The sequence below is a fragment of the Neorhizobium sp. NPDC001467 genome (assembly GCF_050275975.1).
GTDB lineage: Bacteria > Pseudomonadota > Alphaproteobacteria > Rhizobiales > Rhizobiaceae > Neorhizobium.
In genome coordinates this window covers 56,650-114,320 of record NZ_JBNNPS010000002.1, presented here as the reverse complement: position 1 = coordinate 114,320, position 57,671 = coordinate 56,650, and the positions used below count along the sequence as shown (strand labels likewise).

48 protein-coding genes and 1 pseudogene (2 of these 49 only partly in view) are annotated in these 57,671 nt (G+C 60.8%); 23 read left to right on the top strand and 26 right to left on the bottom strand.

What is annotated here, in order from left to right; translation table 11 throughout:
- From betB to scpA, 5 genes are all read right to left on the bottom strand, one after another.
- A protein-coding gene (gene betB / locus ACQKKX_RS05465; protein WP_427569452.1) for a betaine-aldehyde dehydrogenase crosses the window boundary here: on the bottom strand, positions 1-758 show its 5' portion. It extends 706 nt beyond the left edge of the window; 758 of the gene's 1,464 nt are visible here — the first part of the coding sequence; its start codon is at positions 756-758; its stop codon lies beyond the left edge, outside the window.
- Positions 759-762: 4 nt separating this feature from the next.
- The gene (gene betC / locus ACQKKX_RS05460; RefSeq protein WP_427569451.1) at positions 763-2,286 is read right to left on the bottom strand and encodes a choline-sulfatase; all 1,524 of its coding nucleotides are present in this window, start codon (positions 2,284-2,286) and stop codon (positions 763-765) included.
- 911 nt (positions 2,287-3,197) lie between these two features.
- Positions 3,198-3,929, bottom strand: a complete 732-nt coding sequence (locus ACQKKX_RS05455; RefSeq protein ID WP_427569450.1) for a cell wall hydrolase — start codon at positions 3,927-3,929, stop codon at positions 3,198-3,200.
- A gap of 301 nt (positions 3,930-4,230) precedes the next feature.
- Positions 4,231-5,199 carry a cell division protein FtsZ gene (gene ftsZ / locus ACQKKX_RS05450; RefSeq protein WP_427569449.1) on the bottom strand — a complete coding sequence of 323 codons (969 nt, stop codon included), beginning with the start codon at positions 5,197-5,199 and terminating at the stop codon, positions 4,231-4,233.
- 303 nt (positions 5,200-5,502) lie between these two features.
- The gene (scpA, locus tag ACQKKX_RS05445) at positions 5,503-7,644 is read right to left on the bottom strand and encodes a methylmalonyl-CoA mutase (protein WP_427570092.1); all 2,142 of its coding nucleotides are present in this window, start codon (positions 7,642-7,644) and stop codon (positions 5,503-5,505) included.
- A 341-nt stretch (positions 7,645-7,985) separates the two neighbouring features.
- Here scpA and ACQKKX_RS05440 point away from each other — a divergent pair, with 341 nt between their 5' ends.
- A complete protein-coding gene (locus tag ACQKKX_RS05440) occupies positions 7,986-8,138 on the top strand; it encodes a hypothetical protein (protein ID WP_427569448.1) in 153 nt (50 codons plus the stop codon).
- A 390-nt stretch (positions 8,139-8,528) separates the two neighbouring features.
- On the opposite strand, the gene ACQKKX_RS05435 is transcribed toward ACQKKX_RS05440, so the two are convergent.
- Positions 8,529-8,987 carry a MarR family winged helix-turn-helix transcriptional regulator gene (locus ACQKKX_RS05435; RefSeq protein ID WP_427570091.1) on the bottom strand — a complete coding sequence of 153 codons (459 nt, stop codon included), beginning with the start codon at positions 8,985-8,987 and terminating at the stop codon, positions 8,529-8,531.
- Positions 8,988-9,041: 54 nt separating this feature from the next.
- Here ACQKKX_RS05435 and ACQKKX_RS05430 point away from each other — a divergent pair, with 54 nt between their 5' ends.
- The 3 genes from ACQKKX_RS05430 (at position 9,042) to ACQKKX_RS05420 (ending at position 11,208) form a co-directional block, all read left to right on the top strand.
- Positions 9,042-9,806 (top strand): DUF899 domain-containing protein, encoded by a 765-nt coding sequence (locus ACQKKX_RS05430; protein ID WP_427569447.1) that lies wholly within the window; start codon positions 9,042-9,044, stop codon positions 9,804-9,806.
- A gap of 39 nt (positions 9,807-9,845) precedes the next feature.
- Complete coding sequence (locus tag ACQKKX_RS05425; RefSeq protein WP_427570090.1) at positions 9,846-10,310, top strand: DUF1579 domain-containing protein; 465 nt, start codon at positions 9,846-9,848, stop codon at positions 10,308-10,310.
- Positions 10,311-10,416: 106 nt separating this feature from the next.
- Entirely contained in the window at positions 10,417-11,208 is a 792-nt protein-coding gene (locus ACQKKX_RS05420; RefSeq protein ID WP_427569446.1) for a VOC family protein, read from the top strand.
- A 223-nt stretch (positions 11,209-11,431) separates the two neighbouring features.
- On the opposite strand, the gene ACQKKX_RS05415 is transcribed toward ACQKKX_RS05420, so the two are convergent.
- The 6 genes from ACQKKX_RS05415 to ACQKKX_RS05390 form a co-directional block, all read right to left on the bottom strand.
- A complete protein-coding gene (locus ACQKKX_RS05415) occupies positions 11,432-11,815 on the bottom strand; it encodes a DUF779 domain-containing protein (RefSeq protein WP_427569445.1) in 384 nt (127 codons plus the stop codon).
- 288 nt (positions 11,816-12,103) lie between these two features.
- A complete protein-coding gene (gene adh, locus ACQKKX_RS05410) occupies positions 12,104-13,612 on the bottom strand; it encodes an aldehyde dehydrogenase (protein WP_427569444.1) in 1,509 nt (502 codons plus the stop codon).
- Between the two features lie 180 nt (positions 13,613-13,792).
- On the bottom strand, positions 13,793-14,782 hold the full coding sequence (locus ACQKKX_RS05405) for a helix-turn-helix domain-containing protein (protein WP_427569443.1): 990 nt from the start codon (positions 14,780-14,782) through the stop codon (positions 13,793-13,795).
- 238 nt (positions 14,783-15,020) lie between these two features.
- Positions 15,021-15,230 (bottom strand): hypothetical protein, encoded by a 210-nt coding sequence (locus ACQKKX_RS05400; protein ID WP_427569442.1) that lies wholly within the window; start codon positions 15,228-15,230, stop codon positions 15,021-15,023.
- Positions 15,231-15,403: 173 nt separating this feature from the next.
- Positions 15,404-16,870 carry an EAL domain-containing protein gene (locus ACQKKX_RS05395; RefSeq protein WP_427569441.1) on the bottom strand — a complete coding sequence of 489 codons (1,467 nt, stop codon included), beginning with the start codon at positions 16,868-16,870 and terminating at the stop codon, positions 15,404-15,406.
- A gap of 289 nt (positions 16,871-17,159) precedes the next feature.
- On the bottom strand, positions 17,160-18,734 hold the full coding sequence (locus ACQKKX_RS05390; protein WP_427569440.1) for a helicase HerA-like C-terminal domain-containing protein: 1,575 nt from the start codon (positions 18,732-18,734) through the stop codon (positions 17,160-17,162).
- Positions 18,735-18,848: 114 nt separating this feature from the next.
- Here ACQKKX_RS05390 and ACQKKX_RS05385 point away from each other — a divergent pair, with 114 nt between their 5' ends.
- Both ACQKKX_RS05385 and ACQKKX_RS05380 read left to right on the top strand, forming a co-directional pair.
- Complete coding sequence (locus tag ACQKKX_RS05385; protein ID WP_427569439.1) at positions 18,849-19,865, top strand: YihY/virulence factor BrkB family protein; 1,017 nt, start codon at positions 18,849-18,851, stop codon at positions 19,863-19,865.
- A gap of 325 nt (positions 19,866-20,190) precedes the next feature.
- A complete protein-coding gene (locus ACQKKX_RS05380) occupies positions 20,191-20,583 on the top strand; it encodes a hypothetical protein (protein WP_427569438.1) in 393 nt (130 codons plus the stop codon).
- 85 nt (positions 20,584-20,668) lie between these two features.
- Here the strand turns inward: ACQKKX_RS05380 and ACQKKX_RS05375 are convergent, their stop codons facing one another.
- Positions 20,669-22,087, bottom strand: coding sequence for a PLP-dependent aminotransferase family protein (locus tag ACQKKX_RS05375; protein WP_427569437.1), 1,419 nt, complete (start codon positions 22,085-22,087; stop codon positions 20,669-20,671).
- Positions 22,088-22,324: 237 nt separating this feature from the next.
- Between ACQKKX_RS05375 and ACQKKX_RS05370 the strand changes: the two genes are divergently transcribed.
- From ACQKKX_RS05370 to ACQKKX_RS05360, 3 genes and pseudogenes are all read left to right on the top strand, one after another.
- Positions 22,325-23,155, top strand: a complete 831-nt coding sequence (locus ACQKKX_RS05370; RefSeq protein ID WP_427570089.1) for a DMT family transporter — start codon at positions 22,325-22,327, stop codon at positions 23,153-23,155.
- Between the two features lie 409 nt (positions 23,156-23,564).
- Positions 23,565-24,634 (top strand): annotated as a pseudogene (locus tag ACQKKX_RS05365) (nucleotidyltransferase family protein).
- Positions 24,635-24,983: 349 nt separating this feature from the next.
- Positions 24,984-25,190, top strand: coding sequence for a hypothetical protein (locus tag ACQKKX_RS05360; RefSeq protein ID WP_427569436.1), 207 nt, complete (start codon positions 24,984-24,986; stop codon positions 25,188-25,190).
- A gap of 80 nt (positions 25,191-25,270) precedes the next feature.
- Here ACQKKX_RS05360 and ACQKKX_RS05355 read toward each other — a convergent pair whose 3' ends face one another.
- The 3 genes from ACQKKX_RS05355 to ACQKKX_RS05345 form a co-directional block, all read right to left on the bottom strand.
- On the bottom strand, positions 25,271-25,987 hold the full coding sequence (locus ACQKKX_RS05355) for a L,D-transpeptidase (protein WP_427569435.1): 717 nt from the start codon (positions 25,985-25,987) through the stop codon (positions 25,271-25,273).
- Positions 25,988-26,204: 217 nt separating this feature from the next.
- Positions 26,205-27,023 (bottom strand): L,D-transpeptidase, encoded by an 819-nt coding sequence (locus tag ACQKKX_RS05350; RefSeq protein WP_427569434.1) that lies wholly within the window; start codon positions 27,021-27,023, stop codon positions 26,205-26,207.
- 90 nt (positions 27,024-27,113) lie between these two features.
- Entirely contained in the window at positions 27,114-27,569 is a 456-nt protein-coding gene (locus ACQKKX_RS05345) for an Rrf2 family transcriptional regulator (protein ID WP_427569433.1), read from the bottom strand.
- 148 nt (positions 27,570-27,717) lie between these two features.
- Here ACQKKX_RS05345 and ACQKKX_RS05340 point away from each other — a divergent pair, with 148 nt between their 5' ends.
- The gene (locus ACQKKX_RS05340; RefSeq protein ID WP_427569432.1) at positions 27,718-28,614 is read left to right on the top strand and encodes an NAD(P)/FAD-dependent oxidoreductase; all 897 of its coding nucleotides are present in this window, start codon (positions 27,718-27,720) and stop codon (positions 28,612-28,614) included.
- A 100-nt stretch (positions 28,615-28,714) separates the two neighbouring features.
- On the opposite strand, the gene ACQKKX_RS05335 is transcribed toward ACQKKX_RS05340, so the two are convergent.
- Positions 28,715-30,721: a biotin carboxylase N-terminal domain-containing protein gene (locus tag ACQKKX_RS05335; protein ID WP_427569431.1), complete on the bottom strand. Its 2,007-nt coding sequence runs from the start codon at positions 30,719-30,721 to the stop codon at positions 28,715-28,717.
- Positions 30,722-30,760: 39 nt separating this feature from the next.
- Complete coding sequence (locus ACQKKX_RS05330; RefSeq protein WP_427569430.1) at positions 30,761-32,293, bottom strand: acyl-CoA carboxylase subunit beta; 1,533 nt, start codon at positions 32,291-32,293, stop codon at positions 30,761-30,763.
- A gap of 98 nt (positions 32,294-32,391) precedes the next feature.
- On the opposite strand from ACQKKX_RS05330, the gene ACQKKX_RS05325 reads away from it, so the two are divergent.
- The 5 genes from ACQKKX_RS05325 to ACQKKX_RS05305 all read left to right on the top strand — a co-directional run bounded on the left by ACQKKX_RS05325 (position 32,392) and on the right by ACQKKX_RS05305 (position 39,699).
- On the top strand, positions 32,392-33,144 hold the full coding sequence (locus ACQKKX_RS05325; protein ID WP_427569429.1) for a TetR/AcrR family transcriptional regulator: 753 nt from the start codon (positions 32,392-32,394) through the stop codon (positions 33,142-33,144).
- The gene (locus tag ACQKKX_RS05320) at positions 33,141-34,241 is read left to right on the top strand and encodes an efflux RND transporter periplasmic adaptor subunit (RefSeq protein ID WP_427569427.1); all 1,101 of its coding nucleotides are present in this window, start codon (positions 33,141-33,143) and stop codon (positions 34,239-34,241) included. Before ACQKKX_RS05325 ends, ACQKKX_RS05320 begins: the two co-directional genes overlap by 4 nt.
- 1 nt (position 34,242) lies before the next feature.
- Complete coding sequence (locus tag ACQKKX_RS05315; RefSeq protein WP_427569426.1) at positions 34,243-37,389, top strand: efflux RND transporter permease subunit; 3,147 nt, start codon at positions 34,243-34,245, stop codon at positions 37,387-37,389.
- 50 nt (positions 37,390-37,439) lie between these two features.
- Positions 37,440-37,835 (top strand): pore-forming ESAT-6 family protein, encoded by a 396-nt coding sequence (locus tag ACQKKX_RS05310; protein WP_427569425.1) that lies wholly within the window; start codon positions 37,440-37,442, stop codon positions 37,833-37,835.
- A 190-nt stretch (positions 37,836-38,025) separates the two neighbouring features.
- Positions 38,026-39,699 carry a glycoside hydrolase family 13 protein gene (locus tag ACQKKX_RS05305; protein ID WP_427569424.1) on the top strand — a complete coding sequence of 558 codons (1,674 nt, stop codon included), beginning with the start codon at positions 38,026-38,028 and terminating at the stop codon, positions 39,697-39,699.
- 45 nt (positions 39,700-39,744) lie between these two features.
- On the opposite strand, the gene ACQKKX_RS05300 is transcribed toward ACQKKX_RS05305, so the two are convergent.
- Complete coding sequence (locus ACQKKX_RS05300; RefSeq protein ID WP_427569423.1) at positions 39,745-41,406, bottom strand: alpha-amylase family protein; 1,662 nt, start codon at positions 41,404-41,406, stop codon at positions 39,745-39,747.
- Between the two features lie 303 nt (positions 41,407-41,709).
- On the opposite strand from ACQKKX_RS05300, the gene ACQKKX_RS05295 reads away from it, so the two are divergent.
- The 4 genes from ACQKKX_RS05295 to ACQKKX_RS05280 all read left to right on the top strand — a co-directional run bounded on the left by ACQKKX_RS05295 (position 41,710) and on the right by ACQKKX_RS05280 (position 44,026).
- A complete protein-coding gene (locus ACQKKX_RS05295; protein WP_427569422.1) occupies positions 41,710-42,366 on the top strand; it encodes a trimeric intracellular cation channel family protein in 657 nt (218 codons plus the stop codon).
- 83 nt (positions 42,367-42,449) lie between these two features.
- Positions 42,450-42,608: a YqaE/Pmp3 family membrane protein gene (locus ACQKKX_RS05290; RefSeq protein ID WP_112733530.1), complete on the top strand. Its 159-nt coding sequence runs from the start codon at positions 42,450-42,452 to the stop codon at positions 42,606-42,608.
- Positions 42,609-42,983: 375 nt separating this feature from the next.
- Entirely contained in the window at positions 42,984-43,124 is a 141-nt protein-coding gene (locus ACQKKX_RS05285) for a hypothetical protein (RefSeq protein ID WP_427569421.1), read from the top strand.
- Between the two features lie 125 nt (positions 43,125-43,249).
- Complete coding sequence (locus tag ACQKKX_RS05280) at positions 43,250-44,026, top strand: DUF1194 domain-containing protein (protein WP_427569420.1); 777 nt, start codon at positions 43,250-43,252, stop codon at positions 44,024-44,026.
- Between the two features lie 50 nt (positions 44,027-44,076).
- On the opposite strand, the gene ACQKKX_RS05275 is transcribed toward ACQKKX_RS05280, so the two are convergent.
- Positions 44,077-44,859 carry an SDR family oxidoreductase gene (locus ACQKKX_RS05275; protein ID WP_427569419.1) on the bottom strand — a complete coding sequence of 261 codons (783 nt, stop codon included), beginning with the start codon at positions 44,857-44,859 and terminating at the stop codon, positions 44,077-44,079.
- 304 nt (positions 44,860-45,163) lie between these two features.
- A complete protein-coding gene (locus tag ACQKKX_RS05270; protein WP_427569418.1) occupies positions 45,164-46,285 on the bottom strand; it encodes an RHE_PE00001 family protein in 1,122 nt (373 codons plus the stop codon).
- Between the two features lie 933 nt (positions 46,286-47,218).
- Between ACQKKX_RS05270 and repA the strand changes: the two genes are divergently transcribed.
- The 3 genes from repA to repC all read left to right on the top strand — a co-directional run bounded on the left by repA (position 47,219) and on the right by repC (position 50,982).
- The gene (repA, locus tag ACQKKX_RS05265; RefSeq protein ID WP_427569417.1) at positions 47,219-48,385 is read left to right on the top strand and encodes a plasmid partitioning protein RepA; all 1,167 of its coding nucleotides are present in this window, start codon (positions 47,219-47,221) and stop codon (positions 48,383-48,385) included.
- Entirely contained in the window at positions 48,382-49,404 is a 1,023-nt protein-coding gene (gene repB / locus ACQKKX_RS05260) for a plasmid partitioning protein RepB (RefSeq protein WP_427569416.1), read from the top strand. The genes repA and repB overlap by 4 nt, the downstream gene beginning before the upstream one ends.
- A 186-nt stretch (positions 49,405-49,590) precedes the next feature.
- Entirely contained in the window at positions 49,591-50,982 is a 1,392-nt protein-coding gene (gene repC, locus ACQKKX_RS05255) for a plasmid replication protein RepC (protein ID WP_427569415.1), read from the top strand.
- A 385-nt stretch (positions 50,983-51,367) separates the two neighbouring features.
- Here repC and ACQKKX_RS05250 read toward each other — a convergent pair whose 3' ends face one another.
- From ACQKKX_RS05250 to ACQKKX_RS05235, 4 genes are all read right to left on the bottom strand, one after another.
- Positions 51,368-51,730, bottom strand: a complete 363-nt coding sequence (locus tag ACQKKX_RS05250; RefSeq protein ID WP_427569414.1) for a hypothetical protein — start codon at positions 51,728-51,730, stop codon at positions 51,368-51,370.
- Between the two features lie 169 nt (positions 51,731-51,899).
- Positions 51,900-53,264 carry an HlyD family type I secretion periplasmic adaptor subunit gene (locus tag ACQKKX_RS05245; RefSeq protein ID WP_427569413.1) on the bottom strand — a complete coding sequence of 455 codons (1,365 nt, stop codon included), beginning with the start codon at positions 53,262-53,264 and terminating at the stop codon, positions 51,900-51,902.
- Positions 53,261-55,147, bottom strand: a complete 1,887-nt coding sequence (locus tag ACQKKX_RS05240; protein WP_427570088.1) for a type I secretion system permease/ATPase — start codon at positions 55,145-55,147, stop codon at positions 53,261-53,263. The genes ACQKKX_RS05245 and ACQKKX_RS05240 overlap by 4 nt, the downstream gene beginning before the upstream one ends.
- Before the next feature lie 481 nt (positions 55,148-55,628).
- Positions 55,629-55,832, bottom strand: coding sequence for a KTSC domain-containing protein (locus tag ACQKKX_RS05235; protein WP_427569412.1), 204 nt, complete (start codon positions 55,830-55,832; stop codon positions 55,629-55,631).
- Positions 55,833-56,103: 271 nt separating this feature from the next.
- Between ACQKKX_RS05235 and ACQKKX_RS05230 the strand changes: the two genes are divergently transcribed.
- Positions 56,104-57,153 carry a LacI family DNA-binding transcriptional regulator gene (locus tag ACQKKX_RS05230; protein ID WP_427569411.1) on the top strand — a complete coding sequence of 350 codons (1,050 nt, stop codon included), beginning with the start codon at positions 56,104-56,106 and terminating at the stop codon, positions 57,151-57,153.
- 130 nt (positions 57,154-57,283) lie between these two features.
- On the opposite strand, the gene cysN is transcribed toward ACQKKX_RS05230, so the two are convergent.
- Positions 57,284-57,671, bottom strand: the final stretch of a protein-coding gene (gene cysN / locus ACQKKX_RS05225; RefSeq protein WP_427569410.1) for a sulfate adenylyltransferase subunit CysN. Its footprint extends 1,103 nt past the window's final position; 388 of the gene's 1,491 nt are visible here — the last part of the coding sequence; the start codon falls outside the window, past its right edge; it ends in the stop codon at positions 57,284-57,286.

The following is a 57,671-nucleotide window of genomic DNA, read 5'->3' as shown; positions in this document are numbered from 1 at the left end:
CCGCCAAGCTCCATTGTCACATGCTTGAGGTTGCCCGCCGCCGCTGCCGCTACCTTGCGTCCGGTCGGCACAGATCCGGTCAATGAAACCTTGGCCACATCGGGATGCTGCACCAGCAGCGGGCCCGTTGTGCGGTCGCCCTGAATGACGTTGAACAGACCCTTCGGCAGCCCCGCTTCGATCAGAATTTCGGCAATCTTTAACGCTCCGAGCGGCGTGTTTTCGGACGGCTTGAACACCATGGCATTGCCGGCGGCGAGCGCCGGTGCTGCCTTCCAGCAAGCGATCTGCTGCGGATAGTTCCAGGCGCCGATGCCGACGCAGACGCCTAAAGGCACGCGCTTGGTATAGGCGAAATCGCCGCCCAGCGGAATGTAGTCGCCATTCAGTCCGGCCGCGATGACGCCGCCGAAAAATTCAAAACTGTCGGCGCCGGATGTTGGGTCGGCGACGATGGTTTCCTGGATCGGCTTGCCGGTATCGAGCGTTTCGAGTTCAGACAATTCCCGATTGCGTTCGCGCATAATGTCGGCGGCACGACGCAGGATGCGGCCGCGTGCGGTCGGGCTAAAGGCCGCCCATTCCGGCTGGGCGCGCTTGGCGGCAGCGATCGCCTTTTCGACAATCGCGGGCGTTGCCGCATGCAGGCGGGCAATCACCTCGCCGGTCGCGGGGTAAAGGCTGTCGAAGGATGTGCCTTCGGTGTCTTCCACATATTCGCCGTCAATGAAGTGGCTGGCAGTAGGTTGTGCGCGCATAAAACTATTCTCCCCGCGGGTAACGCTTGGATTCCTCGAGATTGTCGAGGTTCATGTGGTTGCGCATGTAGCGCTCGGATGCCTTTTGCAGCGGCTGATGATCCCAGGGGTAATAGGCCCCGTTGCGCAGAGCCTCGTAGACCACCCAGCGGCGCGCCTGGCTTTCGCGCACGGCGGCATCGAAGGCGCCCATGTCCCAGCGATCCTCGCGCTTCTTGCGGAACATCGTCACCACCTCGGCAAAGTCCGGGTCGTCGGCGAGGTTGGTCAGCTCTTGCGGGTCGTTGTCGAGATCGAAAAGCTGGTCCGGGTCCAGCGTGCAGTGAATGTATTTCCACCGGCCTTCGCGGATGCAGACCAGTGGTGCGTAAGAGGCTTCGGCGGCATATTCCATCAGCACCGGGTTCTTGCGCTCTCCCCCATCGATTACCGGTTTAAGGCTCTCGCCGTCCGTCCAAGGCTCGATCTCGTCCATGGAAATGCCGGCGAGATCACACAGCGTCGGCATCACGTCGAGATTGGAGACCGGCACGGTGTGCAGGCCGGGAGTGACGCCGGGGCCGGCAATCATCAGAGGCACGCGCGCGGAACCTTCGAAAAAGTTCATCTTGAACCATAGGCCGCGCTCGCCCAGCATGTCGCCGTGGTCGGAGCAGAAAAGGATCAGCGTATCGTCCAGCTGGCGGGTGCGGGTCAGCGTGTCGATCAGTTCGCCCACCTTTTCATCGAGATAGGAAATGTTGGCGAAATAGGCCCGGCGCGAGCGACGGACGTTTTCCTCGCTGATATGGAAGCTGGCATAATCACAGGATTTCAGGATGCGCTTCGAATGCGGATCCTGCTCGGCCAGCATGCCGACCTCCGGCATCAGGTGTTCGCAATCCTCATACAGATCCCAGAACTTTTTCCGGGCCACGTAAGGGTCATGCGGATGCGTGAAGGAAACCGTCAGCGCCCAGGGACGGCGTTCCGCATCGTCACGCTCACGCGATAGGTGATATATTTTCTGGTTGGCGAGGAAGGCGACCTCGTCGTCATATTCCATCTGGTTGGTGATTTCGGCCACGCCCGCGCCGGTCACCGAACCCATATTATGATACCACCAGTCGATGCGCTCCCCCGGTTTGCGGTAATCCGGCGTCCAGCCGAAATCAGCGGGATAGATATCCGTCGTCAGCCGTTCCTCGAACCCGTGCAACTGATCCGGCCCGACGAAATGCATCTTTCCCGAAAGCGCGGTGTAATAACCGGCGCGGCGCAGATGATGCGCATAGGTCGGGATGGACGATACATATTCGGCGGCGTTGTCGTAGACGCGCGTGCGGCTCGGCAGCTGCCCTGCCATGAAGGAGGCACGGGCCGGCGCACAGAGCGGCGACGACGTGTAATTGTTGGCAAACCGCGCCGAACGCGCTGCCAGCGCCTTCATGTGCGGCGCATGCAGGAAATCGGCCGGGCCGTCCGGGAAGAATGTCCCATTCAACTGATCGACCATGATGATGAGAATGTTCGGGCGGGTCTGGTTCACGGTCTGTCGGTATCCTTCACAAGGGCTGTAGCTGCAATTCGAGATGATCCTCGGTCGGCCTGAACGGCGCTTCGCTGGACGACGGGGCGTTCGGGCCTGGTCGGATATACAGGCCATCGATCATCGCCGCCACGCCATCGGCGATTTCGCTTCGGTATCCCGCAAAGGGACCGGTCGAGCGTACAAACCGGTTCGGCCTGCAGTGACAAGACCCGCATGGAGCCCAGCATTTCGCCAAAAAACGGCGGCCGTGCCGCCAGCGTATCGAGGCCGGACGCATGGCATTGGAGACAAGCGGATCGCGCCCGGGAGGTACTTGAGCGGATACCCTCGGCGGTGCGGACAGCGATGCCATCGGCCAGCAAATGTGGATAAGCCCGAAAATCGCTGATCTGACGACCGGCGATAGCCGCTGACAAAGGCGGCGCAGCGGCGCCATCTGCGTGCCGGCTTCGCAACCGATGTATGGCGGCATCCCCTCCCGCAAGCCATGGGCAGCGACCGTGTTGAACGCGACACCCACAACCGCCCTGCCGCGCAAGGGCTCCATCCCGATCCGTGGCATGTGGCTTTCCTGTTTCGCGCCGAGCCTATTTTTGAATGCGGGATCAATCAACGTTCACGCGCGACATGGCCGCAGCGTTTTGCGGCAGCGTCCCTGGCAACTCTCACCCGACTGGACGCGCGGCACCGGAGGCAAAGCCGCGGCGCGCCCTGCCATCGCACAGCAAGAAAGGCGGGGGGCACGACCAGATCCGCATCGAAGACGAATCGTTTCTGTGCGCAGAGGGCCGTTCACCATGTTTGGTGTGGTCGCTTCTCCTCGCTTGCAACCGCTTTCGATACGTTACGGGGATCGAGGCCGGCAGCGCCCCTGCCGGAGCTGTGAACGCGCCTACGGAAACCGCCGACTATCGGTAGATGAACCGGCTGGCCAGCGCCGCCTGTTCGCTGCTCTGGCCGGGCTTTGGCAACGGAAGTGGGATGACCATCGGCAGCGGCTCGTATGCCATCGCCAGCGGCTGTCCGACTGCAAGGGTTTGCGCCGGCCCGGGTGGCGCGATGAGAGTGTCGAGCGCCGTCTCCTGCACGGATGTGCGCTGTTGCGTCAGGGCCAGTATGTAGCTGCCGGCAGGCAGCGGCTGCGGCGTCTGCAAAGCACCATCCCGATCGCGCTTCTCGTAGAACGCGTTGCCGCCGGCCACCGCCACATAGCTCATGTTGCTGTAGGGAAAGGTCAGCCCACTCGTGTGAAAGAACATCGCATCCTTGACGTCGGGGTGCCGCTCTCCGTTCAGGATCGCCTGGCTTGCAGCTTCCAGTTCCGGCGCGGTCGTCTCATCCATGAGACGCGTCATGACGCCGGGTGCGAACTGGTTCTTCTGCGCGACGACCTCGCAGATGGAATCGGGATAGGCATCCGATGTCAGCCTGTTCATGACCACGGTTCCGACCGCCATGAAGCCATCCCGGCTGCTGCGCTTCGATTCGAAATACATGGCCCGCTTGAGGCAGTCGCGATCCTGCGGCGTGTAATGATAGACCTGCTTGGAAGGCACCGGAGTGGCCTTTTTGGTCTCCGCGGAAGGCGTTTCGAGCTTGGCGGTGGTGCAGCCCGACATCAGCGCGACGGACAGGAGCATCGCAGGTGCCCACAAAGAACTGCGGGATTTTTTCATCGGCATGCCATTGTCAAAAATTTCAAAAAAGTGATTTGCGGGGAAACGGATACCCGCAATTTCATTTCGCCTCAAGAGATTTGAGGATTTTTGGCAAAACGTGAGAATTTCATGCCTAGATTAGGGCGTGGTTACAAAGGGTTCTCACCTGTTCGCGCGCGCCTATCGGAAGCACTTCCAGGCGATGCCCCAGGTGCAAAACGGCGGCATGAAAGATCATGCCGCCACGATATTTTACCCAATCAATCCGTCAGTCAGCAGGCTTTCAGACCATGCCACCTTCCAGGCCGGTGGCGACGACGGATACGCGGAACCGGCCGTCCAGATTGCGATCAAAAATCGCACCGACGACGATATCGGCTTCGGCCTGAACCTCGTCGCGAATGCGGCTTGCCGCCTCGTCCACCTCGAACAAGGTCATATCGGATCCGCCGGAAATGGAGATCAGCACGCCGCGCGCGCCCTTCATGGAAATGTCGTCGAGCAGCGGGTTGGCAATTGCCGCTTCGGCTGCCGCCAGCGCGCGCCCGTCGCCCGCCGCCTCGCCGGTACCCATCATCGCCCTTCCCATGCCCTTCATGACCGATTTGACATCAGCGAAATCGAGGTTGATCAGACCTTCCTTGACGATCAGATCGGTGATGCAGCCGACTCCCGAAAACAACACCCGGTCAGCGGTCATGAAGGCATCGGCGAAGCTGGTAGTGGCATTGGCGATGCGAAACAGGTTCTGGTTGGGAATGACGATGACCGTATCGGCGGCCTGACGCAGCGCCTCGATACCGGCCTCCGCCGTCTTCATGCGGCGGTTGCCTTCGAAGGTGAACGGCTTGGTAACGACGCCGACGGTCAAAATGCCTGCCGAGCGGGCTGCATGGGCGATCACCGGGGCCGCGCCGGTGCCGGTGCCGCCGCCCATTCCGGCTGTGACAAAACACATATGCGAACCGGCGAGGTGATCCATGATCTCGTCGATCGATTCTTCGGCCGCCGCCCGGCCGACATCCGGAAGCGAGCCGGCGCCAAGACCTTCGGTGATCTGCGCGCCGAGCTGGATGCGGCGCGAGGCTTTCGACGTGGCAAGCACCTGCGCGTCGGTATTGGCCGCAATGAATTCGACGCCGTTCAGATTTTCGGCAATCATGTTATTGATGGCGTTACCGCCGCCGCCACCCACGCCGACCACCGAAATATGCGGTCGCAGGCCTGTAATGCCGCTCTTTGCGTCCGTCATCGTTCTTCTCCTTCGGCGCGCTGGGTTGTGCTGCGTGTGTGGCAGCGAATCGGAGCGCAAATTAGACGTCCCGCAAGGGTTAAGCCAGACAAAACCACATCCCTGGCCGGGGAGATACGCGCCATTCGCGCAGACGCTACTGAACCTCGCTTACACGACTGCGTGGAACTTGGGGACGCAACGTTGCATGAGGGACGCCGAAGCCTGCGTGCAGACGTCGGCGAACCGGCATACCGGGCCATCCTCGAAACCCGCGCCCTGTGGCGACACTCGTGAACCGATCGCCTGCCCCGCTGCCGAAACCTAGCGGTTGCGCAGCCGGCCTTCCATCAGGTCGATAATGGCGCGCGCTGCATCGAGCACATTGGTACCGGGACCAAAAACAGCAGCAACGCCGTTTTCCAGCAGATGGTCGTAATCCTGCCGGGGGATCACTCCACCCACGACGACAATGATGTTTTCCGCCCCTTTCTCCCTTAGCGCCGCGACAAGCTGCGGTGCAAGCGTGCGATGGCCTGCAGCCAACGACGAGATGCCGACGACCTGCACATCCTTTTCGATCGCCATCTCCGCCGCCTCTTCCGGTGTCTGGAACAGCGGACCCGCCAGCACTTCGAAGCCGATATCGCCAAAGGCGGACGCGATCACCTTGGCGCCGCGGTCATGGCCGTCCTGACCGAGTTTCGCCACCATGATTTTCGGCTTGCCGGCCTTTGAGCCATAATCGGCAAGCCGCGAGACGATCGTCTCGTATTCTGGATCGTCGGCATAGGCGGCGCCATAGATATCACCGACCACTTCCGGCATGGCGGCATGATCGCCGAACGACTGGCGCATGGCATCGGAGATTTCGCCAACGGTTGCCCGCGCCCGCGCCGCTTCGACGGCAGCTTCGAGCAGATTTCCAGTCCCCGATCGGGCAACGTCAGACAGTGACGCAAGCGTTTCCTCGACCCTTTTCGGATCGCGCTGTCGGCGCACCTCTTCCAGCCGCCCGATCTGCGCATTGCGCACCGCCGTGTTGTCGATTGCGAGAATGTCGATCTCGTCCTCGTTTTCGAGCCGGTATTTATTGACCCCGACGATCACGTCCTCGCCGCGATCCACCTTGGCCTGGCGCAGCGTCGCGGCCTCCTCGATCAACCGTTTCGGCAGACCATCCGCCACCGCCTTGGTCATCCCGCCGAGGCTTTCAACCTCCTCGATCAGCGCCCATGCCTTCTGCGCCAGTTCATCCGTGAGGCTTTCGACGTAATAGGAACCGGCCAGCGGATCGACGACCTTGGTGACACCGGTTTCGTGCTGCAGGATCAACTGGGTATTGCGGGCGATACGGGCGGAAAAATCGGTCGGCAGCGCCATCGCCTCGTCCAGCGCATTGGTATGCAGCGATTGCGTGCCGCCGAGCACGGCCGACAATGCTTCGTAGGCGGTGCGGATGACATTGTTATAAGGGTCTTGCTCGGCCAGCGACACGCCGGATGTCTGGCAATGGGTACGCAGCATCAGCGAACCCGGCTTCTTCGGCTCGAACTCCTCCATGATGCGCGACCACAACAGGCGGGCGGCACGCAGCTTTGCCGCCTCCATGAAGAAGTTCATGCCAATGGCGAAGAAGAAGGACAGGCGGCCGGCAAATGCATCGACATCAAGCCCCTTGGCGAGCGCGGCGCGCACATATTCGCGCCCGTCAGCCAGCGTGAAGGCCAGTTCCTGCACCAGCGTCGCTCCGGCCTCCTGCATGTGGTAGCCCGAGATCGAGATGGAATTGAAACGCGGCATTTCCTTCGCCGTGTATTCGATGATGTCGGCAACGATCCGCATCGAGGGTTCGGGCGGATAGATATAGGTGTTGCGGACCATGAACTCCTTGAGAATGTCGTTCTGGATGGTGCCGGAGAGTTCGGCGCGCGAACAGCCCTGCTCCTCGCCGGCGACGATGAAGGCGGCAAGGATTGGGATGACCGCGCCGTTCATCGTCATCGACACGGACATGTCCTTGAGCGGAATGCCGTCGAACAGGATCTTCATGTCCTCGACGCTGTCGATCGCCACCCCGGCCTTGCCGACATCACCTTCTACGCGCGGATGATCCGAGTCGTAGCCGCGATGGGTAGCAAGATCGAAGGCGACCGAAAGACCTTTCTGGCCGGCTGCAAGATTGCGGCGGTAAAAGGCATTGCTTTCCTGCGCCGTTGAAAATCCCGCATATTGGCGGATCGTCCACGGCCGCCCCGCATACATCGTCGCCCGCGGACCGCGCACGAAGGGCTTGAAGCCCGGCAGCGTGTCCAGATGGTCGATGCCATCCAAATCCTCGGACGTGTAGAGCGGTTTGATATCGATGCCTTCAGCCGTGTGCCAGACCAGCGTGTCGGGCGAGGATTTCAGCTCCTTTTCGGCGAGGGCCTGCCAATCCTCAGGTGTCGTAAACGTTGCATGCACGGATGTGTCCGCCTTCGCCTTGTTATCCGACACCGATATCCTCCTGTTTTGATTGCTCTGCAGCGCCCACGTTCCTTAGGTGTCCGAACCGTGGGAGCAGGTTCGGGCCCTTTATAGCTAGGGCACGGTTTCTGCGATGAAAGCCGCCAAGGCCACGAATTGTTGGTGAACCGCCGGGCTGAAAAGCGAGCGGCCGGAGACGCCCGCTCACGGGTCCAGCGGCTCCCCTTATCGAAATCTGTCGCAATAATCGGACGCTAGCGTACAAAATCGCGATTGCGGCTTGGCTCGCCTCACATCCGCCCTAGTTAGAACACGGGCGGTAAACATGAGGTGCAGCAATGGCATTGGCAGACAGGATCGCCAAGTTCGAACAAACCAACCAGGTCGCATTCGAAATCATTGAAGCGGAGGCGCATGCCCGCGAACAGAAGACGGAGCGACTGCGCCAGGCGCGCCTGCTTCAGGCGCGCAAGAGCGAAGAACAGGATTAATAGCGCGGTCTGTGGACACGCTCACCAGCTGTGACTGCCGCGTCCCCTGACACTGGCGCCCGCGACGCGGGCCCGGCGACTTGCGCCGTGGTCTGGTCGGCAATGCAGTATCGGATCGGGTCCTTCAAAGGCGCCCGATCCCGAACGCCAAAAGGTTTCCTCGTACAATGCAGATGACGGGGTTATTGAGCGGATGCCGTGCGTTTCTCCCACTGTGGTTCCGAGCCTCAAGTGCAAAGTTCGCTTTTCTGGCTTTGGCGACGGTGTCCGCCATGCCTTCGCAGGCGTCGCCACAGCGCCCTTCTACATACCGATCTGCGACAAACGCGCGGCAACTTCCCGGCCCGGTCGTCGTTACGGCTTTAGCTGACCCGCACCTCTGGATCAGGATCAGCGGATCGGCGTGAGGACGCGGCGCACGGTCTCGGATCCGTTCCCGCCCAGTTCATGATCCAGCTCGCGGTCGATTTTAGCATGCAACCGGGTCCATATCGGCAGGGCCGCGGCAAGCAGCATCATGCCAGCTTCGGTCAGTGACAGCAGCTTGCCGCGTCGATCCGCGGGATCGACCGCCGCCTCGACCAAGCCGCGTCGTGTCAGGATCTTGAGGGCTGCCGTCAAGGTCGTGCGGTCCATGGAAAGCACATTGCAGACGGATTTCATGGTTGCCGGTTGCGGGCGATTGAGCGCCATCATCAACGAAAACTGGCCGTTGTTCAGGCCGATCGGCTGCATGGCAAGATCGAAGCGGCGCGCCAGCGCCCGCGCCGCTCTTTGGACGTGGAGACACAGACAGGTATCACGCACATGCAGCGTGGTTGAGAACGGAACTGAATCGATATTTGACAGCATGCAGCATTTATGTTGATATCAACCCAATCTGTCAAGGAGGAGGAGGCCGAGATGGACGCAAGCGGAACTGCAAAGGCCGTCGTCGACAATCCCGTCGTGGACCGGGAGGCGTGGCGCGAGGCCCGTCTGAGACTGTTGGAGCTGGAAAAGCAGGAAACCAGGCTGCGCGACACGGTCCGTGCCGCTCGCCAAGCCTTGCCCTGGATCAAGGTAGAGGCGGAATACCGCTTCGACACCCGTAGCGGACGCCAAGACCTGCGTGGCCTTTTCGATGGCCGCAGCCAGCTCCTGGTCTACCACTTCATGTTCGGTCCCGATTGGGACGAGGGCTGTATCGGTTGCTCGTTTTTCTGCGATCATATCGAAGGCGCGCTGCCCCATCTCAACAATCACGATGTTACCTGGGTGGCGGTGTCGCGCGCGCCGCTGTCGAAAATCGAGACCTATCGGCAGCGCATGGGCTGGAGTTTTCCATGGGTATCGTCCTTCGGCAGCGCTTTCAATTACGATTACGGCGTGTCGTTTTCGGATCAAGAACGAGCATCCGGAAGCGTTCACTACAATTACCGGCAAGTGGAGACCGATCAGATCGCCAACGAGGAGCATGGTATGTCCTCCTTCTATCTCAATCCGACCGGCGAAATCTTTCACACCTATTCTACCTATGGGCGCGGTGGCGAGGAGGTCTGCGGCACGCTGATGCTGCTCGACCGTGCGCCGCTTGGGCGCAACGAAACCTCGACGATGAGTTTTCTCAAGCGTCACGACGAATATGAAGGCAAGGCGGACACGGCGGCACCATCCTGCTGCCGTTGAGGTGACTGAAAAACCAGAAGAGGGAGAAGAGACATGACAATGGTCATGGCCAAACCGACGCGCGAACACGCGTTTCTTGAAAAGCTGGTCGGTATCTGGGATGTCACCTCGGACATGGACGCCGAAACACCCTGGGTCGAAACCGTCCGTTCGCTTTCCGGCATCTGGGTGATTGCCGAGGGCAAGGGCGACATGCCGGGCGGTGAAGGTCCTGCCACCACTTTGCTTACTCTGGGCTTTGATGCAGCGAAAGGCAGATATGTCGGCACATGGCTCGGGTCGATGATGGACAATCTGTGGGTTTACGACGGCGAGGTCGAGCCCGACGGCAAGACCCTCAGCCTCTATACGACCGGACCCTCGATGAGTGGTGAAGGTGACGCCGATTACCGCGAGCAGATCACCTTGCTGAGCGACAGTCACCGGATTTTCACCTCCAGCGCCAGGCAGCCGGACAGCAGCTGGAAACAGTTCATGCGGGCCGAGTACCGGCGCAGGGAATGACGCTCCACACGCCCGGTGTGCTGAAATTTCAACGGATGGATGGAGGAAGGCCGTGCAGACTGCTTCGACGACAGGACCCGAGACGCAATCCGAGGACCGTTCCGGAATGAGGTCGCAAAACCATGGGCGCTTTATCTGGACCGAACTGATGACCGCAGACCTGGAAGCGGCCGGCGCCTTCTATTCCGCCGTCATCGGATGGAACGTGAAATCTGTGGCAATGCCCGATCTCCCTGCCTATTTCCTTTTCGAGATCGGCGAGGGTGACGATTGCGCCGGTATCGGCGGCATGATGAACTTTCCGCCGGAACTCGACGGCAAGCTGCCGCCGAACTGGAGCGGCTATGTTGCCGTCGATGACGTCGATCAGACCTGCCGCGATTATGTGGACCATGGTGGCCGCGTGCAGCGGCAGCCGGAGGACATCCCCGGCATCGGGCGCTTCGCGGTGGTTGCCGATCCGCATGGCGCGGTTCTATGCATCATGACGCCCTTGCCGCCGAAGGATCCGCAGCGTGAAGCACGGCCGGACGAAGCGGGCAACGTCGGATGGCACGAACTCTACGCCGGTGACGACGAAGAGGCCTTCGATTTCTACAGCAGGGTTTTCGGCTGGACCCTGGCCGAGACTGTCGACATGGGCCCGATGGGGAAATACCGGGTTTTCGCCCATGGCGGTCAGAGAGCCGGTGGCATGATGACGCGGCCGCAAAACGTGCCGATGTCCTGCTGGCGCTACTATTTCATCGTTGACGGCATCGACGTTGCATCCGCGCGCATCACGACGGCAGGCGGCCGGATCGTCAACGGGCCAATGGAAGTGCCCGGCGGCAACTGGATCGTCCAGGCGCTCGATCCGCAAGGCGCCTTTTTCTGCCTGACGGCCGCCCGGCGCTGAACGCACGGCCCAGCTCGTAGCTGGAAGCAGGCTCGGAGCCGGCAGTTGTGCACCCACGCCCTTTCGCATGCCCGGTATCGACGCCAAAGAGCAGACGGAAAGCCGCGGTCGGCGGGGTGGTCGCCCCTCGTCATGCCAGCGGCCAGCGTTGAAGTGTATCTGGCGTTGTGATCTATCCATGCGGCCACCGAGCCTTCGGACGCACCATACAGATACGTCGCCGTCAGCTACCGGCACTGGGTATCGCGCACGCCTCTCCGCCGCCGAACAGGCGCGAGCGGGTGAGAAAACGTTTTTCGCGACCATTGTCGAGCGAGAACATGCCGCCCCTGCCCGGCACTACATCTATGATCAGTTGTGTATGTTTCCATGCCTCGAACTGGCTGGCGCTGATGAAGACCGCCGCGCCGCCGATCTCGCCCAGTTTGACGTCCTGATCGCCGACGATGAAATCGTCGGTCGGGTAACACATGGGCGACGACCCGTCGCAGCAACCGCCCGACTGATGGAACAGGATTTGCGGATGGTCAGCCTGTATCTCAGCAATAAGGGCGAGCGCCGCCGCCGTGGCGATAACGCGCGGCTCGCCGTTGACCGTCGTTTCCATGACTATCCTCTCCAGACAAAACCGAAGGCCACTCGCGTCAGGTGCCTCGCTTGCCCGCGTACTCTCCCTTACAGCAAGGTTTTCCTACCCGCACTGACGAAAAGAAACCGCCTGCCTGGTGTGGCCCGCCCCTTCGCTGCCAAAACGGCGAGGGGGGAACCGCTACTACTGCTGCCCAATCAAAGGCGGAGCGCGAAAGCCGGCGATGGAATGTCATCATCCTGCCGGGGCACACTGAAGACGCTTAAAACCCAGGTGCACCCTGGCGAGACGACTTGAACTCGGCCGTCAGAAGAAGCCGAGCTTTTTCGGGCTGTAGCTCACCAGCATGTTTTTGGTCTGCTGGTAATGGTCGAGCATCATCTTGTGGGTTTCGCGACCGATGCCCGATTGCTTGTAGCCGCCGAAGGCCGCATGCGCCGGATAGGCGTGGTAGCAATTGGTCCACACACGCCCCGCCTGAATTTCCCGCCCGAACCGATAGGCGCGGGTGCCGTCACGGGTCCAGACGCCGGCACCGAGCCCGTAAAGCGTGTCATTGGCAATGGCGAGCGCTTCCTCTTCATCCTTGAAGGTCGTGACGGAAACGACAGGCCCGAAAATTTCCTCCTGGAACACCCGCATCTTGTTATGGCCACGGAACACGGTCGGCTTGATATAGTAGCCATTCGCAAGCTCCCCGCCCAGATCGTTGCGATCGCCGCCGGTCAGAACCTCGGCCCCTTCCTGCCTTCCGATATCGAGATAGGCCAGGATCTTTTCCATCTGCTCGCTGGAGGCCTGCGCGCCGATCATCGTTGCCGAATCCAGCGGATTGCCCTGGACGATGGCCTCGACACGCTTGACGGCGCGTTCCATGAAGCGGTCATAGATCGATTCATGGACCAGTGCCCGGCTTGGGCATGTGCAGACCTCGCCCTGGTTGAGCGCGAACATTGCAAAACCTTCCAGCGCCTTGTCGAAGAAATCATCGTCTTCACTGGCGACGTCGGCAAAGAAGATGTTGGGCGACTTGCCGCCCAATTCAAGCGTTACCGGAATAAGGTTCTGGCTGGCATATTGCATGATCAGCCGGCCTGTCGTGGTTTCGCCGGTGAAAGCGATCTTGGCGATACGCGGGCTTGATGCCAGCGGCTTGCCCGCCTCAAGACCGAAGCCGTTGACGATATTGAGGACCCCGGGTGGCAGCAGGTCGCCGATCATTTCGGCCCAGACCAGCAGCGAAGCGGGCGTCTGTTCGGCCGGCTTGATGACGACGCAGTTTCCGGCGGCAAGCGCTGGCGCCAGCTTCCAGGCTGCCATCAGGATCGGAAAATTCCACGGGATGATCTGGCCGACGACGCCGAGCGGCTCGTGAAAATGATAGGCGATGGTATCGTTGTCGATCTCGCCGATCGAACCTTCTTGGGCACGAATGCAGGAGGCGAAATAGCGGAAATGATCGATGGCCAGCGGAATGTCGGCCGCCATGGTTTCGCGGATCGGCTTGCCGTTATCCCATGTCTCGGCCTGCGCCAGCACTTCCAGCTTGTCCTCCATCCGCTGGGCGATCTTCATAAGGATGTTGGAGCGCTCGGCCGGCGCAGTGCGACCCCATTTGTCCTTTGCCGCGTGGGCGGCGTCGAGCGCGGCATTGATATCCTTCTCGTCGGAGCGTGGAATTTCACACAGTTTGCCCCCGGTAACCGGCGTGATGTTGTCGAAATATCTGCCGGCGATCGGCTCGCGCCATTCGCCGCCGATATAGTTGCCGTATTTCAGCTTGAACGGCGATTCGACGATTTTCTGATGCAGCATGGATCTATCCTCCCTGATATCCACCTGACGATCGCGATCGGCCCCTGAGGGCCGCGCTCGCGGACCATCCTGCGTCCTGAGAAGCATCGGAAAAAGCAGGTCACGATGATATCGCAGTGCACAGTGTCGCAACGCTGCGACACTCTTGGATCGTGCAGCGACACGTCAGCGAAGCCGTGCTCAGCGAAGCCCGAAACGCTTCATCTTGCGGTGCAGCGTCGCACGACTGATGCCCAGTGTGCGGGCCGCCTGCGAGACATTGCCGCTTGTGCGCGACAGCACCCGCATGAGCGCGGCGCGTTCCGCGGCGGCCAGATCGCGGTCGGCGTCTTCCCTACCCTCGTTCAGCGCATCGGCTGCCGGCAGCCCGGCACGGAGAGCGGCGTCGTCCAGCGACAGGGCCAGGCGGGCCGCTTTCGTGGCGCCGATCACCATATCGTTGCGATCGACGGCGATCAGGGCTGCCGCACCGTGGCCCGCGCCCGGCACGACCACGAAACGCGAACCCGGGAACGCGGCACGAAACAGATTGAGTTCGATGCGCATGGCAGCATCACGCACCGTCTGGGCCAGGATCGACAACACCGCCTCGCCGACATCCTCGCGGCAAGTGGAGATATCGAGCGCTGCAGCCAGCTCGCCGAGATGATCGCGGATCGGTGCGGTGGTGCAGCTCAGCCGGGTATTGGCGGACAGGAAGTGCTGGTCACGGAAAATCGAGACCGCGCGTCGATCCGCCAAGGCCGTGCCGATGCCATTGGTGCCGACGCTCTCCTCCGTCCAGATGGTGGAGGTCCACAGGCCGAGGTCATGAAAGGCGTTGTCGTCGCCGGCCGACCCCCGACGCTCCAGCGCCACCCCATGCCGGTCAGTCAGAAGCAGACAGCAACCGGAACGACCGACCAGCGAAAACAGGCGATCGAGTTCATCGGTCGCCTCTGCAATCAGGTGTCCGGAAGCCTGGCGCGCATGATGAAACTGAATGTCCGTCAGGCGTTCCGGCAGGCGCGTCTCCTCCGGCGCCAGATGGTGCAGGACCATGCAGCGCCGCCACGATGCGACCACGGGCGAACTTGCGGCGGCGTTTCCGACCAGGCTTGCATAGACATGATCGGCATGCGCCGTCTTCTGTCCAGCCTGCGCCGGGCGTCCATCCTCGAAACCGTGCATCGGGCTCCTCCTCCACGAGACACGAAGGAAGATTAACGCCGGACCGGGTTGCCAGCAAGGGCTGATCAGACGGATCCGGCCCTCGGAAAAAGAAGAGGCCCGCCAGAAGCGGGCCAAATGAATTGTGCTGAAGTGAAAACCCCGTAAGTTCGGTCGAGGAGCCGGAGCCTTCGTTGACTGATGTTGTTTGTCGACCGAAGTGCTTATGCTATCAACGTCGGCAGCTGCAATTGGTTCCCTATCCTGTGGCTATAGCGGGGGCGGCCCGCCGCATCGTTTCGCCTTGGCCGACCAGGTGCGCAAGATCGGTGGCAAGATCGGCCTCGGTCGGGTCACCGGCCTGCCATAAGCGCAGCAATTCCTGAGCCGCGACAATCGCCAGCGGATCGCCAAGCGATAGCTGGTTCTGTTCGCAGAACTGATCGAGCACTCGGCGTAGAACGAGCATCTGTCTCTCCATGGCACGTAGCGATTTCGCGTTTCTACATGTGGAGACGAAACGGACGGGAATAAGGTTTCCGCCACCGCTTACTTTCAACATTGGATCACAAGGACGCCAGTACGGCGTGACATCGCCAGCGCCATCCGCCTCCCGGCCATCGGGGCCGCGTGACACCGTCGTCAGGCCATCGCACGGTTGAGCATGACGACGCCGCTGTCCTGCAGTCTCAGGCTGGCCTGAACATAGGTGATAAACTCCTCGGCGGGCATCGGCTTTGCATAATACCAGCCCTGGCAAAAGGTAACGCCGTGCTCGATGAGGTAGTCCGCCTGCTCGCGTGTCTCAACCCCTTCGGCAATGATCGCGAGGTTGAGGGCTTTTGCCATTTCTATAATATGCGCGATCACCGCGCTGGTGGCAGTCTGACGATTGATCGCATCCACGAAAGACTTGTCGATCTTCAAGGCGTCGAGCGGAAGGCTCTGCAGATATTGCAGACTGGAATAGCCGGTGCCGAAATCGTCGATGGCAACGGAATAGCCTCGCCGGCGGGCCTCGCCGATGGTTTTGCGGGCCTCTTCGATATCCATCAGGCCGCGCTCCGTTGCCTCCAGCCAGATCTGCTCATTCGCGATGCCGCATGCGCCCAGCCGTTCGCCAACGGTTTCCAGCACGCGCCCCGTCTTGAAATCCTCCGCGCAGAAATTGATGGCGACGTGCAGCGACGGGTGCTGGTTGAGAAGTGGTCCGAGCTCTCGTCCGACGCTCTCGATGACCTGATCGGTGATCGGCCGGATGAGACCGCTTTGTTCGGCGAGCGGAATGAAAAGGTCCGGCCGCACAAGCACGCCATCCGGTCGCTGCCATCGCACCAGCGCCTCGGCACCGACGCAAAGGCCCGAGCGCAGTTCGACGATCGGCTGGTAATGGACCACGAATTCGCGCTCGCGGACGGCAATCGCCAGTTCGCCGAGCGGCGACAGGCGCTTACGCGACATGCGGACGACCAAGCCGATAATGACCAGTGTCGCAAACCCGCCGAAGGCTACGAAAAGCCAGTGCTCGTGCGTGAAGAGACCGAACAGGCCGTTGGTGGAACTGATCGCGATCGCGGTCCAGCCGGCCTTTTCGTAGACCGCATAGATGTTGCCGTCGAGCACGCCCCTGGATGTCTGTCCTGCAAGCCTGTGGGCAAGGTCGGTGTCGGGCGTGTTCAACGTTGCCGTGACCGCGCCGTTCGGCGCCTTGATGACCACGGCAGCACCCTGGTCTGCCAGCAATTCGACCAGCCGCCCTGGGTCGACGAGGGCGTTGTAGGGCCCGACCCGCACGAGGCTGGTCGGATTGCCGCCGGTGACGAGCGGCACGACATCCACCCAGGCCTTGACGTCGTTGCCGATGAGAAAATCCGCCGGCATCTCCGTGATGGTTCTGTGCTCGACGCCCCAAGACGTGCATTTGAGCGCGCCGTCCTCGATATAGCCGATCTCCTCCACCGTCCGGGCATTAAGCACAAGCCGGCGCATTTCGCCTATATGTGCATCCGTGCACGAAATGTAACGGCGTCCGCCCAGCGTTTTGAGTGTTGCCGCAGCGTCCGCAAAAGACTGTTCGGCGCGCGTGGCGGCCTGAGAAGCAATCGCCATCAGGCGCGTTTCCTCGCCTTTCAACGAGAATGACCAGGCAGCATAGATTGTCAGACACAACGGGAGGAGAGCGCCGAGAAAGGCGAGGATCGTGGCTTCGAGTATAACACGCGATCGGTTCAAGCCGCTTGCTCCCCTGCGGTTGTACAACAATCGCTAGAGGCAAGGTGTTAAAACAACGTCTCCAAAGGGAATAGAACGTGTATTTAAGTGTATTAGCATACACTTAGTGTAGTGAGCCTTCCCTGTCGAAGAGCCATCCTTCCGGTCGCTAAGCTCCGGAAAGGTCCTATCGCTTCAAGCTCCCCAGAATACCACGAACCAGCGCCCGGCCGATCTGGTTGGCAACGCTGGATGCAACCGAACGCGCAGCACTCTTCATCGCTGCCTCGATCACCGTTTCGCGCTGATAACCGGAACGGCGACGCGCCGCCGGCTTTGCCGTCGCCTCGTCATCGTCCTTGTCGCCAAAGCCGGGCAGGCTCCAGCGACCGGCCGCGCTCTCCTCTTCAGCCGGTGCCGCTTCGGCGGCACGCTTGGCCGCTTCGGCATCGGTGGCCTTGCTGGCTCGCGCCGCCAGAATCTCGAAGGCGGACTCGCGGTCGAGATCCCGATCATAGACCCCGGCAACGGGGCTCATGTTCATGATCTGGCTGCGTTCCGGCTCGCTGAGCGGCCCGATCCGGGCCGATGGTGGCCGGATGAGCGTGCGCTCGACCATCGAAGGCGCGCCCTTGCCTTGCAGGGTAGATACAAGCGCCTCGCCGGTGCCGAGCTGGGTGATGACCTCCTCGGTGTTAAATTCCGGGTTGGCACGGAAGGTGTCGGCCGCGGTTTTCACCGCCTTCTGCTCGCGCGGCGTATAGGCCCTCAGCGCGTGCTGGACGCGGTTGCCAAGCTGCGCGAGCACCGTTTCTGGCACATCGAGCGGATTCTGGGTGACGAAATAGATGCCGACCCCCTTGGAACGGATCAGCCGCACGACCTGTTCGACGCGTTCCAGCAGCACTTTCGGCGCTTCCGAAAAAAGCAGATGCGCTTCGTCGAAGAAGAAGACGAGCCGCGGCTTTTCCGGATCGCCCACTTCCGGCAGTTCTTCAAACAATTCCGAAAGCATCCAGAGCAGAAAGGTCGCGTAAAGCCGCGGGTTCATCATCAGCCGGTCGGCGGCAAGTACCGAGATCATCCCGCGGCCATCGGGCGCGACACGCATGATGTCGGTGATCTGCAGCGCCGGCTCGCCGAAAAAGTGGACGGCGCCCTGCTGTTCCAGCACGAGCAGACCGCGCTGCAGGGAGCCGACCGAAGCCTTGGACACGAAGCCGAAACGGGCCGAGATCTCGCTCGCGTGCTCGCCCATATAGTTCAGCAGCGCCTGCAGGTCCTTGAGATCCAAAAGCGGCAGGCCGCCCTCGTCGGCAATCTTGAAGGCAATGTTCAGCACACCTTCCTGCGCCTCCGTTGCGTCCATCAGCCGGGCAAGCAGGAGCGGTCCCATTTCCGCGATCGTTGCGCGCACGCGGTGGCCCTTTTCGCCGTAAAGATCCCAGAACATGACCGGGAATTTTGCGAAATCATACTCGGCATACTGAATCTGTTCGGCCCGCTGCAGCAGGAAATCCTTTGCCTCGCCGATTGCCGCGATGCCGGAAAGATCGCCCTTAATATCGGAGCAGAAGACTGGCACGCCGGCCGCGGAAAACTCTTCCGCCAGCACCTGCAGCGTCACCGTCTTGCCGGTGCCGGTCGCACCGGTGATCAGGCCGTGACGATTGCCGAATTTCAGCTCGACATATTCGGCCTGCTTGAAACTGTCGTCCGGCTTTCGGCTGCCGCCGATCAAGAGCTTTCCTGCGTCCACCATGCAACTGCTTCTCGTTTTCCGCGTTATCGACGAAATGCTTGTATAGGGCGAGCCGGGACTTTCGGCAACGACAAGGCCGTCGTTCGCCTCCGGGACACGCGGGAGGGCGCAGGGATGACGGCAGACACGTTCGGGCAGATCGAAGCAACGCCCACCGAAGCCATGCCGCTCGCCGCCCGGCCAGCCGACAAGGGGCGTGGTCGCGATGCCGACACACCGACCGATATCCCGGCGCGTGGCCTCAAGGATGTGTTCTGGCGTGTCTTTCAGTCGATCGAAGGCGATCGCGTCCTGCTGGTGGCAGCCGGCGTGACCTATTACGTTCTTCTGGCACTTTTTCCCGCGATGACGGCCATGGTGTCGCTCTACGGTTTCGTCGCCGATCCGACGAGCCTTGCCGATCGCATCAGCTTCCTGAGCATGATCATGCCGCCCAATGCGCTTGACCTGTTTCTTGAGCAGTTGCGCAGCCTGACCCAACAGGGACGCACAACGTTGAATATCGGTCTGTTCGGCGGTCTGGCGCTGGCCCTGTGGAGTGCCAATGCCGGTATGAAAGCCATGTTCGAGGCCATGAATGTTGCCTATGGCGAGAAGGAAAAGCGCAATATCTTTAAACTCAACCTGATCTCTCTCGTCTTCACGCTCGGCGCCATTCTGGTTGCCATTGTCGTTTTGACGGGAATGGGGCTGGTGCCGGCTGTTCTGTCTTTCCTGTGGTTGGACCGCTGGGCAGAGATGATCATTCGCTTCCTGCGCTGGCCGATCATGCTGGCCTTCGTGACGGCTGGCATCGCCGTTCTTTACCGCTTCGGTCCCAGTCGCGAGCCCGCGCGCGTGCAATGGCTCACCTGGGGCGCGATCTTTTCGAGCCTGGCCTGGCTGGCGGCCTCGATCGGCGTCTCCTTCTACCTTTCCCACATCGCCAACTACAATGCGACCTATGGGGCGCTTGGTGCCCTGATCGGCTTTATGGTGTGGACCTGGATTTCGTCGATCATCATCGTCGTCGGGGCCGAGATCAATGCCGAACTGGAGCACCAGACGACCCGCGATTCGACCACCGGGCCCGAACAGCCCATGGGCGAGCGCGGTGCCTATATGGCGGATACCGTGGGTGACGCTTCTTGATCCGTCTCAGCCGGGGCGGCCGATTGCGAATTGATACAAGCGTTGACCATCACCACGTTCCAAATAGTTGGCCTTGCTGACGTGGTCGGCGAGCAGCGCCCATAGGGTCAGCATGTCGTCATCCGACGGATGGAACGATGACGAAAAAGGAAAGCTTCGCACGCGAACACCATGCTATATCGCTCCTCCATCAACCTTCCGCCCTCACCTCCCGCCGCCTCGACGCAGCGATCCTGAAAATTTGCCCGCACGCGGCATTCTGACGTTGCCCGACGCAGCGAATGACCTTAACGTAAACGTCAATGTTCATTCCGAGGAGATGTTTATGAACGAACTCGTATCCCGCATTGCCGACAATGTCGGTCTCGCTCCCGATGTCGCCGAAAAGGCAATCGGCATGATGCTCGGTTTCCTGCAACGTGAAGCCGACGATACCGCGGTGGCGCAGATGATCGAAGCCATTCCCGGCGCGCCGGAACTGGTGGCGCGGTTCAATGGCGAAGGTGCCAGCGGCGGCGGTGGTCTCTTGGGCGGGTTGATGGCGAGTTTCGGCGGTGGCGTCATGGCGCTCGGTCAGCAATTGATGGCCCAGGGTCTCGGCATGGGCGAAATCACCGCCCTGGCGCGCGAAACCATGGCGGTGGCCCGCGAACATGCAGGCGATGACGTGGTGGACCGAGTGGTCGCCTCGGTACCTGGACTTAGCCAGTTCGTCTGACTCATCCGACGGACGAGATCTCTTGAAAGGCGCGGGCTGACCGCGCCTTTCTTGCTTTTTCGGCACCCCATCTCAGCATCCGATGTCAACGCCGCATGGCGGCTTCCAGCCCGGCGAAGACGCGCGGATCGGTCATCTGTGAGACATTGAATCGCATCATGTTTCCGGCCGTTTGGGACACACTGAAAACGTTGCCCGGCGCAAGAACCATGCCTTGTTCGAGCGCGCGCCGCGCAACATGGGCCGCATCCTCGTCATCGGGAAGCCTGCACCAGAGAAACATGCCGGCCTGCGGTTGCAGCAAGGGTTCGATGCCGATCGCTTTCAGGCCGCAAGTCGCCTCCGCCATGGCCCGCGCCAAGCGGGCCCGAAGCGTATCCAGATGCTTGCGATAGCCGCCGTCGCGCAACACCGCGTGCACCAGTTCGGCATTCAATGAAGCGCCGGCAAAGCTCGTTGCAATCTTCAGGTCGACCAGATCCTCCAGCCATTCGCGCCGGGTGGCGATGAAGCCGCAGCGTATCGATGCCGACAGGGTCTTGGAGAAGCTTCCGATCTGCACAACGCGGTCCAGTCCATCGAAGGCGGAAAGGCGCGGTGCTGCGATCCGTTCGAAATCGGCGAAGATATCGTCCTCAACGATGGTGAGATCGAACTGTTCGGCGAGTTTCAGCACCCGGTGGGCGACAACTGGCGACAGGATGGCACCCGTCGGATTATGAATTCCCGAATTTGTGATGTAGAGTTTTGGCCGATGCGCTGCAAGAATTTGCGCAAACGCGTCCACATCCGGCCCGCCTGCGCCATAGGGCGCACCGAGGATTTTGACGCGATGCGCCCGCAAGAGGGCGTGAAAGTTGAAATAGCACGGATCATCGACCAGAACCGTATCGCCCGGCGCAAGCAGCAGTCGGCAAACAAGGTCGATCGCCTGCGTGCCGGAATCCGTCAGCATGATCCGGTCCGGCGAAACGTCGACCGTGTGATCGCAGAGCCGCCGGGCGATCAACTGCCGCAGGGCGACCAGCCCCAGCGGCGATCCGTAATCCGCCAGTACGGATGCGTCCGCGCGCGACAGGCCGCGCAGGGCTTTGCGAAGACCATCCTGCGGCAGCCATGACGGCGGCAGCCAGCCGCAACCGGGCTTTAGGTCGTCGGCCGCGACATCCAGCGACTGGCGGGAAACCCAGAACGGATCGATGGCACGGTCGAGCCGAGGTCCGACCTGCGCTGGCGAAAACGGCGCCGCCTGACCAGCGACATAAAAGCCCGAGCCGGGGCGCGACGAGATCGCACCTTCGGCCACGAGGCGCTCATAGGCTTCCACCACGGTCGAGGTCGAGACGTGCAGGCTCGCGGCAAGCGCGCGTACCGAGGGCAGCTTCGCGCCCGGGGTCAGGCTGCGGGCTGCGATGCGGCCTCGGATCGTCTCCATGACCATGCCGACACGTGTGACGCTCTTTTGGGACCGGGCGCCGTCGGTACGCGATTCCTCGAGTTGCATGCGGTGATCCAGACCCATCTGTACTGAACACAAAACCATAACAGTTCTTATAAACTGTATTCTATTGTTGATGGCGGCGGCAAGGGCGACTGGCGTAGGAGGGAGCATTGGCAGCCCGCCCTTGCGACGGGTTTGAACGCGACCATCGACAAGAACGAGGAAGAACCGATGACCCACCCGGCAAGCCCCACCCTCCAACATCGGCTCGACAATCGCATTGCCGGTCTCGTTAACGGCATGATCGGCGTGGCCATATTCAGCGGCTCGCTGCCGGCGACGCGATTGGCGGTCACCGGTTTTGATCCGTTTTTCCTGACTTTTGCGCGCGGCACCATCGCCGGCATGCTGAGCCTGGCGCTGCTGCTCGCATTCAGGCAGAAGCGGCCGACCGCTGCGGACATCGCGTCGCTGACCGTCATCGCGCTTGGCGTGGTTGTCGGCTTTCCGCTTCTGACGGCAATCGCGCTCCAGCACGTCACCTCGGCGCACTCGATTGTCTTCATCGGCCTTCTGCCGCTGGCAACAGCCATCTTCGGCGTGATGCGCGGCGGCGAGCGGCCAAGACCGGTATTCTGGGTTTTTTCGGCACTCGGCAGCCTTCTGGTCGCCGGCTTTGCGGTAGCGCAGGACCTGGCCGCTTCGCCGCTTGGCGATGGACTGATGCTGGCGGCCGTGATTGCCTGCGGGCTTGGCTATGCCGAAGGGGCAAGACTTTCCAGACGGCTGGGTGGCTGGCAGGTGATCTGCTGGGCCCTCACCCTGTCGCTACCAGTCATGGCCGCATGCATGACCTTGGTGTGGCCGCACAATCTCGCCGAGGTCACGGCAGCGGCCTGGGGCGGTCTTCTCTATGTTTCGCTGTTCAGCATGCTGATCGGTTTCGTCTTCTGGTATCGCGGACTGGCGCAGGGCGGTACCGCTTCGGTCGGCCAGTTGCAATTGCTGCAGCCGTTTCTGGGCCTGGCACTTGCAGCGACCCTGCTTGGCGAAACCGTGACGCCGCTGATGCTGGTCGCCACGGTCGGCGTCATCGGCTGCGTGGCCGCCGCGCGCCGGTTTGCCCGGTAGGCATTGGCCAGAAATCAGCGCGGCAGCCAGGCTTTCACCGTCTGGCCGCCGAATACCCGTTCGGTCGGCATGTTGGGATGAAATAGGGATTGAGCAGCGGCAGCGCCGTTGCGTCTGAGGCCTTCAAAGATACGGACCACAGAGTAACGGAACCGATGCCTCTACCCCCATAGATTTCTGCACATGGGAGGAATGTTCTCGGGATCCCGGGCGCACAAGGACGCGGTGATCAATATGTCGAGCGGGAGGAAAACCGCTTAAGCTACAGGAGCGAGACAAGCATAGGCGGGGCCGGCTGATCGCCATGACAGCGTTATAAGGAGCGTCTTGGCCTGACCCGGCAATGTTGACGGTAGAAAGGCATCGTTACAATGTTTTTGAAATTTCATTATAACTGCGGATTGGTTCGATGCGGGAAATCGACATTGCCTATCGAACGATGTTCTCCGAACTCGCTCAACGGTCGTTGGATGCCCAATTCGAGGCCGATTATCCGATCGAAGGCCGGTTTGTTACCGTGCCTGTCAAAGGCAAGGATTATTGGTACTTCGACTTTCCGACACCCGGGGGCGACAAGAGGCGATATGTCGGCCCGCAGGCCGACCCCGAAATCACGGCGCGTGTCGGGCGGTTTCGCGATATCAAGGAACATGCAAGGGATCGCCGTCGCCTCGTAAGCACGCTTCTCCGGTCAGGCGGGATGGCGGCCCTGACCGGTTTGCCGGCGACGTGGTCGAAACTCTGGCGAAGGGCGGGTTGTTCCGATTGCGCGCCGTTCTGATCGGAAAGGTGGCTTTCGGGTGTTATGCTGGCATCCTTGGTGTTCGTCTGCCGAACATCGCCATCCAGACGGGCGATGCCGATTTTGCGCAAGACTTCGCGATTTCCGCTGAAGTGGGCGACAGCCTGCCGCCTGTTCTGGATCTGCTGCAGACGATCGACGCAACATTCCGCGCAGTTCCGCACCAGGCTGACAGAGCAAGGGTAACGGCTTTCGCCAACGCTGCGGGCTACCGTGTGGAGTTTCTGACGGGCAACCGCGGGAGCGACGACTTTACAGGCACGCCTTCGCCAATGCCTGCGCTTGGTGGCGCATCGGCAGAGAACCTGCGCTTTCTGGATTTCCTGATCCGCGACCCGATCCGAACGGTCTTGCTCCACAGGTCGGGTGTAAGCGTGCTTGTGCCGTCTCCTGAACGGTATGCCGTTCACAAGCTCATCGTCGCTTCAAGGCGGCGGACGGATGACATCACGGGTCGTGGCAAGCAGGACAAGGATTTGCAGCAAGCTGCGCTCCTATGTGAGGCTTTACAGCAGACTCGACGGTCGGACGATCTGGCTGACGCTTACACGGAGGCCTGGGAAAGAGGTCCGGCGTGGCAGGAGGCTATCACTGTGGGCCTGTCGATGATGCCTGACGCCGGCAAGGCGGCACTGGGGGCAGCCCTTGGGGCATTACCAGAAAAACTCGGCAGTTAGCAGCTGCGGGACGTCCAAGAGGGCGAAGGAAAGTAGGATAAGCCGTTCTCGAGGAGCAAGTCTCGTACGAGCATGGACTGGGCCGCGTTCCTTAAGCGCCACAATCTGGTTCACTCGATGAGCCGTTGCGGCAACTGCCTCTTCGGCTCTGGCAGGCGGAGTGAACGAACTGAGGGGCTTTATCTGCAGCCGCTGCAACGATACGGCGGTGGTCGGCACGACGGACGGACTGTTTCAGGCGGTTTGCGCCGCCGAAAACACCTTAAGATCCTGATGGGCATGCCTGTATCGGCCACCGGCTGACCACATCAGGCGTGCTTCTACCATGGAAGTTCGAAAAGGACGGAAGGTGATCAACATCCATGCCAACGGACCGCTGGTAGCCAATGACAGCGATCTGCCAGCGGCTGCCGTTCGCGCCGGTGCCGGCCTGGGTTATATCATGGAGCAAGATGTCGCCGAGGAGATCGCAGCCGGGACGTTGGTGCAGGTGCGGACGGACTGGTGCCCGGCCTGCCCGGGCTTTCATCCCTACCATCCAAGCCGGCGACAATAGCCGCCGGCGTTAAGGGCACTGATTGCCGCCCTCAAAATGGAGAGGGCCGGGAAAAGCCACGTTCCCCCAGCCCGGTGGCCTTACTGCCAGACCACGACGCGAGCCTTTTCCGGCACGCGGTCATAAAGGTCAATGATATCCTGGTTCATCAACCGCACGCAACCGGACGACACCGCCCGGCCGATGGAATTCCATTCCGGCGATCCATGCAGACGGTAAAGCGTGTCCTGGCCGTTCCTGAAAATATAGAGCGCGCGTGCGCCCAGCGGGTTCTTCAGGCCCGGCGGCATGCCGCCATTCTTGGCGGAATAGGAGACCAGTTCCGGCTGGCGGGCGATCATCTCGTCCGGCGGCGTCCATTTCGGCCAGCGCTGCCGCCACTGGATGACGCCCTCGCCCTGCCAGGCAAAACCGTCGCGACCGATGCCGACGCCATAGCGCATCGCCGTGCCGCCCGGTTCGGTGAGGTAGAGGAAACGCGACTGCGTATCGACCACCACCGTGCCGGCAGGCTCGCCTGTCGTGTTCGACACGCGCTGGCGATAAAACCGCGGCGGGATTTTCTGGTAGGGCACTGCCGGGATGACAAAACCGCCATCAGCAATCTGGCCATACATCACGTCCAGTTCGCTATTGCCGCCGAGCGAGGGATCGACAATCTGTGTGGCATTGTCGCGGTAGGTAATGGTGTAGCCGCGCGTGACGGGACCGGAAGAGGCGCAACCGGCCAGAGTGGAAGCCGTCCCGACAGCCATCAGGCTGAGCAGGTTTCGGCGTGAAATCATCGTGTCTGTCATGGGGGTCGTTTCGACTTCGTTACAGGGCATCTGGCCGCAGGCGCGGCCTTAAGAAGGCAGCAGGCGTGGCGGGCGTAAACGAGGATGGACAACATTTGTTCCATCGCCGGCCGCTACGTCAGCTGTCGTTATACGAACATAGGCCGTGCGTTGTCGTCCAGCCACGAAAAGGCATGCGATCACCCCCGGACCGCGGCCATAAAAACGCCAACCGTGATCAGATCACCACGATCGTCGTCTTGGGAGGCACGCGATTATAGAGATCGATGACATCCTGATTGAACATGCGGACGCAGCCGGAAGACGTTGCCTTACCGACCGATTGCCAATCCGGCGTGCCGTGGATCCGGTACAAGGTATCCTTGCCGTCGCGGTAGATATACATGGCGCGGGCGCCGAGCGGATTGTTGAGACCGGGCGTAGCGCCGCCTTCTGACGCCGCAAACTGGCGCAATTCCGGCTGGCGGGCAACCATGTCATCGGGCGGCGTCCAGCGCGGCCATTTCGCCTTCCATTGAACGATGCCGCGGCCGGTCCAGCCATAGCCGGCCTTGCCGAGGCCGACACCGTACCGCATCGCCTTGCCATTTTCCTGCACAAGATAGAGGAAATGCGCGCGGGTATCGACAACGATCGTACCGGGTGCCTCCGTCGTTTTGTACGCCACTTCCTGGCGCAGAAAACGCGGATCGACGCGGGACGTGGGAATGGCTGGAAGCGTATGACCCTCGTCACGCATGATTTCGTACATCGTGCGGTGCACCGGGTTTGATACCGGCAGGCCATAGGTCTGGTGGAAATCGGTCGGGTAAAGCTGACGCTTTTGCGGGATCGCGCCGGGCATGGGCGGCGGATTGTTGCTCGGCGGATCGACATAGGCCGGCACACCGAAAACTGGCGCGGTTTCCTGAACGAAGACCGCCGGATCCATTCGCGTCGTATCGGTCACGAACAGGCAGCCGGAGAGACTGGTGGTGGCGCAAAGCAGCGTTGCCAGCGCAAAACTACGGCGAAGAGAGACAGGGGGCAGGAACATGGCAGACTGCTTCCGGCAGATGACGTCACCGACAGGCTAGCGACCGCAACTGGCGCGAAACTGGTGATCGGTCGTGACGTGGCGGAATGCTCAGGAGCGCCCGGTTTGCGCCTTCACGGTATCGGCGGCAGCCGGGGGCGCGAAATCCCGCGCGATATCGGCAAGCGTTACGCCTTCGAAACGCCGCAGAAGCAGCTGTTCCGCCTCGGCGAACACGTCCCGCAACGTGGCATTGACCGCCTGTTCGATGACGCAGCCCGGCATGTCATAGGCAGGGCCGACGGCGAAGACGGATGGTTCTCCCACTGCCCGGTAAATGTCGAGCAGAGTCAGTTCCGCAAGCGGCCGCGTCAGCGTCCATCCCCCGCCGTGGCCCTTTTCCGAGGTCACATAGTTCTTTTCGCGCAGGCCGGCCAGGGTGCGGCGAACGACGACGGGATTGGTATCCAGCATTTTCGCGATCGCCTCCGACGTCAACGCGCCGTCATGATGCCCCATGTGAATGAGCACATGCAGCATCCGCGATAGCCGGCTGTCCTGGCGCATATTCTGTCACCTCCGTCGTAATGCCGTGCCCGAGCGTCCGCCGTCGAGATAACACAATCGGCGCTTTCGTCACATCAAAAGTTTCATGAAGCTTGACTCCGGCTTTTCACGCAACTTAAGTTGTTTCGAGACATGAAAGGAATTCGCCATGACTGAAATCGTTCACGACGTCATCATCGTCGGCGGCAGCTATGCCGGTCTTTCTGCAGCGTTGCAGCTGGGCCGCGCACGCCGTCGGGTTCTGATCATCGATGAAGGCCGGCGCCGCAATCGGTTTGCCGCCACATCGCACGGGTTTCTGACCCAGGACGGGGTGGATCCGGCCATCATTGCCGCGGAGGCGCGCGCGCAGGTCATGGAATATGGCACCGTCGACTGGCTTTCCGCCCGTGCCGAAACGGCGGAGCGTACGGAAGATGGCTTTGCCGTCACCGCCGCCGGCAAGCGCCATCAATCGCGCCGCCTGCTTCTGGCCACCGGCGTGCGGGACATCCTGCCGGCGATCGTCGGGCTTGAAGAGCGTTGGGGCAAGGCGGTGTTTCACTGCCCCTATTGCCATGGATACGAGCTCGATCAGGGCCCCATCGGCGTGATCGCCGGCTCCGAACTCTCCATGCACCATGCGCTGATGCTGCCCGACTGGGGACCAACCACGCTTTTGCTCAACGAAGCTTTCGAACCGGATGCCGACCAGACCAGGAGTCTCATCGCGCGAAACGTGACCGTCGAGCGCAGTCCGATCACGGCGATCACCGGCCATGCCGATATTATGCTTGGCGACGGCCGACAGCTGTCCTTTGCCGGACTTTTTGCCCTCTCCCGCTTCGAGATGGCAAGTCCGCTCGCCGGTCAGCTCGGCCTGCAATTCGAGGATGGCCCGCTGGGTGCGGTGATCAAGACAGATGCGATGAAGGAGACCAGCATGCCCGGCGTCTTCGCCTGCGGGGATGCCGCGCGGCCGATGGCCTCGGTGGCGCTGACTGTCGGCGACGGCAACCTCGCCGGTGCCGGCCTGCACCGCTCCCTACTGTTCGGCACGATCTAAAAGGGCGACGGTCCTGACTTTGGAACTGTTTGCGGCCAAAGACTGCCCGGCGCTTGGCAAGCATCGCTGAACATGCAGGAATTTCAGCAATCCCTGCGGACTATTCGAATTCGAGGATCAGGTCGTCGGCGGCAAGGCTCTGGCCGATAGAGACGGCGACCTGTTTGACCACGCCGCTGCGTTCGGCCTTGAGCACGTTTTCCATTTTCATCGCCTCGACCGAGGCCAGCGGCTGTCCGGCCTCTACCCTATCGCCGACCGCGACGGTGATCGATGTAAGCACCCCGGGCATGGGACATAAAAGCATTTTCGACGTATCCGGCGGGCTCTTGACCGGCATCAGCCGCGCCAAGGCGGCGACGCGCGTCGAACGAACACGGGCCGTGACATCGACACCGCGACACCGCAGCCGGATGGCAGCACCGGAAAGGTTTGTCTTCACCTGCAAAATCTCGCCGTCCACGGCATATTCCGCAAGGCTGTCTCCCGGCCGCCAGTTGGATTCGACGGAGATCGTGGTGCCATCGTCAAACACCGCCACGGCTCCTTCCATGCGAAGGGCTATTTCCTGCCCCGGCCACGTGACGACCCATGCCCTTGCGCCAGTCGCATGCGCACCGGTGAGGGCGCCGGAAATTTTTGCGGCGCGTGAGCGGATCGTTTCATGGGCGACGGCCGCGATGGCCGCTAGCTTTCTGGACAAGGCGACATCCGGCAACACACCTTCAAATCCTGCCGGAAACTCTTCGGCAATATAGGCGGTCGTCAAATTACCGGACCGAAAACGCTCCTGCTGCATCACCGCCGACAGGAATGGCAGGTTGTGGCCGATGCCCTCCAGTTCGAACCGATCGAGCGCTCCGGCCATGGCATCCACGGCTGCAAGGCGAGCGACCGCCCCTTCGCCGGGCCCCCAGCTGCACAGCTTGGCAATCATGGGATCGTAGAACATCGATATCTCGTCGCCTTCGGCCACACCGGTATCGTTGCGCAGGATCGTGCCATCCGGCTGCCTGCCTTCGCCCGGCGGCCTGTAGCGGGTCAGGCGGCCCGTCGATGGCAGGAAGTTGCGCAAGGGATCCTCGGCATACAGCCGACTTTCAATCGCCCAGCCGTCCAGCCGGACCGCGTCCTGGGAAAAGGAAAGCCTCTCGCCGGCCGCGATGCGGATCATCTGTTCGACGAGATCGATGCCGGTCACCAGTTCCGTGACGGGATGTTCCACCTGCAGCCGGGTGTTCATCTCCAGGAAATAGAAATTGCGATCGGCATCCACGATGAATTCGACGGTGCCGGCCGAATGATATCCGACGGCTTTTGCCAGGGCGACCGACTGCTCGCCCATGGCCTTTCGCGTTGCCGGATCGATAAAGGGCGACGGCGCTTCTTCGATGACTTTCTGATTGCGACGCTGGATCGAACATTCGCGCTCACCCAGATAAAGCATGGCTCCATGCTGATCCCCCAGAACCTGGATTTCGATATGACGCGGCTGGGTGATGAATTTTTCGATGAAGATGCGGTCATCGCCGAAGGAGGATTTGGCTTCGTTTTTCGAAGACTGGAAACCCTCGCGAGCCTCTTCATCATTCCAGGCGATACGCATGCCCTTGCCGCCGCCGCCGGCCGACGCCTTGATCATCACCGGATAGCCTATGAGGGATGCGATCTTCACCGCCTCCTTCGCATCCGCGATCAGGCCCATATGGCCGGGGACGGTCGAAACCCCGGCATCGGCAGCAATCTTCTTGGAGGTGATCTTGTCGCCCATTGCCTCGATTGCCGCAACCGGCGGCCCGATGAAGACAATGCCCTCCTTTTCCAGCGCCGCTGCGAAACGGGGATTTTCCGAGAGGAAACCATAGCCCGGATGGACGGCATCGGCGCCGGTCTTGCGCACCGCCTCGATAATGCGATCGATGACGAGATAGGATTGGCTGGAGGCAGCCCCACCGATATGCACCGCCTCGTCTGCCATGGCGACATGTCGTGCGCCGACATCTGCGTCCGAATGGACGGCAACCGTCTCGATCCCCATTTTCCTTGCTGTCGCAATTACCCGGCAGGCGATTTCCCCACGGTTGGCGATGAGAATTTTTCCGAACATGCCCGACCTCGTCACAATGGCGTCCTTACAGCGGCGTCCCTATAGCGGTATCGTGTCGTGCTTCTTCCAATGCGTCGTCACCTGCTTGTTGCGCAGGGAAGCGAACGCCCGGCAGATGCGGCGGCGCGTGGAATGCGGCATGATCACATCATCAATGAAGCCACGCTCGGCCGCTGCGAACGGCGTTGCGAACCGCTCCTCATAATCGCGGGTGCGAAGCGCGATGCGTTCGGGATCGTCAAGCTCGGACCGAAAGAGAATTTCCGCAGCACCTTTCGCACCCATCACGGCGATCTCCGCCGTCGGCCAGGCATAGTTGATATCCGCGCCCAGATGTTTGGAAGCCATCACGTCATAGGCGCCGCCATAAGCCTTGCGGGTGATCAGCGTCACCATCGGCACGGTGGCCTGCGCATAGGCAAAAAGCAGCTTTGCACCGTGCTTGATGACGCCGCCCTGTTCCTGTGCCGTGCCCGGCAGAAAACCCGGCACGTCCACTAGCGTCACGAGTGGTATCGAAAAAGCATCGCAGAAGCGCACGAAACGCGCCGCCTTGCGCGACGAATCGATATCGAGGCATCCCGCCAGCACCATGGGCTGGTTGGCAACCACGCCGACGGTTCGGCCCTCCAGCCGGATAAAGCCGGTAATGATGTTTTTCGCAAACGCGTCCTGGATTTCGAAAAAATCGCCCTCGTCGGCCAGGGCAACAATCAGTTCCTTCATGTCGTAGGGCTTGCTGGCACTGTCGGGGATCAGCGTGTCGAGCCGCATCTCCACCCGGTCGACATCGTCGTGGAACGGGCGCACCGGCACGCCGCCGCGATTGTTGGCCGGCAGGAAATCGAACAGCTGCCGCACGGCCTCCAGCGCCTCGATGTCGTTTTCGAAAGCGGCATCGGCAACCGAGGATTTTTGAGTATGGGTGCGGGCGCCCCCGAGATCCTCCGCCGACACGATCTCGTTGGTGACGGTCTTCACGACATCCGGACCGGTGACGAACATGTAGGATGTGTCGCGCACCATGAAGATGAAATCGGTCATAGCCGGCGAATAGACCGCGCCGCCGGCGCAGGGGCCCATGATGACCGATATCTGCGGGACAACGCCCGACAATTCGGCATTGCGTCGGAACACTTCCGCATAGCCGCCAAGCGAGGCCACGCCCTCCTGGATGCGGGCGCCGCCACTGTCGTTGAGTCCGATCACCGGCGCGCCGACCCTGACGGCCATATCCATGACCTTGCAGATCTTTTGCGCATGCGTTTCCGAAAGCGACCCGCCGAGAACGGTAAAATCCTGGGAAAAGACGTAGACCTGGCGACCGTTGATGGTCCCCCAGCCGGTGACGACGCCATCGCCGGCAATCTTCTGGTTCTCCATGCCGAAATCGGTGCAGCGATGGGTGACATACATGTCGAACTCTTCGAACGACCCCTCGTCGAGCAGCACGTCGAGGCGCTCGCGGGCCGTCAGCTTGCCCTTGCCATGTTGCGCGGCGATCCGCCTTTCACCGCCGCCGAGCCGCGCGGCCGCGCGGCGCCGTTCGAGTTCCTCCAGGACTTTATGCATGACGCCTCCCCAACCCATGACCCAGAGGTCATACCTGATAGAGGGCTGGTGGAAAACAAGATGCCTTCAATCGGCCTTGCGTCGTCGCGTCGGATCGAGTGCGCATCTCCACGGTCTCAGCCTCAAAATTGTCATTAAGTGACAATAGCAGTATCACTGACTGCATTTGGCGCGAGGACAACGTTTTGCCTGTCAAACGAAGGGATGCCCGGCTGGATGTGGCGCGCCATGCCGCCGACCTTTTCATCCGGAACGGTCTTGCAGCGACAAGCGGTGCCCATATTGCCGCCGCGTCCGGCCTTTCCGAACGCACCATCTGGCGCTATTTCGGCTCCAAGGAAAGCTGTGTCGAGCCGCTTTTTCTTGCCACCACCCTGCGCTTTCACGCCAAGCTGCGGCGGTGGCCGCGTCATGTTTCGATCGAGGACCATCTAGATGAATGCTGCAAACTGGAGGACGCGTCGCCGCAGGACATCGCCGACGGCGTTCTGGCCGTTCAGCTGCTGGCGCTCATGGCGAAGGAACCTGCCTTACGTGGCGTCTGGCTTGTGGCCGCCTACGCCATGGAGCAGGATCTCGTCTCCATCATCGCCGATCGTCTCGATCGTTCGGTGCGGGATTTCGATGTGCGTTTATGCGCCGCAACCATCGCGGCCGCAATGCGGATGATCGACGAGACGATCAGCATCGCAGCCATCGAACACAAACAGCAGTTTACAACCCAGGAGATCGTGCAGCATCTGGCAAAGGCCATCCGGCAGGCCAGCACGTTACCGATCTGCGATCCGATCACCCCCAATGTATTCGGCAGGGCAGACCGGCCGCTGCCCGCACAAGGACCGACACCATGACATTCCGCCCCGTATCGAGCCCTCGCAAATCCGCGGCCGCCTTCGTCTGCCTGACCCTGTTGATGACGGCAGCCCAAGCCGACGCCCAGACACGATCCGACGGCCCGTTGCAGCTCGCCCCGGTCGATATCGGCAAGACGGTTCGGCAGGATATCGCCACGGAAGTGCGCATTGCCGGTTCGCTGACGCCGATCCGCCGCTCGACCCTGACTTCGCGTGTGTCGTCCACCATCATCGAGTTGCCGGTGCGGATCGGCGACGTCGTGAAAGCCGGTGACCTTCTCGTGCGCTTCGATACCGAGGCGCTCGCTTCCGCCGTCACGGCCCGCAAGGCCGAAATCGACGCACTCAATGCCCAGGTCGAACTGGCCCAATCCGTGCTCGAGCGCAACACCGCCCTTGGCGAACGCGGCGCCGCATCGGACGCAACCCGGCTGGAAGCCCGCGCAAACCTTTTGAACCTGCAGGCGCAGCTGCGTTCCAAACAGGCCGAACTGGCCGATTCCGAGCGCTCGCTTGCCTATGGCGAGTTGCGGGCGGAATTCGACGGCGTCGTGTCCGCCCGTCCGGTCGAGCAGGGCCAGACGGTCGCGCTCAATACCGAACTGATGACGATCGTCGATCTCAGCCGCATGGAAGTGGATGCCGGCGTGCCGACGAGCCGCATTCCGCTGGTGCGTCTCGACCAGCCGGTCGAGCTTTCCGTCGAGGGTTTTGCCGGTCGCACCTTTGCCGGCAAGGTCACCCGCATCTCGCCGACAGCAGTCGCCGGCTCGCGCGCGGTACGCGTTTTCCTGGCCATCGACAATGGCGAGGGTCTGCTGCGCGGCGGCATGTTCACCACCGGCATTCTGAAGGTCGACGACCAGAAGGACGTCATCGCCCTGCCGACCGCGTCGATCCGACACGACGCAGACGGCACGTACGTCCTCAAGGTTGACGGCAACACCCTGCGCCGGCAACCTGTCGATCTCGGCACGAGCTGGACGGATCGCAACCTCGTTGAGGTTTCCGGCATAGACGAAGGCCAAACGATCGTCACCGCGCCGCTTCCGGATCTCGTTGCCGGCACCGCCGTCAGCGTCGAGGAGCTGTAAGATGTTTCTGACCCGCATCAGCGTCGGCCACCCGGTCTTTGCCACCATGATGATGGTGACGATCCTCGTCGTCGGCCTGTTTTCCTACAGCCGTCTGGGCGTCGACCAGTTCCCCGAAACCGATCTTCCCATCGTCGTGGTGGCAACGACCTATACCGGCGCCTCGCCCGCCTCGGTAGAAAGCGAAGTCTCGCGCCCGATCGAATCCTCTCTCAATACGATCGGTGGCATCGATACGATCACCTCGGAATCCTACGAGGGCCGCTCGATCGTCGTCGTGCAGTTCGAACTGGACGTCGACAGCCAGGTGGCGGCACAGGAAGTGCGCGACCGCGTGGCGCGTCTGGAAGCATCCTTCCCGGACGAAGTCGATACGCCGCAAGTGACCCGCTTCAACCCCGACGACCAGCCAATCCTGTCGATCGCGGCCTCCTCCCCCACCCGCACGCTGTCGGAAATCACGACGCTTGCGGACCGCGTCATCACCAATAGGCTCAGCGTCGTTGGTGGCGTCGGCCAGATTTCACTGGTGGGCGGCAGCGAGCGTCAGGTTCTGGTCGTGGTCGATCCGGACCGGCTGGAGGCCTACGGTGTCGGCGTCTCGACCGTGATGGACGCCATTCGCCGCGAAAACCAGGACCGGGCCGCCGGCACCCTCATTTCCGGCATCAACCAGCGCATTGTCACCGTGGAAGGCCGCATTCCCGACATAGCCGGCTTCAACAGCATCATCGTCACTCAAAGTGGAGGCTACCCCGTCTACCTGTCCGATGTTGCCACCATTCTAGATACCGGCGCCGAAGTCACGAGCCGCGCCACCTACCAGGGCGTCCCCTCGCTGGGGCTCGACATCGTCAAGGTTCAAGGCGCCAACACCGTCGAGGTGGCCGCGGCGCTGCGCAAGGAAATCGTCGCGCTCAACAGCGAGCTTGCCAAGGAAAATGTTGCGCTCACCATCACCCGTGACAATTCCCGGGCAATCGCCGCGCAGGTCTCGGAAGTGCAGCGCACGTTGATCGAAGGCGGTGTGCTGACCGTATTGATCGTGTTCCTGTTCCTGAACTCCTGGCGATCCACGGTGATTACCGGCCTGACGCTGCCGATCTCGGTCATCGGTACCTTTGCCGTCATCTACGCGCTCGGCTTCACGCTGAACACGATGACGCTGATGGCGCTGTCTCTGTCGATCGGCATTCTCATCGACGACGCCATTGTCGTGCGCGAAAACATCACCCGCCATCTGCAGATGGGCAAGGACCATGTAAAGGCCGCGCTCGACGGCACGAACGAGATCGGGCTGGCCGTCCTTGCGACCACCCTGTGCATCATCGCCGTATTCCTGCCGGTCGCCTTCATGGGCGGCCTGATCGGGCGTTTCTTCCTGCAATTCGGCGTCACGGTGGCTGCGGCCGTGATGATCTCCCTTTTCGTATCCTTTACGCTCGACCCGATGCTGTCGAGCGTCTGGTATGATCCGCAGAGCCAGAAGGGCGCCAAGCGGGGTTTCGTTGGCCGCGCCGTGGAACGGTTCGACCACTGGTTCGAAGGGCTGGCGGGGCGTTATCGCTCCCTGATCCACTGGACCTTTGACCATCGCAAGACGACGATTGCGATCGTGGCCGCCATGTTCGTCGGAAGCCTGCTGCTGGTGCCCCGTATTGGTGCCGAATTCCTGCCACCGGCCGATCAGGGCGAAGTCAGCGTGTCGCTGGAAGCTGCCCAGGGTTCCTCGCTCGACTATATGGCCGCAAAGGTTACGCAGGTCGAAAAGGCGTTGCGCGAATTTCCCTATGTCGGAGCGACCTATTCGACCATCAATTCGGGTGGCGCGCGCGGCTTCAATCAGGCCAATGTCGCGGTTCAGCTCGTCCCGAGTGCCGACCGATCAGTGACCACGGCGCAGAGCATAGAACCGATCCGCCAGCGGCTTTCGCGCGTGGCCGGTCTGGAGATCTCGATCGGCCAGTCGTCCGGCATGGGCGGAGCGTCGAAACCGCTGCAACTGTCGATCCTCGGCGACGGCGATGCGGAACTGCGCCGGATTTCCGACCAGATCACCAGCGCGCTTGCCGCCATTCCTGGCGCCACCGAGGTGGAATCCTCGATCGAAAACGTCCGGCCGACGATTGCGGTGCGGGTGCGGCGGGAAGCAGCGAGCGATCTCGGCGTGTCGATCGCCACGATCGGCGATACGCTTCGACCGCTGGTGGCCGGCGATGCCATTTCGGTCTGGAACGCGCCGGATGGAGAATCCTATGACGTGACCCTGCGCCTCCCGGCCACGGGCCGTCGTGACGCCGCCCAGCTTCGCAATCTCACCATCTCCACCGGCCGCACCGACGATGACGGCAAGCCGATCACCGTCCTGCTCGATCAGGTCGCCGATGTGGTCGAAAGTACCGCTCCCGACGCGATCACCCGCAAGGATCTTTCGCGCGAGGTGCGGATCTCCAGCAATATCGAGGGCCGGGCGCTGGGCGACGTCACCTCCGATCTCAATGTCGCGATCGCCGACATGGACATCCCGGTTGGATACCGCATTTCGTTCGGCGGCGACGCGGAAAACCTGGCCGAAAGTACCGGGTATGCGGTCCAGTCGCTCGCGCTGGCCGTCATCTTCATCTACATCATCCTGGCCTCCCAGTTCGGATCGTTCATCCAGCCAATCGCGATCATGATGACCCTGCCGCTGTCGCTGATCGGGGTTCTGCTCGGGCTTCTGTTTACCGGCTCGACGCTCAACATGTTCTCAATGATCGGCTTCATCATGCTGATGGGTCTGGTGACCAAGAACGCCATCCTGCTGGTCGATTATTCCAACCTTGGCGTGCGGGAGGGCAAGGATCTCCGCCAGAGCCTCGCGGATGCCGGAGCCGTGCGTCTGCGACCGATCATCATGACCACGCTCGCCATGATTTTCGGCATGCTGCCCATGGCGCTGGGCCTGGGTGAAGGCGGTGAACAGCGAGCACCCATGGCGCATGCGGTGATCGGCGGGCTGATTTCCTCCACGCTGCTGACCCTGGTCTTCGTACCCGTGGTTCTGACCTACCTGGATGGCATGGGCCGACGCGTGTCGCGCTGGCTTTCGCATTCACCGGAAAAACGTCAGACCGCTCTGGCCGTCCCGGATCAGCCGCCTAGTTAAATCCCTGCCGGTCACGTTCAGATGCCGGTCAGGGAGTGGGAGACCAAGCGATGAAAAGAACTGTCTTGATCGGCGTGTCGGCACTGGCCTTTTCGGTGTCCGCAACTGCTTCGCCGGCCTTCGGTCAGGCGACCAACGAGCAGATGGAAATGGCGTACAATTCGGCACGCAATCAGTTGGGCGTCCTGAAATACTGCCAGAACCAGGGGCATATCGATGGTGAAGCCGCTGCCGTGCAGACAAAGCTGATCGCGCTCATCCCGGCACCCGCCAACACCGACAAGGGCGACGAGGCCGAAAAGACCGGCGAACGCGGTACGATTGCTGCCATGGGCGTCAATCAGGATCTCGCCGCCTCTGCCAAGGCACAGAATGTCACGGAAAAGCAGTTCTGTGATGTCGTCGCCAATGCCATCAAGCAGGTTGCCACCCAGCTTCCGAAATAACCCGTGCCGCTTGTGCTAGAAGTCGCCGCGATTCAATTGATGCAACGATGACATGCGCCTGATCGCGGTGAGCGCGGCGGGTGCTGGACACCGTTCGATCGCCTCCCCGCGCGGGCCTGCCCTGCCGTTCGGAACATCCATTGTCTTTCCGTGTTCACCCGGCAACCACCCGTCCGAACCGGAGCATGCCATGGACCACCCCTCCACAGCGAAACAGATGTCTTCCCCGCTGCAGCAATGGTGGCACACGACGACTGCCTATCAGGTCTACCCGCGCAGTTTTTCGGATTCCGATGGAGACGGTATCGGCGACATTCCCGGCATCATTTCCAAACTCGACTATCTCAAGGACCTCGGTATCGGGGTAATTTGGCTGTCGCCGATCTACCGATCACCGATGGACGACAACGGCTACGATATTTCCGATTACCGCGATATCGCCGCGGAATTCGGCACGCTTGACGATTTCGATCAGCTCGTCCGTGAGGCGAAAGCGAGAGATATCGGCATACTCCTCGACCTCGTCGTCAACCATACGTCCGATGAACATCCCTGGTTCGTCCAATCGCGCGCCGATCGCGACAACCCGTATCGCGACTTCTACATCTGGCGCCGGCCGGCGGCGGATGGCGGGCCGCCGAACGACCTTCAGTCCTCCTTCGGCGGCCCGGCCTGGACGCTCGACCCGGCCACAGGGGACTATTACCTGCATCTGTTCTCACGACGCCAACCGGACCTGAACTGGCAAAACCCGCGCGTGCGCGAAGAAATCTACAGCATGATGAACTGGTGGATTGCGCGCGGTATTGCTGGTTTCAGGATGGACGTGATCGACTACATCGGCAAGCAGCCGGATGCCGGGATCGTGACCGACGGTTCTCGCCTGCACGATTACCTTCAGGAAATGAACGCAGCCACGTTTGGCGGCCGGGACCTGCTAACCGTCGGCGAGACCTGGAGTGCGACGCCGCAATCGGCGCTGCTCTATTCGGGCCGCGACCGCAACGAGCTGTCGATGGTCTTCCAGTTCGAGCATGTCACCCAGCAATGGGACAGCGTCTACGGAAAATGGCGGCCAAAACCGCTCGACCTGGTTGCGCTGAAAGCGGTGCTTGGCAAATGGCAGCAGGCGCTTTCGACGGACGGATGGAATTCGCTGTTCTGGGGCAATCACGATTTGCCGAGAGCCGTGTCGCGTTACGGCGATGTCACCGGTTACCGCGTAGCATCGGCCAAGATGCTGGCCACCGTTCTGCATCTCCTCAAGGGGACGCCGTTCGTCTATCAGGGCGAGGAGATCGGCATGACCAACGTGCCCTTCACGACAATCGACCAGTATCGCGACATCGAGACGCTTAACATGCAGCGCCTGCATGTCGATGCCGGTCTTTTGCCCGAGGAATTTCTGAAGGGCGCCAATGAAAGCAGCCGGGACAATGCCCGAACGCCTATGCAGTGGAGTTCCGACCCACATGGCGGCTTCTCCTCCGGCATTCCGTGGATCGACGTCAACGACAATTACACCACAGTCAACGCCGCTGCCGCCATCGCCGACACGGCGTCGATATGGCATCACTACCGCCACCTGATCGGGATGCGAAAGGCCCACCCCGTCATCGTCTATGGGCAATACCGATCCTATCTCGACGACGATCCGAATGTCTTCGTCTACGAACGCCAGCTCGATGAAGTGCGGCTCGTGGTTGTCGCCAATTTCAAGCCGCTGCCGCTGTCACTGACCATGCCGCCGGAAGCGCAGATCCGTGGCCTGTGCCTGAGCAGCAATTATGCCGCCCGCGACCGGATCGATGCGACCATCGATCTTGCTCCCTACGAAGCCTTCGCGGTACTCGAACGCCGATGACTTGATCGATCGGAAAGTCCCCGAAAGGTCAGTGTCCCCAACCCGTCAGATGTCGCTGCGCTTGAGCAGATAATCCAGACCACCGGCACGATACCAACGATAGCCGTAGGGTTCGATCACCATATGATGGCGACCCTGCTCATCCGCGCGGCTGTCGCTTCCGTCGGCGATATCGATAAGCAGCGTCTCGCCTTCCTCGCCGCCGGCTTTGAAGACGATTTCCACTGGCTGGTCATGGAAATTGTGAATGGTAACGACGGCGTTGTTGCGCCAGTCGTAGCGCATGCCCAGTACACCGGCGTCGCCGCAATCGAGCAGGCTGAACGTGCCCCAGCCGATCTCGGGCGCTTCCTTGCGCATGCGGATCATACGCTCCGTCCAGTTGAGCATCGATTCGGAATCGCGCCTCTGAAAGGCGACATTGAGATGGCTGTAGCCGTAAGGCCCCTCGGAAATGACCGGAAGAACAGGTTTGTCGCTCTTGGTAAACCCGCCATTCGGCTCGTTCGACCATTGCATCGGCGTTCTTGCGCAATTGCGTTCGGGCAGTTTCAGGTCGTCGCCCATGCCGATTTCGTCGCCGTAACGAAGGACCGGCGTTCCGGGCAGTGAATACATCAGGCTGTAGGCGAGCTTCAGGCGCCGAATATCCCCACCCAGCATTGGCGCCAGACGCCGCCGAATACCCCGGTCATACAATTGCATGTTCTTGTCGGGGGCGAAGGCGTCGAACACCCGCTGGCGCTGACCTTCACTGAGGCGACCGAGATCGAGCTCATCGTGATTGCGTAGAAAAACTCCCCACTGGCCCGATTGCGGCCGCTCCTGCGTCTCCTTCATGGCCTTGCCGAGCGGCCTTGTATCGGCGCTGGCCAGCGCATAAAACAGCGCTTGATTGACGTGGAAGTTGAACATCATCTGCATGCGTTCGCCATCATCGCCGAAATACTGCAGGTTCTCCTTGGGCACGACATTGGCTTCCGCCAGAATGATGCTGTCGCCCTTGCGCCACTGCAGAAATTCGCGAAAGCTGCGCAGCATATCGAACTGCGCCTTCGGGGTCTTCACGTCGGCGCCCTTTTCGGCGATCACGAACGGCACCGCATCCATCCGGAAGCCGCACACGCCGAGCTGAATCCAGAAGCCCATGATTTTCAGGATCTCCGCCTGAACCTGCGGATTTGCCGTATTGAGGTCCGGCTGGAACTCGTAGAAGCGGTGAAAATAATATTCGCCTGATTTCTCGTCGCGGGTCCAGGTGGTCTTCTGCACGCCGGGAAAAACCATGCCCTCGTCGGCATTGGCGGGCTTTTCCTTAGACCAGACATACCAGTCACGAAAACGCGAATTCTTGTCCGCCCGCGCCTCCTTGAACCAGGGATGCTGGTCGGATGTATGATTGACGACAAGATCGATCAGAACGCGAATACCGCGCTGTTTGGCCCCTTGCGTGAATTCGACGAAATCGCCGAGCGTGCCGTATCGCGGATCGATATTATAGTAGTCCGATACGTCATAGCCGTCGTCGCGGCCCGGGGAGGTCTGAAACGGCATCAGCCATATCGCGTTGACCCCAAGGCCCGCCAGGTAATCCAGCCGCCGCTGCAGCCCCTGAAAGTCGCCAACGCCGTCGCCATTGGCATCCATGAAGGTTTCCACGGACAGGCAATAGACCATGGCATTCTTGTACCAGAGGTCGTTGATCATCGCGCTTTCTCCGAACTGATGCGTTTGCAGGCAAGCGCCTGAACCGACCATAGGTTCCGTCGGAAATCTGCCCTTCCCGCTTTTCGCCAGAGTTACACTGCGCAGCCTCCGGTCATGCACTTGCAGTCTGGGGCCCGAGCGTCCCGCAGCGCCGGGCGCAAAAATCCGGCTGGATGGTCCCGACCATAATGGACGGGCGCCCGTTGCGTGGATATCGGCGGGGCGCCGATAATAGGCCGGCCCCGACATGCAGGACGCTTGTCTCACGCCGAGCAGCCGCATAAAGCAGATGCACGAAGCCGGATGGCCAATGAGGAGAGCGATGTGCTGACCCTTCTGAACTACGCGGGTGTCGTCGTTTTCGCCGCCGCAGGCGCATTGGCGGCATCGCGCAAGCAGCTCGACATTATCGGTTTCCTGTTCTTCGCCGCGATGACCGGTATTGGCGGCGGTACGCTGCGGGATCTCATCCTCGGTCGGCTGCCGGTTTTCTGGGTCAAGGAACCGGCCTATATTCTGGTCTGCGTGGCCACGGGAACCCTTGTTTTCTTCACAGCCCATCTCGTTGAATTCCGCTACAGGCTTCTGCTCTGGCTGGATGCGGTCGGTCTTGCGGTCTATAGCGTCATGGGCGCTCAGATCGGTATCGAGGCAACCGGGTCGCCGATCATCGCCATCGTCACCGGCATGCTGACCGCGACCTGCGGCGGCGTTCTGCGTGATATTCTAGCGGACGAACCGTCCGTCCTGCTGCGGCCGGAAATCTACATCTCGGCTGCATTGGGCGGTGCCGGCGCCTTCGTGCTTGGCCAGGCGATTGGCCTGCCCCTCTTCTTCAGCGCCATGGTGGGTTTCGTTGTCGCCTTTGCCCTGCGGGGTGGCGCCATCCACTACGGCTGGACCATCCGCCGTTACCGGCCCCGACCGGGCCGGGATCCGGACGACGCACTTCGGAAATAACATGCGGATGATGTGCTGGCAGATGAACCAAAAACGCATCGGTGCGTTTACCGGTTCACCGCGTTCGCACAAGGGATCCTACATTGGACGTCATCCGCATTCTCTTCGCCATTTTCCTGCCACCCGTGGGCGTTTTTCTCCAGGTGGGCCTCGGGCTGCACTTTTGGCTCAACATCCTGCTGACGCTTTGTGGATACATTCCGGGCATCATCCACGCCATTTGGGTCATCGTGAAGAAATAAGCGGGAAGCGAATGCGATTCCGCAGCCGCTTTGCAATGTTTACTGACGTTTGTGCGAGTTACAGTCGTGACTGTCGTAATTTTACGACATCATGACTGTAGCTCACCTTTGTTGTTGTCTTACAGTTCCGTAGATCTTGCCCGTTAAAAGTTGTAGAACGCTGTTTTTCCTGGCGTTTTCCAAACGCCTTTTTTGGTAGTATTTCCACGCTATATTTCGCGGCGTCCCCGCCTGCGTTATTTTCGAAGTGCGAAATGATTCGCAATAATATTGGCTAAATGTTTTAGCGAGGCTGCTTTGAACGAACAAAGTAGTAAAATCGAGTCCTGGGCGTTTCAGCGGGCTCACCAAATCGTGGTCCATCAGGGACTGAGCTTGGTCAATGCGGCCCAGTCACTGGACCACAAACGCACCAGCAACCATACCTATGCATTGCGAAAGGCGATTTCCGATTGCCTGCTCGAGGCCCTGAAACATGGGCTCGACCATAAGGCTGTCGACGAAATCAGGCAGTAACCCAGACGCCTCGTCTAACGGATTGCCGGACGCGCGGCTTGCGGCTTGCGGTTCGACCGCAAGGACTAGCGCCGCACTTCTTCTGTGTTACTCTGGATCAGAATTAACGCAGTGACGAGGTCGAGATGCTGGTCACCCTTGCGATGCTCATGGGGCTTTCCGCCACGCCCCCTGTCGTTGCCGCTGCGGGCGGCGGCGAAGTCGATGTCGAACTGGCGCTTGCCGTCGATGTCTCACGCTCCATGGACTATGAAGAGATCCGGATACAGCGGCAGGGCTATGTCGAGGCGTTGTCGCATCCGGAATTCATTACCGCCGTTCAGGGCGGCATGCTGGGGCGCATAGCGCTGAGCTATTATGAATGGGCAGGCGAAGTCGATCAGGCTTCGGTCATCGACTGGCAGATCATCGCGACGGCGCAGGACGCAAAGGCCTTTGGCGAAAAGATCGCAGCCCGCCCCATCGCCACGCAAAGACGCACGTCGATTTCCGCCGCCATCAGCTTTGGCGCCGCATCGATCGTCTCGAACCAGTATCGCGGCATGCGGCAGGTGATCGATGTGTCCGGCGACGGACCCAACAATATTGGCGTCCCGGTTTTGCCCGTCCGCGACAAGGCAATTGAAGCAGGCCTCGTCATCAACGGTCTGGCCATCATGCTGCGCCCATCCGGCACGGCAGGCGGATTGGATCGCTACTATTTCGACTGCGTCGCCGGCGGCCCCGGGTCCTTCGTCCTGCCGGTTCTCAAGATCGAGGACTTCGCCATCGCGATACGACGGAAAATGGTGATGGAGGTCAGCAACACGGCGCCCGCCCCTACCCTTCAGCGCATCGCCGCGGACGCTCCGCCCGACTGCCTGTCGGGAGAACGGCAATGGCAGGAGTTTCTCGATCGATGAGTGACGAGCGGTCGACCGCGCGGTCCGATGATAACATCTAACAGCGGCCCTTACCGCAAGAGCCCCTGCCCCCCGTCGACATAGATCGGAACGCCGGTAACATGCCGTGACCGTGAGGATGCAAGGAAGACCACGACGTCGGCGACATCCTCGCTCCTGCCCGGCTTGCCATCGCTGATCGGCACCTGACCGGCCGGCCATTCGACCGGGATCGCCGTCTCCTCAGGCGAACGCTGGCGCGTATTTTCATCGATGCTGGTCTCGATCTCGCCAGGGCAGATTGCGTTGACACGGATATGATACTTGCCGAGTTCCAGCGCCAATTGCTGCACCATTGCCACCTGCCCGGCCTTGCTTGCCGCGTAAGCCGTGGCACCTGGCGTGGTGAATGTACGGTTGCCGTTGATCGAGGAGATGACGATGATCGACCCACGCCCCTGCGCCTTCAAATGCGGCACGGTCGTATGGAGCGTCAGGTATGTGCCGCGCAGATTGACGGACAAGGTCCTGTCCCATTCATCGGGCTTCAGATCATCGATCGGCGCCCAGACCCCGTTGATACCGGCATTGGCAACGACAATGTCCAGGCGACCATATTCCGAAACAAGCGCCGACACTGCCTTGCGCATGCCATCCTCACTGGCGACGTCGGCTTCGAGCACAAATGCCTTTCCTCCGGCGTCGATGATCTCTTGTGCCGTTTTCTCGATCTCTGAACGTGTATGGCCAAGCACGCCGACACTGGCGCCGGCAGAAGCCAGCTGTACCGCCGAGGCCTTGCCGATGCCCGAACCCGCGCCGGTTACCAGCGCCACCTGAGACTGCAAATCCATGGGAACTCCTTTCGCTGCGCGCACCAACATTGCCGCCAACGAGAAGCCTCTCGCATAGTTCCATGACGGAATGCTTCGGGTATCCAGACGCCGCCGGGCAACCACAGTCTGGCCGGGAAGATCTGCCTCGGTTGAGGTGCATGTCTGAAGCTCCGTAGGACTACCAGACATGCATGCCGAACTGAACATCAGTTCCTCCCTGCCACAGCGGAACTGCGCAAAAACGGAGTTGCCAGCTGGCAACTTATATCCGGTGTCGTCGATATCGACCTATCGCGCAGCTGCGATTTTCTAGCATGGACGGCTAGAGAACGCCCCAGGCACGAAAGCGGCCGCGGCCGGTCAACTCTCGAATATTCAGCTGGGAGATAATCCGGGTCGCGCCCTGCGGTGTCACGTCCAATGTTTCGACAATCATGTCCGTGGAAACGAAAGGCTGCTGCAAAACCAGATCGATGAGCTGCGGCAATTTCGACGAACTGCGCCGACCGTCCAGGCGCTGTACCAGCTGCTGCCGTATGAGCGACAGACGATCGTGCTCGCTCAGACCGAACTGCGCCGCTTTCAGTACAGCACTCAACAGGGCGTGAAGCCGCGTATCGCGGTGGCGATGTCTACGATCGCTGCGCGGCACCTGCTTGATGCCGACGCTGATCGGCAGCAGGCAGCCAGTTGTCAGACCGCTGTCGCGCAATGCGGCGGCCGACAGCAATGGGCCAAGCCAAGGCATGCGTTCCAGAACCTGGATCCTGTCCCAGGCATCCAGAAGCACCACGGCCCGCAAAACGCCCGGCAGTTCGCCGCAGTTCTTCAGAACTTGCCGCCATGCCCGCATACAGTCTTCCTCGTCGCGATGCGTCTTTTGACCCTCTATAAGATCGGCGATGTCTTCACGCTCCCGACTGACGGCATGAGCACCCGACAGCGGAATTTGCGACAACAAGGCTTCGCTTCGGGCCAACACCGCATCGATCTCCGCCAGATGTACTGAAAACGGATCATCCGTTCCCGCATCGGTATCATCGCCACCGGCGACTTTCGGACGCGCAGATTTGTGTTCGAGCACTGGTTCGGTGCGCTCATGTCCCCGGCGCAAACGGTTCAGCCCAGCCTCTGTCAGCGCCCATCCGTGCGGATGCGTCAGGATGCGCCGGCGCGACCGCACGATATCATGGGCGATGGTCAGGGCTTGGCTCGGCCGGCGCGCACCAAGTTCACCGACCTCACGAACAAGATCTTCCAGATGGACCAGCTCACCATCAACCCAGAGCGCGGCGCAGGCATCCCAAAAATGCGAGCGCGACAGCCAGCCCAACCTGATCGGAGAGTGAACCAAACGCTCATCCAGACGCGTGACCGCCGATGTGGCAGCCGCGATCGCTCCCGCCATATCGGCCAACGGCAATCGTGTCAGATCATAATCCATGGCTGACGGCTAAACGATTTTGTCTCCTCGCGCGAGTGGCAGACCTTGCGGAGACAAGGGCAGGGGACGGGTTTATAGCTGATCGCCGGCTTTCGGCACCACATACCGTCGCTCTGCCAAGTCATTGTACCACAATGGCTAATTTGCCTATCTGAAAGATAGCGGGCCCTTAGGGTTCATTACCCATACTACGTCTTGGTAGAGTTTTTTTACGAGCCGCATCGACGCCTTTGACTGCCGACTTCAGCAACGATGACTATCATAAATACCTGGAGGATGCCAAGGGACCAGCATACGAAACGAAACTGTGCATCTGCCGGTAGCCATGCAGGACGGCAACAATGTCAGCTTCCAAAGGAGCACGGTACACAATTATCACTACCAGCCAAGACGGTCGTGCCTTGGCCCCTTCCCTGCATTACATTCCCGCCGTCCGTGCAGCTTCGAAATATTGCTGGCCGGGCGGCGTTCATCCCGTCGAAGTTTAAAGGCCTCCTGCCGGACCGGGACCCTGAGGCATATTGCGTTGTAGGGTGACCACGGCCACCTCCGACTTGACGCCATGATAACCGCCCACATGCAATCATGGTCCGTTCCCACCGGGCTGGATACTGCCGCTACCGAACCGCAGGGCGGGGTCGTCGTGGCGCGAGCCAAGGCCGTTTTTGTCCGTTGCCTTACTGGTCTCAGCGCTTCATGTCCACGGTCTCCGAATCCGCGTTGCCATATGGCAACTCGTGTGGCTCCACATGGCTCTAGCGCATAGCATTCGGAAGCGGGGGACGTTAACCCTTCGTTAACTTTAAAAGCCTTGCGACTCAGAGCGACTCGGGCCATGGTTCACTACGGAATATTCCGACACTCTGGAGATTTATCGTAGTTATGGCCAAGACACGTAGTCAGCCAGTAGACGCGCAAGAACCCAAACGCCCCATGACGGAAGTCATCGCCGGCGACGGCGCTGCCTTGTCCGAGGAATTGCAGGCTATGCGGGCTGCGCTCTTTCCTCCGGTCGCCCAGAAAGTATTGCGCTCTTTCTCCTCGGTCGAGTCAGCCAAGCTTATCGGTATCGCGGACGCCTATCTTCGCCAACTTTCGCTGAACGGCAAGGGACCGCAGCCGACCATCAATAATGGCGGGCGCCGTTATTACACACTCGATCAGATCAATGAAATCCGCGCCGTCCTTGACGAGAACGCCAAAGGCAACAAGCGCTACGTGCCGCGCCGTCGCGACGGCGAACATTGCCAGGTCATGGCTGTGGTCAATTTCAAAGGCGGCAGCGGCAAGACGACGACCGCAGCCCATCTGGCCCAGTACATGGCCTTTCAGGGCTATCGTGTGCTGGCCGTTGATCTCGACCCCCAGGCATCTTTGACAGCGCTGCATGGTTATCAGCCGGAATATGACATCGCCGGCAACGAAACGATGTATGCCGCGATCCGCTACGACGACCAGCGCCGTCCGATGAAAGATATCATCCGCAAGAGTTATATTCCGGGCCTCGATATCGTTCCGGGCAATCTTGAGCTGATGGAATACGAACATGACACACCGCGGGCGTTGGCCGAGCGTGGCGCGGAGCCTTTCTTCGGACGCGTGGCCTCTTCCCTTGGCACGGTGGCCGATGATTACGATGTCATGGTTCTGGACTGCCCGCCTCAGCTGGGATTCCTTACTCTTGGCGCCCTTTGCGCGTCGACCGGCCTCATCATCACCGCGCATCCCCAGATGCTGGACGTCATGTCCATGTGCCAGTTCCTGCTGATGACCTCAGATCTTCTCGGTGTCGTTCAGGATTCGGGAGGCGACCTCGACTACGATTTCATTCGTTATGTGGTCACCCGCTACGAGCCATCGGATGGACCGCAGACGCAGATGGTGGGTTTCATGCGCTCGCTCTTCCGCGAGCGCGTGCTGACGAATACGGCACTGAAGTCGACGGCGATCTCCGATGCCGGACTATCGAAGCAGACGCTCTATGAGGTCGGGCGAGAGAACTTCTCCAAGAACACTTATGACCGCGCCATGGAATCGCTGGATGGCGTGAATAGCGAGATTGAAGGTCTGATCCGTCAGGCCTGGGGCAGGGCAGGATGAGTCGCAAAGATACGTTGAAAGCCATGTTGTCACGTCGGGAGGCCGAGTTGCCAGCTGGCAACTCTGTGTCCGATCAGGTTTCCCCGGCTGAGGCCGCCCCGGAAATCAAGATGCAACACATACGGTCCGGCGCCGTGGGTGCCATGGGGCGTACCCTGGGCCAGATTGCCAATGCCGCAGATCAGGCGCGTGCGTTGATCGCCGCGGGTTCTGCCGTCATCGAAATTCCCGCCGACAAGATCGAGGGATCGTTCGTCAATGATCGTCTTCCCGATGACGGTGAGGATTTCCAGAAGCTCACTGATGCCATTCGGGAATCCGGGCAGAAGAGCCCGATCCTGGTTCGCCCGCATCCGACCAGGGCGGAGCATTACCAGATTGCTTTCGGGCATCGGCGTGTTCGCGTTCTCCGCGCGCTCGGTCGTCCGGTCAAGGCCGTTGTCCAGAACCTCTCGGATGAGGAACTGGTCGTCATTCAGGGTCAGGAAAACTCCGCCCGGGCCGACCTTAGCTATATCGAGCGCGGACTTTTCGCTTTGGCCTTGGAAGAGAAAGGGTTCGACCGCCGCATCATCATGTCCGCCCTCGGCATGGAAAAGACCCAGCTATCAAGGCTGATGTCGGTCGCCCATGGCCTGCCGCGTTCCCTGATCGAGGCGATTGGCCCGGCCCCAAAGGCTGGAAGGCCGAGGTGGATTGCCCTGACCGAACGTCTGGCAGACAAGCCTGATTCCGCGGAACTAAAGACGCTGTTGCAGAATCCGCAGTTTCTGCAGTCGGACTCGGACAGCCGCTTCGTGAAGGTCATGACCGCACTCTCGGTGAAGGTGGAGAAGGACAAGCCCGAGCCGATCAAGGCTGCCAGCGGCGTCAAGCTTGCCTTGATGGAGAAATCCGGCAGCCGTACCAACCTCGTTTTCGATGAGAAGGTCGCCCCAGAATTCGCGGATTTCGTTGCAGCGCGTCTGCAGGATCTGCACCAGGAATATCTCAAGTCGTCTGCATTGCGTCACGACTGAGGTGATCGATCAACCCAACCAAGCAGGAAAGGGACAAAAGCGCAAAAGAAAAGCCCCCGAACGTCACCGTCACGGAAGCTTTCCTCGTAGTCTGAGCAACTCGAGAATCGCACTTCCTAGAATCACTGTCAAGCACAGCGTCGTTTCGGCGAGCGAATTTCTTTTGCCTGTCATAAGGTGAAAGTCATGACCAATGGATATCCGACGACGCCCTTCGGGCGGCGGCCGATGACACTTGCCATGTTGATGGATCAGGTCGTCGACATCAAGTGCGTCAACGCCAAAGCGGTCGACAAATGGGCACTTTACCGGGCGCTCTGCCAGGCAAAGCCGCTTCTCGGCCTCTCCGACCGTGCTCTGGCGCTTCTCAATGCGCTTCTGAGTTTCTATCCGAAGGCCGAGATTTCCGTCGCAAACGGCCTCGTGGTTTTCCCATCTAATCAAGCTTTATCTTCCAGAAGCCACGGCATGGCCGAACAGACCATCCGTCGTCATCTGACGTCGCTTGTCGAGGCTGGTCTTCTGACGCGCAGGGACAGCCCCAATGGCAAACGCTATGCCCGCCGTGGCAGGGCAGGGGATATCACCCATGCTTTCGGTTTCTCCCTGCAGCCACTCCTGGCACGGTCGGAAGAAATCTTTGCGCTTGCTGAAAAGGTCGAGCGCGAGCGCGTGCAGATCCAGCTGCTGCGTGAGGAGATTTCTCTCCATCGCCGCGATATCGGCAAACTCCTGAACGTGGTCAATCTCGAGGGCGTGCCGGGCGATTGGAACTCGTTGAAGACGCGTCTTGCTGACCTTACGTGCTCTTTGCCCCGCAAGCCGGATCTCCAGCAGCTCGAAACCCAACTCGCGAACTTGTCGCGGCTCAACGCCGAAATAGTCAATACACTGAAAAACATCGCGAAACCGGAAAAACTGGGCGGCAATACCCCTCAGATTGAGCGGCATATAGAATCCAAACCAGAATCCAGATTCAATTCAGATCTTGCTGTTGTAGAGACGCGGGCAAACAGAAAACCGTCGAGCGAGACGCAGACACAAAAGACGCTGTCACTGGATCTGGTCAACCGAGCATGCCCCAATGCGGCAATCCTCACGGCCAACGGCAAGATCAGAACCGTGCAGGACCTGATGTCGGTTCAACCCGTTCTACTCTCGATGCTGTCGATCAATGGTCAACTTCTCGACTATGCCAACAGGGCGATCGGTACCGCTGAGACTGCGGTGACCCTTGCCTGCCTCTATGAAAGAGGGGAGGCCATCGCATCGCCCAGCGGCTATCTTCGCAATCTGGCGTCTCTGGCGAAGGCTGGAAGATTCGATGTCCGTGCAATGGTCGAAAGCCTGGTGATGACGCAATTGTCAGTGCCTGGCGATCCTGCCGCGCCCTCTCAAATCGATCATTCTCAACAACCGGCTGGCATCTTCGAAAGAAACACGGAAGGCGCTAAGTTCAAAGATTTGTCCACCGGTCGACTAGCTTCAGCGATACCGCCGGCGCCTAGAACAACCAGCTGGGCTTACGGTCGGCCCATGTCCGCGCCTGATGGCACCGGAGGAATTGAGCTGAAATGACACGACGCGACCGGCGCCGGGATGTTGCGTATGTTGTTGACCACTGCAGGACGGCATCTGCAGGAAACAAGGACGCAAGGACGTGTTTGGACCCCGCCAGAGCGGACGAGAACGCGGGAGCTCGCAGGGACGAGGGGACTTCATTGCCATGAATGGACGTCAGCAAGGAGAGACGACGGGGCCGGAAAGGGGAGGGTGTTGCCGACCATTGCGAGCAATCGGGTTCCCGCTGGCAGAGCGGTCACGATGCCGGGCTATGGAAGTGAGAGGTATAGCTCGAAATCACCCTCAGGCTCGTGCTGACGAACAAGCCTGCCGAAGCCATGGAAGTGGTCGATCAAAGGCAGGCGGTCCGAAACCGCCTGCTGAACGTCGCGTAGGAAGATCAGCCCTGTGCAGGCGCCAGGAGTTCCTCGCAATAGCTCGGCCCTTTGGCGCCGGGCCGGTCTGCAACGATGCGGATGTCGCGGATCGTGTAATCCGAGGAGACGGTAATCGTCGCGGCACAGCTGACGCTAGTGCTCTTGCCGCTTTCCGTCTTGATGCGCTGGTAGCCGCCGCGCCAGTTATAAACGGTCAAGGAACCGCTCGGGCTGTCGCTGTAGGGCGGGCTATAGGCTGCAAAGAACTTGCCAGCCGACTGACCGACCCAGCGCGCCTTGATCGGGTCCGCCTTCAAGGGTGTGACGGTGTTGCAGGCAGAAAGCGCGACTGCAACGGCAGCAAGCGCGGCAAGACGGATATTCATGATGATCGGGGCCCTTCGTTGAACTGGGCAGCCGTCCCGCCGCCCGCATGCAATATTTCGACAAGCGGCCTAGCAGATTTCCGCCGTGCTGGGCGAGGGGCTTTACGGCCAAGCTAAAAAAACTTCTCGCAACGCGCTTTTTTGTCACGGTTTCACCGGCGCAGTCGTCTCAATTCTCCCGCATGGCGCGGGCCACTTGATCCGTCAGCGGCTTCACCAGATAGGACAAGGCCGAACGTTCGCCGGATTGGACGAAGGTTTCAACCGGCATGCCCGCCACAAGCGTCAGGTCTCCGAGCTTGATGCGCTCCTGCGGCGGTATGGTGATCCGTGCGGAATACCAGCTCTCGCCGGTTTGCGGATTGTGATTGAGGTCGGCGGAAACGGTTTCAACAATCCCGTCGATTTCAGGCGTGGTGCGCTGATTGAAGGCGGAAAAGCGCAAAGCAGCCCTTTGGCCATGTCGTACCTGATCTATGTCTGCAGGCCGGATTTTCGTGTCGATCACCAGCTTATCGTCGGTCGGCACGATCAGCATCACTGTGTCGCCTGGCGCGATCACGCCGCCGATCGTATGCACTGCAAGCTCGTGCACGATGCCGGCCTGGGGTGCGGTGATTTCGATCCGTTTCAGCTGGTCTTCGGCGGCGATGCGCTGTTCGGCCAGTTCCGCCAGCTTGTTGTCGATGTCGCGCATCTCCGTCAGCACTTCGGCACGCCTGTCCTGATCGAGTTGCAGGATCTGCAATTCGGTCTCGGAGATGCGGGTTGCAGCCCGGGCGATCTCAGCAATCAGCTGCCCCCGTTCACCATCGAGCTGCGCCTTGGTGCGCTGCAGCTGCGACAACCGAGTAAACTGCACGAGGCCCTGTTCACTCAGATTGGAGATACGTCGCAATTCCTCCGCGACCCAGGACAGTTCCTCATTCTTGGCGTCGCGCCGGACCTCCAGGCCTCTGCGTTCCTGCTCGATCTGGCCAATCTGCTGACCCAACCGGCCTTTCTGGGCCTGCATGGTTTCCCGGCGCGCCTTAAACAACGCAGTTTCCGCCGAAATATAATCGGCGACGGCCGGGGTGAATCGACGGTCCGCCAGTTCCTGCGGCAGTTTCAGAGCATCCTGTTCATCACGCTCGGCAATCAGCCGCATGCGACGCGCTTCCAGCTGGTCGATCTGCTTGGCGACCACAGCAAGGTTGGCCCTTGTAATCGTGTCATCGAGCCTGATCAAAAGCTCGCCGGGCCTCACGCGGCTGCCGTCGGTCACGCGGATCTGGCCGATAATGCCACCTTCGCGATGCTGGATACGTTTTGTCGATCCCTCCACGACGATCGTGCCGCTGCCGATGACCGCACTCGAAAGGTTAGCCGTGGCCGCCCAGCCGCCCGCGCCGATTACCAGTACACCAACCGTGACGACCGAGGCCAGAAGGTAGCGCCGTATGGCCTTTGAAGCAGGTGTCGCTACACCCGGCTCCAGTTTGAGGCGGTTGAAGATATCCAGCCGATCGAAAAGACCAAACATCGACTTCATCGCGTGATCCTCCTGACGGCAGGGCCGGATCCTTTGCTTTGGTCCTCTTCCAGCACCGCCGCGTCCGACGCCTCCTGTTCCGCTGCCGGAAAGGGCACCGCTGCTTGTTCCGACTTCGCCGTTTCCTCTCTCAGGCCCTGCGTTCCCGCCGCGACGCCACCGGACGCTCCGGCAGATGCCGCAGGCCGAGGAGGCGTGGGCCGGGTGGTTTTCCGGAGCACCTCATCGCGGGGGCCAAAGGCCACCATTGCGCCGCCGCTCATGACCAGAACCTGGTCAAGGGCCTGAAGTGCGTTTGGCCGGTGCGCCACCACGATCACGATCGACCCGGCCTGGCGCATTGCGGTGATTGCGCGGGTCAGCGCCGCCTCGCCATCGGCGTCGAGGTTGGCGTTCGGTTCGTCGAGCACGACAAGGAAGGGTCGGCCATAGAGCGCGCGGGCGAGACCGATGCGCTGGCGCTGGCCACTGGAAAGAATGGCGCCGTGATTGCCGATCGCGGTATCATAGCCGTCGGGCATGGATAGAACGAGATCATGGACACCGGCGAGCTTCGCCGCCTCGATAATCAGGTCGGGGCTGGCATTTTCGGAAAATCGGCTGATGTTCTCGGCAATCGTGCCGTTGAACAGGTCAACACCCTGCGGCAGATAACCGATGGAGGGCCCGAGCGCTTCCGGATCCCACTGGTTGAGCGCGGCTCCGTCGAGGCGAATGCTGCCGCGGGTGGCCGGCCATATGCCGACCAGCGCACGTGAAAGCGTCGATTTGCCGGACCCGCTGTGCCCGATAATGCCAAGCCCCTGACCGGCCGACAGGGTGAATGCGATGTCGTGGATGAGAGGCTTGCTGCCGCCTGCCGGCATGATCGCGAGACCGGCGACCGATAGCGTCCGCGCCGGCGCCGGTAGCGGCATCGGGTTTCGTACACCTGCATGGCGGTCAAGCATCTCTTCCAGCCGGCGGCGCGACTGTCGTGCGTTGATGAAACCGCGCCACTGACCGATCACCATCTCGATCGGCGAAAGTGCCTTGGATGTGAGAATGGACGACGCGATGATGGCGCCGGGCGAGGCCAGTTGCTGGATCACCAGCCAGGCGCCAAGCGCCAGAATGGCCGATTGCAGTGCCATGCGGAAGATTTTCGACACGGCCGAAAAGCTGGAGGTCAGGTCGCTGGTCACGGTCTGCCCCTCGACAAACTGCCGGTTCAACCGTTCGAAGCGGCCGGCATAGCTGGTTCGCATCCCCATCGCATGCAGGGGTTCCGCATTGCGCCTGCCCGCCTCCACCAGGTCGGAGCGACGCGACGCCATTTGCGACAACTTTCGCGTGGGTTCGCGTAGCAGGAATTCGCTCGACAAGGTCAGCGCCATCAGCAGGATTGCGCCAGCCACCGCGGCATAGCCGAAATAGGGATGAAAGGCGTAGAGGATTGCGATGTAGAGTGGCATCCACGGCAGGTCACAGATGGCGATCGGCCCGGATCCGCTCATGAAGCCGCGGATCTGGTCCAGATCGCGCAGCGGCTGCGAGCCGCCGTCATTCCGGCTCAGACCAAGCGGCAGTCGCAGCACCGTATCGAAAGTTGGCGCACTCAGCTCCTCGTCGATCCGTCGGCCAATTTGCAGGAGGATTTTCGAACGCATCATTTCCAGAATGCCGAGGAAGACGTAGATGCCGAGTGCCAGCAAGGTGAGTGCAACCAGTGTCGGCACGCTGCGGCTCGTCAGGACACGGTCATAAACCTGCATCATGAAAAGAGGGCCGGTCAGCATCAGGATATTGGTGATCGCGCTCAATACGGCGATGCCGTAAAAAGCGTAGCGGGTCTGCGACAGGGCTGAAGCGACAAGGGCGCGTGGACTTCCCGGCGACGTCATCTCACTCACCTCACTTCCGTTATCAGCGATCGACATACGCAAACCTGGAGGCGCAATGAACGCGGGGCCCCCCTCAGGAAACATGTCTATCGACGCATACCGAATGGCCTCATGTTCGCACCTGCGAGAAAATTTGCAACGCTCACCGCCGTATCATCGCCAGAAAGTGACAGATATTCGCAAAAAATGGGCACGCATTGCTGCATCGCAGCATCCACTTGCCGCGGTTTAGCTTGTTGAGCCCAAGCAGCGAAGGCGGTGGTACGTAGCGTTCGCCCCATCAGGAGCCAAGCGTAAGAAGCGAGAAACTTTGCGAGCATTTTGGCGTTAGCAAATAGAGCGGTGGGGAGCCGTTCCATCAAAGACCAGGGAGGACTTCGTCGTGCAGGGACACGTATCAGCCTATCTTCTGTCGCTTCAGATCTCGCTTTACCTATGGGCGGTCATCCTCGTCGGCGGTTACAGGCTGTTGTGCTGAAGCTTACAGGGCCGGGTATTTTCCCCGGATTTCCGTCATGTAGTAATTGCCCGGCGAGGCAGCTACCGTAAGCCCCACGACCTGGCCTTTCGACACGCCGGAATAAGCCCGGCGTTCGCCGTTATAAAGAAAGACAGTGAGGTTCTTCTGGTCCTCGTCGTAATCGATTGCCTCTATCAGCTTGGACTGGATGCTGATGATCGCCATGGCTTACTCCTTCGGCCCGAAAACCTGATTTGACCTGCTGCAAGTTTCGCCCGTGTTTGTGATCTAAATAGGTCCGCCAACAAAAATCTGTCACTTGTTCCGATCGTGAATTACACTGCCGTTGCCGCTTGACATAAGGCGGCCGGCGCCAGCCTTGAAACGCTCACTGGCGGCACGGCAGGCGGCGAAAGCTGGGGTTATTGGGTGGCTTGTCCGGCGCGGTGGCTGTCCTTCACGGCGTCAGGCCGGGCGAGCGGGAAAGGGGCAAACCATGCGCCAGAAGCGGATACGGGGCGAAAGAACGACGCTGCTTGATGTTGCGACGAAAGCCGGTGTCAGCGCGATAACGGTTTCGCGGGCGCTGCGTGAACCGGACCGTGTCTCTGAAGCTCTGCGCGAACGTATTTTGCGAGTTGTCGAGGAAACCGGCTATGTACCCGATTATGCGGCACGAGCGCTCGCCAGCCGGCACAATGGCATCGTCTGCGCCCTCCTTCCCGAAGTCAGCAGCCTGGCGGTTCTCAACATCATTCACGGTATCGAGGCTAGGTTACAAGAGACGGAACTGCGTATCCAGTATGCCAATGCCTGGCGGGATCCGGAAAAGGAAAGACGCCAACTGGAACTGTTCCTGTCGCAGCACCCGGCCGGCATTCTCGTTGCAGGCGGGCAGAACCAGCAAGTGATCGTCAATATGGTTCTGAGCGCCAATTGTCCGATCGTGCATATGATCGACACCAACCTGACCGCGCTCGGCACGGTTGTCGGTTCCGATCACTGCAGCGCGGCCAAGACGGCGACACAGCATCTCCTCGACTGCGGTTATCGCCGTATCGCAATTTTGGGCGGCGGCGTCGATTTGCGCGTGCAGAGGCGATTGGAAGGTTACCGCGTCACACTCGAGGCGCATGGTCTTTACGACCCGCAACGGGTCATGATGCTGGCCGAGCCCACATCGGTGCCGCTTGGATGTCGCATGCTCGGCGAAATCCTCGAGCGCCAGCCGGACATCGACGCGGTCTTCTGTCTCAACGACGACGTGGCGCTGGGTGCCTTTTTCGAATGCAAACGGCGGGGCATCCGCGTGCCGGAGGATTTCGGCATCTGCGGCTATAACGACGTCAATTTTGCCGCCGTAGCCGAGCCGCCACTGACGACCGTGCGCATACCGCGCTACGACATGGGCTACCGCGCGACCGACCTTCTCATCCGTCAGATCAATGGTGAAAAAGGCGCGAAACAGTCGATCGACCTGGGTTTCGAGCTGATGGTGCGCGGCACGACAAGGAGCGTTGCCGAAAACCCTGCACTGCCGTCTTGACGGTTTGAGGGTCGTGCGGAAAAACCCCGTTTTCTACGGATCTGACCGGCAGCGGTCTGCGTGGTGTCCCGGTTACCGGAGCCAAGTGCTGACCCAACGGCCTCCCGTCCGTCCATCGTCTCAGGACTGCTCAGATGTCGCTGCCGGCGTTCTTCCACAAGACGGAAGCTTCGGCAGCCGTCATGCGCCGGATCTCCACCTCTTCCCGCCGGTCGGCAAAAAGCTCGCTTGCCATCAGCTGTTCGGCGAGGTCCGCCGGCAAGGAGAGCAGCATCCGGTCGCCCTCCCGCTTCAACCCCCCAAGGTTGACGCGTTTGCCCGTGATCATGCCTCCAGCCACCGTGTTGAGCGTATCGGGGTCGATCAGGATGAAAGCGCCGGTGGTGCGGTTCTGCTCATAGGTATCGAAAACCGCGGTTTCCTCGAAGGCCAGACGCACTTTTCCGATCGCGTTCATGGCAAGCGTCGCCGCATGCGGTCGCCACTGACCGGACGCAAGATCCAGTTGCAGAAGCGGT

Bases quoted from the DNA above. Each gene is read 5' to 3' on its own strand.
- ACQKKX_RS05455 (WP_427569450.1), bottom strand. From the start codon at position 3,929: ATGCTCCTGTCCGTCGCGCTGATGTCGGGCTGCACCACCGCCAAGCTC.
- ftsZ (WP_427569449.1), bottom strand. From the start codon at position 5,199: ATGACGGACGCAAAGAGCGGCATTACAGGCCTGCGACCGCATATTTCG.
- ACQKKX_RS05440 (WP_427569448.1), top strand. From the start codon at position 7,986: ATGGCATTGGCAGACAGGATCGCCAAGTTCGAACAAACCAACCAGGTC.
- ACQKKX_RS05430 (WP_427569447.1), top strand. From the start codon at position 9,042: ATGGACGCAAGCGGAACTGCAAAGGCCGTCGTCGACAATCCCGTCGTG.
- ACQKKX_RS05425 (WP_427570090.1), top strand. From the start codon at position 9,846: ATGGTCATGGCCAAACCGACGCGCGAACACGCGTTTCTTGAAAAGCTG.
- ACQKKX_RS05420 (WP_427569446.1), top strand. From the start codon at position 10,417: ATGAGGTCGCAAAACCATGGGCGCTTTATCTGGACCGAACTGATGACC.
- ACQKKX_RS05415 (WP_427569445.1), bottom strand. From the start codon at position 11,815: ATGGAAACGACGGTCAACGGCGAGCCGCGCGTTATCGCCACGGCGGCG.
- adh (WP_427569444.1), bottom strand. From the start codon at position 13,612: ATGCTGCATCAGAAAATCGTCGAATCGCCGTTCAAGCTGAAATACGGC.
- ACQKKX_RS05405 (WP_427569443.1), bottom strand. From the start codon at position 14,782: ATGCACGGTTTCGAGGATGGACGCCCGGCGCAGGCTGGACAGAAGACG.
- ACQKKX_RS05400 (WP_427569442.1), bottom strand. From the start codon at position 15,230: ATGCTCGTTCTACGCCGAGTGCTCGATCAGTTCTGCGAACAGAACCAG.
- ACQKKX_RS05395 (WP_427569441.1), bottom strand. From the start codon at position 16,870: ATGGCGATTGCTTCTCAGGCCGCCACGCGCGCCGAACAGTCTTTTGCG.
- ACQKKX_RS05390 (WP_427569440.1), bottom strand. From the start codon at position 18,734: ATGGTGGACGCAGGAAAGCTCTTGATCGGCGGCAGCCGAAAGCCGGAC.
- ACQKKX_RS05385 (WP_427569439.1), top strand. From the start codon at position 18,849: ATGACGGCAGACACGTTCGGGCAGATCGAAGCAACGCCCACCGAAGCC.
- ACQKKX_RS05380 (WP_427569438.1), top strand. From the start codon at position 20,191: ATGAACGAACTCGTATCCCGCATTGCCGACAATGTCGGTCTCGCTCCC.
- ACQKKX_RS05375 (WP_427569437.1), bottom strand. From the start codon at position 22,087: ATGCAACTCGAGGAATCGCGTACCGACGGCGCCCGGTCCCAAAAGAGC.
- ACQKKX_RS05370 (WP_427570089.1), top strand. From the start codon at position 22,325: ATGATCGGCGTGGCCATATTCAGCGGCTCGCTGCCGGCGACGCGATTG.
- ACQKKX_RS05355 (WP_427569435.1), bottom strand. From the start codon at position 25,987: ATGACAGACACGATGATTTCACGCCGAAACCTGCTCAGCCTGATGGCT.
- ACQKKX_RS05350 (WP_427569434.1), bottom strand. From the start codon at position 27,023: ATGTTCCTGCCCCCTGTCTCTCTTCGCCGTAGTTTTGCGCTGGCAACG.
- ACQKKX_RS05345 (WP_427569433.1), bottom strand. From the start codon at position 27,569: ATGCGCCAGGACAGCCGGCTATCGCGGATGCTGCATGTGCTCATTCAC.
- ACQKKX_RS05340 (WP_427569432.1), top strand. From the start codon at position 27,718: ATGACTGAAATCGTTCACGACGTCATCATCGTCGGCGGCAGCTATGCC.
- ACQKKX_RS05335 (WP_427569431.1), bottom strand. From the start codon at position 30,721: ATGTTCGGAAAAATTCTCATCGCCAACCGTGGGGAAATCGCCTGCCGG.
- ACQKKX_RS05330 (WP_427569430.1), bottom strand. From the start codon at position 32,293: ATGCATAAAGTCCTGGAGGAACTCGAACGGCGCCGCGCGGCCGCGCGG.
- ACQKKX_RS05320 (WP_427569427.1), top strand. From the start codon at position 33,141: ATGACATTCCGCCCCGTATCGAGCCCTCGCAAATCCGCGGCCGCCTTC.
- ACQKKX_RS05315 (WP_427569426.1), top strand. From the start codon at position 34,243: ATGTTTCTGACCCGCATCAGCGTCGGCCACCCGGTCTTTGCCACCATG.
- ACQKKX_RS05310 (WP_427569425.1), top strand. From the start codon at position 37,440: ATGAAAAGAACTGTCTTGATCGGCGTGTCGGCACTGGCCTTTTCGGTG.
- ACQKKX_RS05305 (WP_427569424.1), top strand. From the start codon at position 38,026: ATGGACCACCCCTCCACAGCGAAACAGATGTCTTCCCCGCTGCAGCAA.
- ACQKKX_RS05300 (WP_427569423.1), bottom strand. From the start codon at position 41,406: ATGATCAACGACCTCTGGTACAAGAATGCCATGGTCTATTGCCTGTCC.
- ACQKKX_RS05295 (WP_427569422.1), top strand. From the start codon at position 41,710: ATGGCCAATGAGGAGAGCGATGTGCTGACCCTTCTGAACTACGCGGGT.
- ACQKKX_RS05280 (WP_427569420.1), top strand. From the start codon at position 43,250: ATGCTGGTCACCCTTGCGATGCTCATGGGGCTTTCCGCCACGCCCCCT.
- ACQKKX_RS05275 (WP_427569419.1), bottom strand. From the start codon at position 44,859: ATGGATTTGCAGTCTCAGGTGGCGCTGGTAACCGGCGCGGGTTCGGGC.
- ACQKKX_RS05270 (WP_427569418.1), bottom strand. From the start codon at position 46,285: ATGGATTATGATCTGACACGATTGCCGTTGGCCGATATGGCGGGAGCG.
- repA (WP_427569417.1), top strand. From the start codon at position 47,219: ATGACGGAAGTCATCGCCGGCGACGGCGCTGCCTTGTCCGAGGAATTG.
- repB (WP_427569416.1), top strand. From the start codon at position 48,382: ATGAGTCGCAAAGATACGTTGAAAGCCATGTTGTCACGTCGGGAGGCC.
- repC (WP_427569415.1), top strand. From the start codon at position 49,591: ATGACCAATGGATATCCGACGACGCCCTTCGGGCGGCGGCCGATGACA.
- ACQKKX_RS05250 (WP_427569414.1), bottom strand. From the start codon at position 51,730: ATGAATATCCGTCTTGCCGCGCTTGCTGCCGTTGCAGTCGCGCTTTCT.
- ACQKKX_RS05245 (WP_427569413.1), bottom strand. From the start codon at position 53,264: ATGAAGTCGATGTTTGGTCTTTTCGATCGGCTGGATATCTTCAACCGC.
- ACQKKX_RS05240 (WP_427570088.1), bottom strand. From the start codon at position 55,147: ATGACGTCGCCGGGAAGTCCACGCGCCCTTGTCGCTTCAGCCCTGTCG.
- ACQKKX_RS05235 (WP_427569412.1), bottom strand. From the start codon at position 55,832: ATGGCGATCATCAGCATCCAGTCCAAGCTGATAGAGGCAATCGATTAC.
- ACQKKX_RS05230 (WP_427569411.1), top strand. From the start codon at position 56,104: ATGCGCCAGAAGCGGATACGGGGCGAAAGAACGACGCTGCTTGATGTT.